The 55,767-nt window shown below is 72.2% G+C and carries 53 protein-coding genes and 2 tRNA genes (2 of these 55 only partly in view); 26 read left to right on the forward strand and 29 right to left on the reverse strand.

Going from position 1 to position 55,767, the window contains the following annotated elements; translation table 11 throughout:
* Together CFK41_RS02895 and CFK41_RS02900 are read right to left on the reverse strand one after the other, a co-directional pair.
* Positions 1–338, reverse strand: the beginning of a protein-coding gene (locus tag CFK41_RS02895; protein WP_096798325.1) for a hypothetical protein. The gene continues 346 nt to the left of window position 1, outside the view; only the first 338 of its 684 coding nucleotides appear in the window; it begins with the start codon at positions 336–338; its stop codon lies beyond the left edge, outside the window.
* A 114-nt stretch (positions 339–452) separates the two neighbouring features.
* A complete protein-coding gene (locus CFK41_RS02900; RefSeq protein WP_096798326.1) occupies positions 453–2,756 on the reverse strand; it encodes an HAD-IB family hydrolase in 2,304 nt (767 codons plus the stop codon).
* A 152-nt stretch (positions 2,757–2,908) separates the two neighbouring features.
* Between CFK41_RS02900 and CFK41_RS02905 the strand changes: the two genes are divergently transcribed.
* From CFK41_RS02905 to CFK41_RS02940, 8 genes are all read left to right on the forward strand, one after another.
* Positions 2,909–3,685, forward strand: coding sequence for an SDR family NAD(P)-dependent oxidoreductase (locus CFK41_RS02905; protein ID WP_096798327.1), 777 nt, complete (start codon positions 2,909–2,911; stop codon positions 3,683–3,685).
* 4 nt (positions 3,686–3,689) lie between these two features.
* The gene (locus CFK41_RS02910; protein WP_227873182.1) at positions 3,690–4,769 is read left to right on the forward strand and encodes a 1-acyl-sn-glycerol-3-phosphate acyltransferase; all 1,080 of its coding nucleotides are present in this window, start codon (positions 3,690–3,692) and stop codon (positions 4,767–4,769) included.
* The gene (locus CFK41_RS02915; RefSeq protein ID WP_096798328.1) at positions 4,766–6,472 is read left to right on the forward strand and encodes an FAD-binding oxidoreductase; all 1,707 of its coding nucleotides are present in this window, start codon (positions 4,766–4,768) and stop codon (positions 6,470–6,472) included. Before CFK41_RS02910 ends, CFK41_RS02915 begins: the two co-directional genes overlap by 4 nt.
* Before the next feature lie 5 nt (positions 6,473–6,477).
* Complete coding sequence (locus CFK41_RS02920) at positions 6,478–7,071, forward strand: histidine phosphatase family protein (protein ID WP_227873183.1); 594 nt, start codon at positions 6,478–6,480, stop codon at positions 7,069–7,071.
* Positions 7,068–7,457, forward strand: a complete 390-nt coding sequence (locus CFK41_RS02925) for a hypothetical protein (RefSeq protein WP_096798329.1) — start codon at positions 7,068–7,070, stop codon at positions 7,455–7,457. The genes CFK41_RS02920 and CFK41_RS02925 overlap by 4 nt, the downstream gene beginning before the upstream one ends.
* 187 nt (positions 7,458–7,644) lie before the next feature.
* On the forward strand, positions 7,645–8,418 hold the full coding sequence (locus tag CFK41_RS02930; protein ID WP_096800906.1) for a ThuA domain-containing protein: 774 nt from the start codon (positions 7,645–7,647) through the stop codon (positions 8,416–8,418).
* Positions 8,408–9,634, forward strand: a complete 1,227-nt coding sequence (locus CFK41_RS02935) for a Gfo/Idh/MocA family protein (RefSeq protein ID WP_227873184.1) — start codon at positions 8,408–8,410, stop codon at positions 9,632–9,634. The genes CFK41_RS02930 and CFK41_RS02935 overlap by 11 nt, the downstream gene beginning before the upstream one ends.
* Positions 9,631–10,179 carry a GNAT family N-acetyltransferase gene (locus CFK41_RS02940; protein ID WP_096798330.1) on the forward strand — a complete coding sequence of 183 codons (549 nt, stop codon included), beginning with the start codon at positions 9,631–9,633 and terminating at the stop codon, positions 10,177–10,179. Before CFK41_RS02935 ends, CFK41_RS02940 begins: the two co-directional genes overlap by 4 nt.
* Before the next feature lie 5 nt (positions 10,180–10,184).
* Here the strand turns inward: CFK41_RS02940 and CFK41_RS02945 are convergent, their stop codons facing one another.
* Positions 10,185–11,405 (reverse strand): cation diffusion facilitator family transporter, encoded by a 1,221-nt coding sequence (locus CFK41_RS02945; RefSeq protein WP_096798331.1) that lies wholly within the window; start codon positions 11,403–11,405, stop codon positions 10,185–10,187.
* A 56-nt stretch (positions 11,406–11,461) separates the two neighbouring features.
* Here CFK41_RS02945 and CFK41_RS02950 point away from each other — a divergent pair, with 56 nt between their 5' ends.
* Entirely contained in the window at positions 11,462–11,809 is a 348-nt protein-coding gene (locus tag CFK41_RS02950; RefSeq protein WP_096798332.1) for an ArsR/SmtB family transcription factor, read from the forward strand.
* A gap of 95 nt (positions 11,810–11,904) precedes the next feature.
* Here the strand turns inward: CFK41_RS02950 and CFK41_RS02955 are convergent.
* From CFK41_RS02955 to CFK41_RS17700, 3 genes are all read right to left on the reverse strand, one after another.
* Positions 11,905–11,977, reverse strand: a tRNA-Arg gene (locus CFK41_RS02955).
* A gap of 108 nt (positions 11,978–12,085) precedes the next feature.
* The gene (locus CFK41_RS02960) at positions 12,086–13,204 is read right to left on the reverse strand and encodes an LppM family (lipo)protein (RefSeq protein ID WP_151904654.1); all 1,119 of its coding nucleotides are present in this window, start codon (positions 13,202–13,204) and stop codon (positions 12,086–12,088) included.
* Positions 13,205–13,336: 132 nt separating this feature from the next.
* Positions 13,337–13,975, reverse strand: a complete 639-nt coding sequence (locus CFK41_RS17700) for a cell division protein CrgA (RefSeq protein WP_151904655.1) — start codon at positions 13,973–13,975, stop codon at positions 13,337–13,339.
* Between the two features lie 114 nt (positions 13,976–14,089).
* Between CFK41_RS17700 and CFK41_RS02970 the strand changes: the two genes are divergently transcribed.
* From CFK41_RS02970 to CFK41_RS02980, 3 genes are read left to right on the forward strand one after another with little or no spacing between them, the layout of a single operon-like run.
* Complete coding sequence (locus tag CFK41_RS02970; RefSeq protein WP_096798333.1) at positions 14,090–14,830, forward strand: DUF881 domain-containing protein; 741 nt, start codon at positions 14,090–14,092, stop codon at positions 14,828–14,830.
* Positions 14,827–15,636 carry a class E sortase gene (locus tag CFK41_RS02975; protein WP_096798334.1) on the forward strand — a complete coding sequence of 270 codons (810 nt, stop codon included), beginning with the start codon at positions 14,827–14,829 and terminating at the stop codon, positions 15,634–15,636. The genes CFK41_RS02970 and CFK41_RS02975 overlap by 4 nt, the downstream gene beginning before the upstream one ends.
* Positions 15,636–15,818, forward strand: a complete 183-nt coding sequence (locus tag CFK41_RS02980) for a hypothetical protein (RefSeq protein ID WP_096798335.1) — start codon at positions 15,636–15,638, stop codon at positions 15,816–15,818. The genes CFK41_RS02975 and CFK41_RS02980 overlap by 1 nt, the downstream gene beginning before the upstream one ends.
* Before the next feature lie 6 nt (positions 15,819–15,824).
* Here the strand turns inward: CFK41_RS02980 and CFK41_RS02985 are convergent, their stop codons facing one another.
* The 9 genes from CFK41_RS02985 to CFK41_RS03025 all read right to left on the reverse strand — a co-directional run bounded on the left by CFK41_RS02985 (position 15,825) and on the right by CFK41_RS03025 (position 26,683).
* Positions 15,825–16,478: an anthranilate synthase component II gene (locus CFK41_RS02985; RefSeq protein ID WP_407641146.1), complete on the reverse strand. Its 654-nt coding sequence runs from the start codon at positions 16,476–16,478 to the stop codon at positions 15,825–15,827.
* A 1-nt stretch (position 16,479) separates the two neighbouring features.
* The gene (gene pknB, locus CFK41_RS02990) at positions 16,480–18,705 is read right to left on the reverse strand and encodes a Stk1 family PASTA domain-containing Ser/Thr kinase (protein ID WP_096798337.1); all 2,226 of its coding nucleotides are present in this window, start codon (positions 18,703–18,705) and stop codon (positions 16,480–16,482) included.
* Positions 18,702–20,282, reverse strand: coding sequence for a serine/threonine-protein kinase (locus tag CFK41_RS02995; RefSeq protein ID WP_096798338.1), 1,581 nt, complete (start codon positions 20,280–20,282; stop codon positions 18,702–18,704). The genes pknB and CFK41_RS02995 overlap by 4 nt, the downstream gene beginning before the upstream one ends.
* Positions 20,279–21,724: a peptidoglycan D,D-transpeptidase FtsI family protein gene (locus tag CFK41_RS03000; RefSeq protein ID WP_096798339.1), complete on the reverse strand. Its 1,446-nt coding sequence runs from the start codon at positions 21,722–21,724 to the stop codon at positions 20,279–20,281. Before CFK41_RS03000 ends, CFK41_RS02995 begins: the two co-directional genes overlap by 4 nt.
* Positions 21,721–23,109 carry an FtsW/RodA/SpoVE family cell cycle protein gene (locus CFK41_RS03005; RefSeq protein ID WP_096798340.1) on the reverse strand — a complete coding sequence of 463 codons (1,389 nt, stop codon included), beginning with the start codon at positions 23,107–23,109 and terminating at the stop codon, positions 21,721–21,723. Before CFK41_RS03005 ends, CFK41_RS03000 begins: the two co-directional genes overlap by 4 nt.
* The gene (locus CFK41_RS03010; protein ID WP_096798341.1) at positions 23,109–24,452 is read right to left on the reverse strand and encodes a Stp1/IreP family PP2C-type Ser/Thr phosphatase; all 1,344 of its coding nucleotides are present in this window, start codon (positions 24,450–24,452) and stop codon (positions 23,109–23,111) included. The genes CFK41_RS03005 and CFK41_RS03010 overlap by 1 nt, the downstream gene beginning before the upstream one ends.
* Positions 24,449–24,970 (reverse strand): FHA domain-containing protein FhaB/FipA, encoded by a 522-nt coding sequence (locus CFK41_RS03015; RefSeq protein ID WP_096798342.1) that lies wholly within the window; start codon positions 24,968–24,970, stop codon positions 24,449–24,451. Before CFK41_RS03015 ends, CFK41_RS03010 begins: the two co-directional genes overlap by 4 nt.
* Positions 24,971–24,977: 7 nt before the next feature.
* Positions 24,978–25,691 (reverse strand): FhaA domain-containing protein, encoded by a 714-nt coding sequence (locus CFK41_RS03020; protein WP_096798343.1) that lies wholly within the window; start codon positions 25,689–25,691, stop codon positions 24,978–24,980.
* A 260-nt stretch (positions 25,692–25,951) separates the two neighbouring features.
* Positions 25,952–26,683 (reverse strand): L,D-transpeptidase family protein, encoded by a 732-nt coding sequence (locus CFK41_RS03025; protein WP_096798344.1) that lies wholly within the window; start codon positions 26,681–26,683, stop codon positions 25,952–25,954.
* Between the two features lie 228 nt (positions 26,684–26,911).
* Between CFK41_RS03025 and CFK41_RS03030 the strand changes: the two genes are divergently transcribed.
* Entirely contained in the window at positions 26,912–27,742 is an 831-nt protein-coding gene (locus CFK41_RS03030; RefSeq protein WP_096798345.1) for a serine hydrolase domain-containing protein, read from the forward strand.
* The gene (locus CFK41_RS03035; protein ID WP_096798346.1) at positions 27,739–28,569 is read left to right on the forward strand and encodes a serine hydrolase domain-containing protein; all 831 of its coding nucleotides are present in this window, start codon (positions 27,739–27,741) and stop codon (positions 28,567–28,569) included. The genes CFK41_RS03030 and CFK41_RS03035 overlap by 4 nt, the downstream gene beginning before the upstream one ends.
* 24 nt (positions 28,570–28,593) lie before the next feature.
* Here CFK41_RS03035 and folP read toward each other — a convergent pair whose 3' ends face one another.
* Complete coding sequence (folP, locus tag CFK41_RS03040; protein WP_096798347.1) at positions 28,594–29,535, reverse strand: dihydropteroate synthase; 942 nt, start codon at positions 29,533–29,535, stop codon at positions 28,594–28,596.
* A gap of 147 nt (positions 29,536–29,682) precedes the next feature.
* Here folP and CFK41_RS03045 point away from each other — a divergent pair, with 147 nt between their 5' ends.
* From CFK41_RS03045 to CFK41_RS03055, 3 genes are read left to right on the forward strand one after another with little or no spacing between them, the layout of a single operon-like run.
* Positions 29,683–30,831 carry an NAD-dependent epimerase/dehydratase family protein gene (locus tag CFK41_RS03045; protein ID WP_096798348.1) on the forward strand — a complete coding sequence of 383 codons (1,149 nt, stop codon included), beginning with the start codon at positions 29,683–29,685 and terminating at the stop codon, positions 30,829–30,831.
* 10 nt (positions 30,832–30,841) lie between these two features.
* Entirely contained in the window at positions 30,842–31,960 is a 1,119-nt protein-coding gene (locus CFK41_RS03050) for a glycosyltransferase family 4 protein (RefSeq protein ID WP_096798349.1), read from the forward strand.
* Positions 31,957–32,595, forward strand: a complete 639-nt coding sequence (locus CFK41_RS03055; RefSeq protein ID WP_096798350.1) for a GNAT family N-acetyltransferase — start codon at positions 31,957–31,959, stop codon at positions 32,593–32,595. The genes CFK41_RS03050 and CFK41_RS03055 overlap by 4 nt, the downstream gene beginning before the upstream one ends.
* Positions 32,596–32,756: 161 nt before the next feature.
* Here CFK41_RS03055 and CFK41_RS03060 read toward each other — a convergent pair whose 3' ends face one another.
* Positions 32,757–33,599 (reverse strand): C40 family peptidase, encoded by an 843-nt coding sequence (locus tag CFK41_RS03060; protein WP_096798351.1) that lies wholly within the window; start codon positions 33,597–33,599, stop codon positions 32,757–32,759.
* 414 nt (positions 33,600–34,013) lie between these two features.
* Here CFK41_RS03060 and CFK41_RS03065 point away from each other — a divergent pair, with 414 nt between their 5' ends.
* From CFK41_RS03065 to CFK41_RS03095, 7 genes are read left to right on the forward strand one after another with little or no spacing between them, the layout of a single operon-like run.
* Positions 34,014–34,925, forward strand: a complete 912-nt coding sequence (locus tag CFK41_RS03065; RefSeq protein WP_096798352.1) for an ABC transporter ATP-binding protein — start codon at positions 34,014–34,016, stop codon at positions 34,923–34,925.
* Positions 34,922–35,953: an aliphatic sulfonate ABC transporter substrate-binding protein gene (locus CFK41_RS03070; protein WP_096798353.1), complete on the forward strand. Its 1,032-nt coding sequence runs from the start codon at positions 34,922–34,924 to the stop codon at positions 35,951–35,953. The genes CFK41_RS03065 and CFK41_RS03070 overlap by 4 nt, the downstream gene beginning before the upstream one ends.
* Entirely contained in the window at positions 35,950–36,828 is an 879-nt protein-coding gene (locus CFK41_RS03075; protein WP_096798354.1) for an ABC transporter permease, read from the forward strand. The genes CFK41_RS03070 and CFK41_RS03075 overlap by 4 nt, the downstream gene beginning before the upstream one ends.
* Positions 36,825–38,912 carry an acetate--CoA ligase gene (gene acs, locus CFK41_RS03080; RefSeq protein ID WP_096798355.1) on the forward strand — a complete coding sequence of 696 codons (2,088 nt, stop codon included), beginning with the start codon at positions 36,825–36,827 and terminating at the stop codon, positions 38,910–38,912. The genes CFK41_RS03075 and acs overlap by 4 nt, the downstream gene beginning before the upstream one ends.
* Positions 38,913–38,951: 39 nt before the next feature.
* A complete protein-coding gene (sfnG, locus tag CFK41_RS03085) occupies positions 38,952–40,190 on the forward strand; it encodes a dimethylsulfone monooxygenase SfnG (RefSeq protein ID WP_096798356.1) in 1,239 nt (412 codons plus the stop codon).
* Positions 40,187–41,569, forward strand: coding sequence for an O-acetylhomoserine aminocarboxypropyltransferase/cysteine synthase family protein (locus CFK41_RS03090; RefSeq protein ID WP_227873185.1), 1,383 nt, complete (start codon positions 40,187–40,189; stop codon positions 41,567–41,569). The genes sfnG and CFK41_RS03090 overlap by 4 nt, the downstream gene beginning before the upstream one ends.
* A complete protein-coding gene (locus tag CFK41_RS03095; RefSeq protein WP_227873186.1) occupies positions 41,566–42,126 on the forward strand; it encodes a CoA-binding protein in 561 nt (186 codons plus the stop codon). Before CFK41_RS03090 ends, CFK41_RS03095 begins: the two co-directional genes overlap by 4 nt.
* Before the next feature lie 56 nt (positions 42,127–42,182).
* Here the strand turns inward: CFK41_RS03095 and CFK41_RS03100 are convergent, their stop codons facing one another.
* From CFK41_RS03100 to CFK41_RS03115, 4 genes are all read right to left on the reverse strand, one after another.
* A complete protein-coding gene (locus CFK41_RS03100) occupies positions 42,183–42,539 on the reverse strand; it encodes a VOC family protein (RefSeq protein WP_096798357.1) in 357 nt (118 codons plus the stop codon).
* A 73-nt stretch (positions 42,540–42,612) separates the two neighbouring features.
* Positions 42,613–43,275 (reverse strand): pentapeptide repeat-containing protein, encoded by a 663-nt coding sequence (locus CFK41_RS03105; RefSeq protein WP_096798358.1) that lies wholly within the window; start codon positions 43,273–43,275, stop codon positions 42,613–42,615.
* Between the two features lie 105 nt (positions 43,276–43,380).
* Complete coding sequence (locus tag CFK41_RS03110; protein ID WP_096798359.1) at positions 43,381–44,760, reverse strand: GntP family permease; 1,380 nt, start codon at positions 44,758–44,760, stop codon at positions 43,381–43,383.
* Between the two features lie 130 nt (positions 44,761–44,890).
* Positions 44,891–44,964, reverse strand: a tRNA-Met gene (locus tag CFK41_RS03115).
* Between the two features lie 415 nt (positions 44,965–45,379).
* Between CFK41_RS03115 and CFK41_RS03120 the strand changes: the two genes are divergently transcribed.
* Both CFK41_RS03120 and CFK41_RS03125 read left to right on the forward strand, forming a co-directional pair.
* Positions 45,380–46,900, forward strand: coding sequence for an HNH endonuclease signature motif containing protein (locus CFK41_RS03120; RefSeq protein WP_227873187.1), 1,521 nt, complete (start codon positions 45,380–45,382; stop codon positions 46,898–46,900).
* 51 nt (positions 46,901–46,951) lie between these two features.
* Positions 46,952–47,464, forward strand: a complete 513-nt coding sequence (locus tag CFK41_RS03125) for a hypothetical protein (RefSeq protein ID WP_096798360.1) — start codon at positions 46,952–46,954, stop codon at positions 47,462–47,464.
* A 184-nt stretch (positions 47,465–47,648) separates the two neighbouring features.
* Here the strand turns inward: CFK41_RS03125 and CFK41_RS03130 are convergent, their stop codons facing one another.
* From CFK41_RS03130 to hemG, 8 genes are all read right to left on the reverse strand, one after another.
* The gene (locus CFK41_RS03130) at positions 47,649–48,503 is read right to left on the reverse strand and encodes a WD40 repeat domain-containing protein (RefSeq protein ID WP_169928781.1); all 855 of its coding nucleotides are present in this window, start codon (positions 48,501–48,503) and stop codon (positions 47,649–47,651) included.
* Between the two features lie 127 nt (positions 48,504–48,630).
* Positions 48,631–49,947 (reverse strand): glutamate-1-semialdehyde 2,1-aminomutase, encoded by a 1,317-nt coding sequence (gene hemL, locus CFK41_RS03135; RefSeq protein ID WP_096798362.1) that lies wholly within the window; start codon positions 49,945–49,947, stop codon positions 48,631–48,633.
* A 68-nt stretch (positions 49,948–50,015) separates the two neighbouring features.
* Positions 50,016–51,053, reverse strand: a complete 1,038-nt coding sequence (gene hemB, locus CFK41_RS03140; protein ID WP_096798363.1) for a porphobilinogen synthase — start codon at positions 51,051–51,053, stop codon at positions 50,016–50,018.
* Positions 51,050–51,838, reverse strand: a complete 789-nt coding sequence (locus tag CFK41_RS03145; RefSeq protein ID WP_096798364.1) for a uroporphyrinogen-III synthase — start codon at positions 51,836–51,838, stop codon at positions 51,050–51,052. The genes hemB and CFK41_RS03145 overlap by 4 nt, the downstream gene beginning before the upstream one ends.
* A complete protein-coding gene (gene hemC, locus CFK41_RS03150; RefSeq protein WP_407641136.1) occupies positions 51,835–52,896 on the reverse strand; it encodes a hydroxymethylbilane synthase in 1,062 nt (353 codons plus the stop codon). Before hemC ends, CFK41_RS03145 begins: the two co-directional genes overlap by 4 nt.
* Positions 52,893–54,137, reverse strand: a complete 1,245-nt coding sequence (locus CFK41_RS03155) for a ferrochelatase (RefSeq protein WP_096798365.1) — start codon at positions 54,135–54,137, stop codon at positions 52,893–52,895. Before CFK41_RS03155 ends, hemC begins: the two co-directional genes overlap by 4 nt.
* A 28-nt stretch (positions 54,138–54,165) precedes the next feature.
* Positions 54,166–54,891, reverse strand: coding sequence for a hydrogen peroxide-dependent heme synthase (hemQ, locus tag CFK41_RS03160; RefSeq protein WP_096798366.1), 726 nt, complete (start codon positions 54,889–54,891; stop codon positions 54,166–54,168).
* On the reverse strand, positions 54,888–55,767 hold the 3' portion of the coding sequence (gene hemG / locus CFK41_RS03165; RefSeq protein WP_096798367.1) for a protoporphyrinogen oxidase. It continues 566 nt past the right edge of the window; 880 of the gene's 1,446 nt are visible here — the last part of the coding sequence; the start codon falls outside the window, past its right edge — the gene reads right to left on this strand; its stop codon occupies positions 54,888–54,890. Before hemG ends, hemQ begins: the two co-directional genes overlap by 4 nt.

Here is a 55,767-nt window from a genome sequence, read left to right on the forward strand (position 1 = left end):
TAGTACTCGGTGGGGTTGTGGCGCACTGCGGAGACGATCGTGATCACGTCGCCGGTCTCCTCATCGGTGAACTCGGTGCCGATCTCGACCACGGCGGACTCCTCGGAGGACCCGGCCGCGCCGTCGCCGGCCTCCTCCTCGCCCCCGCCGTCGCTCGCCGCGGCGTCGTCGGCCTCCGCGTCCGTGTCTCCCGAGTCGCCCGCAGGGGCCTCCTGCTCAGCTGCGGCGCCCCCGTCCCGCTCCTCTGCAGGGGCGTCGTCCGTGCCCCCGCACGCGGTCAGGGCGAGCACGGTCGCGGCGGCCAGGGTGGTGCATCGGATGATGATCGTGCGGGACATGGCGTCCTCCTCAGTGGGTGTGGGATCACCATATGCGCTGGTCAGGTAGGGGGCGATGGGGAGCCCTCCCCATGCAGCCCTCCCCATGCAGCACTCCCCATCACCCGCTCGCCGTCACCACTCCAGGATCTGCCAGCGCTTCTTCTTCGCCACGGCGTACAGGCCCAGGTCGGGGGCGACGACCGCGGGGGTGCCCACCAGGTCGAGCCAGGCCGCGTCGGCGTGGGAGTCGCCGTAGCCGTAGGAGGTGGAGAGGTCGGCGCCGTGCTGCGCCGCGTACTTGCGCAGCCAGTTCGCGCGGGCCTCGTCGACCAGCGGGGGAGTGGCGAGATAGCCGGTCATCACGCCGTCGGCGTCCTCGTCCATGTGGGTGGCGACGACCTCGTCGAACAGGTCCGCGAGCGGCTCGACCAGCACGTCCAGCGCGCCGGAGACCAGCACCGTGCGGTGGCCCGCGGCGCGGTGGCGCTCGATGGTCTCGAGCGCCTCCGGGCGGATGGAGGCGCGGATGCGGCGCCCGGCCTCGCCCTGCATCAGAGCGCGGAGGTCCTGGCTGCGGAAGCCCTTGTAGCGGCGGTTGACCAGGCGGATCAGCTCCGAGCGGTCACGCTGGTCGGCGCGGAGGTAGCCGGGCACCGCGGCGAGCAGGCCGCCGATCTCGGCGGGCCAGGTGCGGCGCGGCTTCGTGGCACGGACCACCGAGAAGTACTGCTGGACGATGTTCGTGGCCAGCACGGTGCCGTCGAGGTCGAAGACGGCCAGGGAGTCGGGGGACTCCTTGAGCGCGCGGGCAGGGCGCGAGGCGCGCTTGTTCTGCGCGGACTTCGCCCGCGAGTACGCCTTGGTGAGCTCGGTGACCGCCGGGAGGTGCTGGTCCTGGAAGTAGTCCTTCCAGACCAGGCCCTCGATGTCGAAGTCGTGGGTGGCCAGGAACTCCGGCGACAGCTCCTCGCGCAGCGCGCGGGTGTTGGCGTCGTCGAAGACCATCTCGGTCTTCGTGTAGTGGCGGTAGAGCTCGATGTACTTGCGCAGCATCGTCAGCCCCGAGGTGGCCTTGTGCAGGCCGGAGGTCCACTCGCGGGTGCGCTTGGTGGCGGGCAGGTAGGCGACCGCGGCGGAGCCCAGCTTCGCCGAGAGCTCCTTGGCGCGGAACCGCTGCTCGACCATCTCCACGGCGGGGAAGGACCACTCGGGCACCTGGATCGGCCGGCCCTTGTCGTCCTCCAGCGGGTGCGCCACGAAGTACTCGCGCACCGCCGTGACCATCTCGTGGAAGGGCAGCGGGTTGGAGGCGCCGGAGACCACCTGGTAGTAGGCGTCGTCACCGCGGCGGGAGACCTCCTGGGTGGCCAGCGCGACGATCACGTTGACGACGTGGTCCACCGGGATGACGTCGAGGATCGAGTCGGCCAGGCCCGGGAACTCGGGAAGCATGCCGCGGCCGTAGGCCATGATCAGCGGGTCGGCGACCTTGTAGCCGTCGATCCAGCCCGGGTAGGGCTTCGTCACGGCGGACTCGATGATGGAGGGCCGCACGAAGGAGACGCGGTGGCCGTTGCCGGCCCACAGCTCCTCGGCGACCTGCTCGGCCATCGCCTTGGTGAAGGTGTAGATGTCGGTCCAGCCGACGGACTGCGCGCGGGTGCGGCCGAAGTCGATCAGGCGATCGTCGACCCACTCGCGACGGGAGTCCTCGGAGGCGGTGGCGACGGACTTGGGGCCCATGCGGCCCACGCGCACCTTCGCGGCGCGGATCTGGGAGCGCAGGGTCTCGGGCCGGCGCGACTCGGCCTCGACACGGGCGCGGGCGGCGAGCGCGGCCTCGTACTCGGCGCGCCAGTCGACGTCGGCCTGGAGGGAGCCCTCCTGGCGCAGACCCTTGGAGATGCCGCCGACATAGGCGGTGGAGACGTGGATGACGTGCGGGTCCTGGCCGGAGGCGAGCAGGGCCTCGTAGAGGTTCCGCGCTCCGCCGACGTTGGTGCGGAAGGCCTCGTCGATCGGCGGGTCGAAGGACACCGAGGACGCGGAGTGGATCACGACGTCGACGGGGTCGGTGATCGCGGGCATGTCGGTGAGGTCGCCCTCGAGCACCCCCACGCGAGTGTCGAAGATCTGCTTCAGGCGGGCCTTGCCGTCGACCGGCTCCCCGCCCTCCTCGGACTCCGCGGCGCTGATCAGATCGGCCCAGGAGGAGAAGACGGGCTTGCGCAGCAGCTGCTCGAGGCGCTTGCGCCCGGTGACCGAGCCCTTGGGGCGCACCACGGCGGTGACGTGGACGTCCTCGGTGCTCTCCAGGAGCGATCGCAGCACGGCCTGGCCCAGGAACCCGGTCACGCCGGTCAGAAGGATCCGACGGCCCCCGCTGGTCGAGCCGCCGGCGGCGGGCTGAACGGCGGGCGAGGTGCTGTGCGTCATGGGATCCTCTGTGGACGGGTACGGCGGGGTGCTCTGGGCGGCTCGCAGGCGCGCGATCCGGGGACGGGCCGACGGTGCGCGAGGCCCTGCGCGCTTCCCACCAGGGAGCTTCTCCGCGCTGGTCAGGGCGTCGCTAGTGTATCGTAGCCGCCATGCATAGGGCCCTGATCACCGGCGGCACTGCAGGAATCGGGGCCGCCTTCGCCAGAGCGTTCGCGGGCCGTGGGACGGCCCTCGTGCTGGTCGCGCGGGATGCCGATCGCCTCGCCGAGTCCGCCGCGCAGCTGCGTCGCGAGTTCGGAGTCGAGGTCGAGACCCTCGCCGCCGACCTCTCCGATCGCGATGCGCAGCAGCGCGTCGCCGACCGTCTCGCGACCTCCGACGCGCCCGTCGACGTCCTCGTCAACAACGCCGGGTTCTCCGTGCGATCGAGCCTGCTCGACGAGGACATCTCCCAGCATGACCTCGGCTTCGAGGTGATGATCCGCGCCGTGCTCAAGCTCGGCGGCGCGGCTGGCCGGGCGATGAGCGAGCGCGGGCACGGCTGGATCATCAACGTGGGATCCGTCTCGGCGCTGGTGACCCAGAACAACTACTCCGCGATCAAGGCCTGGGTGGGCAACTACTCCGAGTCCCTGGGCGTGCAGCTCTCCAGCACGGGCGTGCAGGTGACGGCGCTGATGCCGGGCTGGGTGCGCACCGAGTTCCACTCGCGTGCCGGCATCAAGGGCTCCTCCATCCCCGGTCCCCTCTGGTTGGATGCAGAGCGCCTCGTCGAGGACTGCCTGCGCGACGTGGCCCGCGGCAAGCCGGTCTCCATCCCCTCGACCCGGTGGAAGCTGATCGCGGCGGTGCTGCGCACCACGCCGCGCGGTCTTGTCGCCCGGCTGAGCGCGCTGCTCAGCCATCGTCGCAACCGGGAGAAGTGATCGCTTGACCTCGAAGGACATCCCGCAGACCCCCGAGCCCGAGGGGTCCGACGGCGTGGCCGGCGACCCGGGCGATCTCGGCGGCGTCGGCCCCGGCGAGGCCATCGAGGCGCCGGAGCTCGAGGACGAGCAGGCGGAGCCCGGCTCGATCGCCCCCGCCGCGTCCGCTGCGTCCGCCGCGACGCCGCAGTCCCCGGATCAGGAGTCTCCCGATCGGGAGGCCGCCGCGACGGAGGATGCTGCGCCCGAGGGCGACGCCGCGGACTCCCCGGCCCCGGAGCGATCCGCCCGGACCGCGGGGGAGGACCTCCGTGAGAGGTCCAAGGCTCTGCTGGGGTCGCTGTCGGCCCGCTCCCGTGGCGAAGGCTGGGAGCGCCCCGAGGGGGAGCTGGCCAAGTACCGCTCCCGCTGGCGGGCGGCGGTGCGGTTCGTCCTGCAGCGCGGCTTCTTCGGCGCGGTGGTCGCCTCGAACCTCACCACCTCCCGCGAGGTGCACCGCCGGGTGCGCACCGTGCGGGGACCGTTCGTGCTGGTCGCGAACCACTCCAGCCATATCGACGCCCCCATGCTGGCGCGCTGCCTGCCCTGGGCCCAGGCGCGGTTCCTCTCCACCGGCGTCGCGGCGGACTACTTCTTCACCGTCTGGTACCGCCGGCTGTTCGTGCGCCTGCTGTTCAACGCCTTCCCGATCGACCGCGGCGGCTCCCGCAGGCACTCCGGCACCTCGCGCAAGCTGCTGCGCTCCGGTGTGCCGATCCTCGTCTTCCCCGAGGGGACCCGCCAGCTGGACGGCGTGCTCGCCGACTTCAAGCCCGGCGGCGCGGCGCTCGCGATCAGTGTGGGTGTGCCCGTCATCCCCGCCGCGATCATCGGCGCCCACGAGGCGATGCCCAAGGGGCGCAGCTGGCCGAAGCCAGGCCGCCCGCCCGTGCGCGTCGTCTTCGGCGAGCCGATGATCTCCGAGGTGGGCGAGACCGCGGTCGAGTTCTCGACCCGGATCCACGCCCGCGTCAAAGACCTGTACGACGAGCATCGAGATGTGATCCTGGGCGATGCCGCCCGGGGCGAGGAGGGTTCCGCATGAGCGATCGGCTGAGCGCACGCGAGGTCAAGCGGCACAAGTGGTGGGGCTGGGGCCTGGACGACGTCACCTTCCGCTACGACAACAAGCCGGCCTTCCCGGCCCTGGCGAAGAACAAGGTGGGCGTCGACCTCGACTCGAAGCAGCCGGTCGAGCCGGACCTGTCGGACCTCGAGGTGCCCGCCTCGCAGCTCCCCGCCGCGGTGCGCGCCCTGCTGGTGGACGTGGTGGGCGAGGAGAACGTGCTCGACGACGACGAGTACCGCGTCGTCCACTCCTTCGGCCGCTCCCTGCCGGACCTGTTCCGGGTGCGGGGCGGGCACTTCGACCGCCTGGTCGACGCGATCGTGTACCCCGTCTCCGAGGCCGAGGTCGCCGCGATCCTGCGCGTGGTCCTCGAGCAGGACCTGGTGCTGATCCCCTACGGCGGCGGCTCCTGCATCTCCGGCTCCGTCACCCCCGACGCGGCCGAACAGCGTCCGATCCTCACCATGAACCTCGGCCGCATGCGCGAGGTGATCGAGATCGACGACACCGCGGGCCTGGCCCGGGTGGAGGCCGGCGTGTACGGTCCGGACCTCGAGGAGCAGCTCAACGCCCTGGGATGGACCGTCGGCCACTTCCCCGACTCCTTCACCTACTCCACCCTCGGCGGCTGGGCGGCGACCCGCTCCTCCGGGATGCAGTCGGACAAGTACGGCGACATCGAGGACATCGTGCGCGGGATGCGTCTGGTCCATCCCGAGGGCGTCGCGGTCACCAAGCCGATCCCTGGTCGTGATTCCGGCCCGAGCGTGCACGAGATGATCCTGGGCAGCGAGGGCCGCCTGGGCGTGATCACCGAGGCGACCGTGCAGGTGCACCGCCTCGCCCCGGTCCGCCAGGTCATCGCCTACATGTACCCCGACTGGGAGCACGGCATCCGCGGCATGCACGCGATCGCCCGCTCCACGGACGTGACCCCCACCTTCACCCGTCTCTCGGACGGGCCGGAGACCGAGTTCAGCCTGTCGATGGTCAAGGAGCCCAGCTCGACCAAGGGCAAGGTGGCCGCGAAGGTGCAGGACGGCCTGTTCGCGTACCTGCGCTCCAAGGGCTGGGACACCACCAACGAGATGTCGATCTCCTACGTCTGCTTCGAGGGCTCGAAGGAGTCCGTCGAGCAGCAGAAGGCGATCGTGAAGAAGATCGTGAAGAACGCCGGCGGCATCACCCTCGGCGCCGGCCCCGGGGCGATCTACGACCAGAAGAAGTTCGACACCCCGTACCTGCGGGACTTCCTGATGAACTACCAGGTCTTCGGCGACGTGTGCGACACGGGCGCGACCTGGTCGGACATCAACGAGGTCCACTCCACGGTCTACGACGCGTTCTACGCAGTCCAGGAGCAGCAGGGCCTGCCCGGCTTCATGTTCTGCCACATGTCGCACAGCTACCACGCCGGGGCCTGCCTCTACTTCACCTTCGCCTTCCCGTACTCCTCCGAGGAGCAGGCGCTCGACCAGTACTACGCGGCCAAGCGCGCGGTGCAGCAGGCCTTCGTGGACCTCGGCTCCACGGTCTCCCACCACCACGCCGTGGGCACGGAGCACCAGCCCTGGATCACCCAGGACATCGGTGAGGTCGGGACGCGCATGGTCCAGGGCCTGTTCGCCGCCAACGACCCGGGGCGGAACCTGAACCCCGGCAAGGTCACCACCCCCTGAGCGCCGTGACCAGCCGAGTCCTGGTGCTCCGCCACGGCGAGTCCACCGCGAACGTCGAGGGCCTGATCGTCTCCGTCCCCGGTCCTCGCGCCCTGACGGAGGTGGGCCTGACCCCGCTCGGCCGCGAGCAGGCGCGCCGGGCCGCGGCCCAGGGCCTCGCCCAGGGTCTGGGGCCGGGGACCGTGGTGATCTCGAGCGACTTCGCGCGGGCGCTGCAGACCGCCGAGGAGTTCGCCGCGGGGATCGGCGCCGCCGCGCCCCGCGTGGACGAGCGGCTGCGCGAGCGCAGCTTCGGCGGGTACGACGAGGGGCCCGCGAGCGCGTACGACGAGGTCTGGCGGGTCGACCGCGGGCGCGGCACCCACGAGGGCGGGGTCGAGCAGGTCGCGGCCGTCGCCGCGCGTGTGCTCGCCGTGCTCCGGGAGGCCGACGACCTCGCCAGCACGGCGCCGGTGGTGCTGGTCGCCCACGGCGACGTCCTGCAGATCGCGCTCGCGCTCGGCGCCGGGGCCGACCCGCACGAGCACCGCGACGTGCCGCACCTCGGCAACGCCGAGCTGCGGGAGATCGGCGCGGGTCGGGACGCCGCCGGCTCATGAGCCCTGCACCGCCCGGAGGCACAGAGATCACTGTCGCCGGGGACCTGTGCACAGTGCGCGCGCTCGTCGAGGCGTTCTTCACCGAACGCGGCTGGAGCGTTCACGAGCGCGACCGTGAGCGCTTCACGATCGAGACCGGCAGCGTGCGGCGGTCGGTGCTGATGGGGGCCTTCGCCGGGTCGCGCTTCCGGCTGAGCGCCACGATCTCGCTGCGTGAGGTGCCGGGGGAGGTCGGGGTGCGCTACGTCTGGGGTGCCGACGCTGGAGCGCATCTCGGAGGGATCGTCGGCCGCTCCCGGTCGGCCCGTGCACATCTCGCGACCGCAGCGGCGCTCATCGAGCATCTGGGAGCCGACGGGCGCGCCGTGCGCTCGCGCCCGCTCTGACCCGAGCCGTCGCAGACAGCGCGGAGAGGCTCCCTCGCCGTTGAAGGAGCCCTGCGTGAACCATAGCGCCGACGCCATGAGAATCACATCACATCCGGGTCACGGTTGTGACGCCGGTCGCGTCCTAGGATGGTCCGACCGCCTTCCGAGACGGACCGAGAACCTCAGCGACAGGATGAAGGACATCATGACTTTGCGCATCGCCGTCTTCGGCGAGAACCGGCACGAGAAGGTCGACCCCACCGTGCAGGCGATCTATCCCGAGGGGATGCACACCGTGATCGCGGAGGCGCTGCGCTCCCTGCTCGCGGCTGACGGGGTGGACGCCGAGGTGCGCGTCGCCCTGCTCGACGACATCGAGGAGTCGCTCTCCGAGGAGGCGCTCGCCGAGACCGACGTGCTCACCTGGTGGGGCCACATGGCGCACGAGGACGTGCCCGACGAGGTCGTCGAGCGCGTGGTGCGTCGCGTCCACGAGGGCATGGGCCTGATCCCGCTGCACTCGGCCCACTACTCCAAGGTCTTCAAGGCCCTGATGGGCACCACCTGCAACCTGCTGTGGCGCAACGAGGGCGAGGAGGAGCGGGTCTGGACCGTCAACGGCTCCCATCCCATCGCCCGCGGCATCCCGCACCCGATCGTCATCCCGGCCCAGGAGATGTACGGCGAGATGTTCGACATCCCCGCCCCCGACGAGCTGGTGTTCGTCTCCTCCTTCGCCGGCGGAGAGGTGTTCCGCTCCGGCGCCGTGTTCCGGCGCGGCAAGGGCAAGGTCTTCTATTTCAGCCCCGGCGACCAGGAGTACCCCGTCTACCACCAGGCGGAGATCCAGCGGGTCCTCGCCAACGCGGTCCAGTGGGCTCGTCCCGAGGAGCGCGAGAGCGCGCCGGTGAAGATCGCCAACGCCCCGCGCGACTGGTTCCGCGGCGAGGGGCCGGACGGAGTCTCGCGTGTCATCTGATCTCGCAGCCCAGGACCTGGCCGCCGCGCAGGGCACCGACACCGCGGCCGCCCCGGTGCCCGCCCCGCAGCTGACCGGCTTCCCGAAGCTCCCCTCGGACCGTCCCGCCCGCGTGGTCGTGGTCGGCGCCGGAGGCATGGGCAGCTGGTGGGCCCGGGAGGTCGCGGCGAGCTCCGTCGCAGAGCTCGTGGGCGTCGCGGACCTCGTCGAGGGCGCACCGCAGCGCGTCATCGAGCAGGCCGGGGTCCCTGACCCGTCGGCCGTCGCGAGCGGCACCGACGGCGTGGATCTCGCCGTCGAGCTCGGGGCGGACCTGCTCATCAACCCGACCGTGCCGCTGGCGCATCACCCGGTGACCGTGAAGGCGCTGCACGCCGGGATCCCGGTGCTGGGCGAGAAGCCCGTCACCGAGACCCTGCCGGAGGCGCTCAGCCTGGTGGCGCACACGGAGCTCACCGGGGTGCCGTTCATGGTCTCCCAGTCGCGGCGCTTCTTCCGCCAGGTGCGGCAGCTGCGCAGTTTCGTCGCCGCCCACGGGCCCACGGTGCTCACCAGCGCCTTCTTCTCGCTGTTCACCGAGATGGAGGGCTACCGCCGCACCCAGCGGCATCCGCTGCTGAGGGACATGGGCATCCACGCCTTCGACACCGCCCGCTACATCATGGACGCGGATCCGGTGGCGGTCACCGCCCGGGGCGCGCAGCCGGAGTGGAGCGTCTATGAGCACGACGCGACAGTGACGGCGACCTTCGAGATGTCCGACGGGTCGCTGTTCGTCTACAACGGCACCTGGAACGCCCGCGGCCTGCCCACCTACTGGAACAGCGAGTGGCGGATCGGGGCCCAGCAGGGCTCGGCCACCTGGGACGGCAAGGGCGCCCCGGTGCTCGGCACCGAGGACGAGCAGGCCACCGCCCGTCTGCAGGACGCGGTCGCCGCCGAGACGGGGGAGGAGCCGGACCAGATCGCCGCCTCGCTCGTCGAGTGCGTCAGTGCCCTGCGCGAGGGTCGCACCCCGATGTGCGAGGTGCACGAGAACCTGCTCAGCTTCGCGATGGTCGAGGCCGCGGTGGCCTCCGTGGAGCGTGGCGAGCGGGTCGAGATCGACGAGCTGCTCGAGCAGGCCCGCGTCGAGGCGATCGCCGCGGAGACCGATCCCGCCGCCCGGGAGCTCATGCAGTCCTGGAGCTCGGTGCGCGACGTGCTCTCCTCGTGAGCGTCACCCTGACGCGTCTGGACCCGACCGGTGCGGATCGCTCCGCGCTGGTCGGGTTCATGTCCCGCAACGAGTTCCCGTTCCACGTGCGCTCGCGCCCGCGCGCCGCGGACATCGAGGGCCTCATCGACAAGGGCGCCTACCGCGACGAGGACAACGACTCGTTCTGGATCGAGCACGGGGAGCTGGGTCGAGTGGGCTTCCTGCGCCTGGAGGACCTCAGCGACGGCGATCCGATGTTCGACCTCCGCCTGGACGCTCCGTTCCGCGGCCGCGGCCTGGGCGCCGAGGTGCTCCGCGCCCTGGCCGACCACGTCTTCGGGACCATGCCGGGCGTGAACCGCATCGAGGGCCAGACCCGCGAGGACAACGTCCCCATGCGCCGGACCTTCCTGCGCAGCGGCTGGGTCAAGGAGGCGCACTACCGGGAGGGCTGGCCGGTGGACGGCGGCGCCCCGCTCGCCTCGGTCGCCTACAGCATCCTGCGGCGCGACTGGGAGACGGGGACGACGACCGAGCTGGTCTGGGACGACCTGGAGCTCTGACGGGCTCAGCGTGCTGTGGGCCGCTCCGCGTCCGACGGCTCCGCGTCCGACGGGCTCGCGTCCGACGGGCTCGCCGTCACCAGCACCCCGGCACGATCCAGGTGGGGCAGCTCCTGCTGCAGCCTCTCCTCGATCCGGTCGACGAGCAGCTGTGAGCTCCCGACGCTGAGAGCCGGGTCGACCTGCACGCTCACCTCGGCCTCGAGGCGGTGCCCGATCCAGCGGGCGCGGGCGCCGCTCACGGCGAGGACGCCGGGAACGGCGGCGGCCGTCTCGATCCGGTCCAGGGTGCCGGGCTCGACGCCGTCCATCAGACGGTGGATGACCGTGCGCATCGAGCTGATCAGCACCAGGACCACCATCACGGCGATGCCGAGGCCGATCACGGGGTCGATCCAGGGCAGACCCATCCAGGCGCCGAGCACGCCGATGATCACGGCGAGCGAGGTCAGCGCGTCGGTGCGGGCGTGCTGGCCTTCGGCGATCAGCGCCGCGGAGCTGATGCGACGCCCGGCGCGGATCCGGTAGCGCGCGACCATCTCGTTCCCGGCGGCGCCGATGACGGCGGCGGCGAGCACCCAGCCCAGATGGGACATGTCCCGTGCTGTCGTCAGCGCGGTCACCGACTCCCACACGATCAGCGCCGCGGACAGCGCGATCACGGCACCGATCAGGAGCCCCGCCAGGTCCTCGGCGCGCCGGAAACCGTAGCTGTAGCGACGGGTGGGGATGCGGCGGCCCAGGCGGAAGGCGATGATCAGCGGGATCGTGGTGGCGAGATGGCCGAGGTTGTGGAGGGTGTCGGCCAGCAGCGCGACGGAACCGCTGAGGGCGACGATGACGATCTGGAGCAGCGCGGTGGCGCCCATGCCCGCCAGGCTGATCCAGGCGGCGCGGATCCCGATCGCGCTGGACTCCTCGGCGGTGCGGATCGCCTCGCCGTGGTCGTGGCTGTGCGGGGTCAGCGCGTGCCGGATCCGCGCCCAGGCGGAGGTGCAGTGGACGTGCTCGTGCGGATGGTCGTGTCCGTGTCCGTGTCCGTGTCCGTGTCCGTGTCCGTGTCCGTGTCCGTGGTCGTGGCTGTGATCGTGCCCGTGCCCGTGACTGTGCGGCCCGCCGTGATCGTGCCCGTGCCCGTGACTGTGCGGCCCGCCGTGATCGTGCTCGTCGTGGGGTCCGCCGGCAGGGGAGGGGGCGGGATGCTGGTGCTGGGAGGAGTCGGTCACCGCGTCAATGTATCTGCGTAGTCATGCAGATAGCAAGATCTGCGTAGAGTGGCCCCATGCATCCCACGCCTGTGCACCGGGTCCCGGACGACGAGCATGCGCAGATCGCCGCGAGCACCTTCCGCATGCTCGCGGACGCCACCCGCGTGAAGATCCTCTGGGCGCTCTTCGCCGAGGAATCCAGCGTGAACGCGCTCGCCGAGGCCGTCGGGGCGACTCCGGCGGCGGTGAGTCAGCACCTGGCCAAGCTGCGCCTCGCGGGGCTCGTGGAGAGCCGCAGGGAGGGCACCTTCGTCTTCTATCGGGCGTCGGACGCTCACGTGAGGCGGCTGCTCGCGGAGACCCTGTCCCATGCCGAGCACGTCACCGGCGCCGCGCAGGACGACGACCCGCACCGGTACTGAGCCCCGGATCGCGCGGCGGTCGCGAAGAGGACTGCGCTCTGCGGTGCGCGGGCATGAGAAAGGCCCCTCACCGAGGTGAGGGGCCTTTCCTGATGTGCGCCCGGAGGGATTCGAACCCCCAACCTTCTGATCCGTAGTCAGATGCTCTATCCGTTAAGCTACGGGCGCTTGCCAGCTGAACTGACCTGATCAACTCTAGCGGTCGAGTCCGACCGGCGCCAATCCGGGAGCCATGACCCTGCTCACACGGCTCCCGGATGGCTCATCCGAGGGGAGTCACCACCCCGGGTTCCGGGGCGGCTGCTGGCCCTGATCCGGCTGACCCCACTGCTGGCCGTCCTGCTGCCCACCGGGCTGCGACCAGGGCTGCTCGCCCTGCGGTGCGGTCGGCGGAGAGGCCTGACCCCACTGCTGGCCGTTCTGCTGCTCATCGGGGTGCGACCAGGGCTGCTGACCCTGCGGTGCGGCCGGCGGGGAGGCCTGACCCCACTGCTGGCCGTTCTGCTGCTCATCGGGGTGCGACCAGGGCTGCTGACCCTGCGGTGCGGCAGGCGGGGAGGCCTGACCGTTCTGCTGTCCGCCGGGCTGCGACCAGGGCTGCTGGCCCTGCGGTGCGGCCGGGGGAGAGGCCTGGCCCCACTGCTGGCCCTGCGGTGCGGCGGGAGCGGCGCCCGCTGCACCAGCGGCACCAGCGGCGCCCGCGGCGCCGTAGGCGGCGGGAGCGCCCGTCGACGAGGAGCCGCCGTTCTTGTTCCTGCGGGAGCGGATCACGAAGAAGACCACGGCCGCGAGGACGAGCAGGAGCAGGAACCCGAGCACCAGCACGATCACGATCACGATGACCCAGGGGAAGCCGCCCGCGTCCGCACGGATGTCGATGCCGTTGGCGTAGTCGTTGATGTCCGTGAAGGTCACGGAGTTGCCGTCGATCTCGCCGCCGGAGGCCTCGGTGACCTTGCCGGGGAAGGTGAAGGTCATGCGGAAGTCGAAGTCCAGATCCTCGCCGGAGGCGAGCTCGCTCGCGGACTCGTCGCCGCCCATCACCAGGTGGTACTCGCCATCCTCTTCGGTGAGGGTGAGGGCGTCGTCATAGTCGTCGCTGGTGATGACCCCGGTGACCACGCAGCCCCACTGGCCGTCCTTCTCGTAGGGGTCGACGGTGGGGGCGTCCTCGCCCAGCGAAGTCTCCCCCTCCATTCCCTCACAGAGCGCCTCGGGGGAGTCCCAGGTGCCTTCGGCGTACTCGGTGTCGAGCGCGAAGTCGAACGACGCGTTGATCGTGTCGACGTCCTGGATCTCGAAGTCGCCGTGGAGCTTCCCGCACCCGGCGAGCACCATGAGGAAGGGCAGGAGGAGGACGGCGACCAGACGCCGCCTGGTCGAGATGCTGTTCATGTGGGCCCCCATCGGACAGTTCGCTGCGGTCGGTGGACCGCGCCTGGAGGAGCAGCCTTCCGCCAGCCTACCGGGGCAGGGCCCCGCGCGCCGTGGGGAGGACTCCCCATGGCGACGCGGATACGGGCTCGTCTACTTCCAGAACATCAGCATGCCGCCGCCGACCATCAGCACGCCGAAGCCGGCGGCCAGGTTCCAGTCGCCGATCGGCAGCGGGAGCTGCCCCGAGGAGAGGTAGTAGGTGACCAGGTAGAGCAGGCCCAGGATGAGCAGCACCACGGCGGTGGGGGCCAGCCAGGACGGGGTCTGGCCGGCGGCGGCGACCCGTCGGCCGGTGCTGCGGGTGGACTCCGCCGCGGCCGCCTTCTTCACCGAGGTGGAGCGTGTGGAGTCCTTGGCCTTCTCGGCGACCTCGCCGCCCGTGGGTGCGGCCGCGTTCTTCCGGGCGGTGTTCTTCCGGGCCGCATCCTTCCCGGAAGCGGAGCGCTTGACAGGATCCTTGCCGGAGCGCGTGCGCGGCGCGGCGTCCTTCGCGTCGGCCTGTGCGTCGGCCGGGCGCTTCGCGCGCTTGCCCCGCCCGGTGGCGCGGGAGTCCTCGGTGGCCTTCGCCGTCGCGTCCTCGGAGCTCGCCTCGTCCGTCGTGTCGACGTCGGCTGCGGCGGCGCTCTCGTCGGCGGGCTCCTCGACCGGATCCGCTGCGGACTTCGCCGGGGCCGTGGCCTTCGCGTTCGACGTCGACCGTGCGGACGACTTCTTCCTGCTCCTGGCCATGAAACGGTGCTCCCTCGACGAGCCGGTGCGCGCGGCGCGCCGCGCGGGCCCGCGGGCGCGGACCTTGGCCTAGGGTAATGGTCGTCGAGCACGGGTGCGAAGTCAGGAGTCGCGATGGACGCAGAGGGCGAGGATCGCCGGCCCGCCCGGGCCGCGCGACGGCGCGGGCGCGTCGGGGTCGCGGCCGTGATGGTGCTGTGCGGGGTCCTGTTCGCGACCACCGCGAGGCTCTCCGGCGGAGGCTCCATCCGCGACGAGAGCAGCGACGTCGCCGGAGTGCTCGCCGAGCGCGGGCGCACGATCGAGCAGCTCACACAGGAGAACGAGGCCGCCCGCTCCGAGATCGACGCGCTGCGGGGACAGAGCGCAGGAGCCTCCACCGCCGAGCGCACCCAGGAGGTGGGGGATGTCGTCGGCCTCAGCGAGGTCAGCGGTCCCGCGCTGCGGATCACCCTCACCGACGCCCCCGGCAGCGCCCTGGGACGGGTCCCCGGCACCGAACCCGACGACCTCGTGGTCCACCAGCAGGATCTCGAGGCGTACATCAACGCGCTGTGGGCGGGCGGCGCCGAGGCGATGATGCTGCAGGACCAGCGGGTCATCAACGGCAGCGCCTTCCGGTGCGCCGGGAACACCCTGCTGCTCGAGGGCCGGGTCTACTCGCCGCCGTTCGTCATCACCGTGATCGGCCCGGTCGACGAGATGGACGCCGCCCTCGAGGCCGCGCCCGGGGTGGGCGTGTACCGCGAGTGGGTGGACCACGTGGGCCTCGGCGAGAAGGTCGAGACCCTCGAGACCACCACCCTGCCCGGCTTCGTCGGCTCCCTCACGCTCGATGCCGAGGTGGCCGGATGAGCCCGTCGCACCGCGCCGGGCGCCGCCGTGCCACCGGGCGGAACGGCGGGAGGTTCGGCGGGGCGATCGGGATCCTCGGGGAGCTGCTGCTCACCCTCGGGGCGCTGCTGGTGCTGTTCCTGGTCTGGCAGCTGTGGTGGACCGACGTGGTCGCAGATCGCGAGCAGGCCGGCATCATCGCGGGTCTCGAGGACGACTGGGGCCAGGTCGACGCCGACACCATCGCTCCACGACAGGACGGCCCGCCGCCCGTGCCCGAGACCCCGGAGGAGAACAAGGTCTGGGCCACGATGCACGTGCCCGCCTTCGACCGGGCCACGTTCCCGCTCGCGGAGGGCGTGGACCTCGAGCAGGTGCTCAACGTCAAGGGCGCCGGGCACTACCCGGGCACCGCCCTCCCCGGCGAGGACGGCAACGTCGCGATCGCGGGGCACCGCAACACCTACGGCCGGGTCTTCGAGGACATCGGCCGGCTGAAGAGCGGCGACCCGATCGTCGTGGAGACGGCCGACGCCTTCTACGTCTACAAGGTCACCGAGACGCACATCGTCACCCCGACGGACGTCGAGGTGATCGCCCCGGTCCCCGGGAAGCCCGGTGAGGAGCCCACGGAGCAGATGCTCACCCTGACCGCCTGCCATCCGATGTACTCCGCCCGCGAGCGGATCATCGTCCATGCGAAGTTCGCCTACTGGACGAAGCGGTCCGACGGGATCCCCGAGGCGCTCGCGGACGGCGCGACGGCGTCCGACGGCGGCCCCGCAGCATCCGACGGCGGCTCCGCGGACGTCGAGGAGGAGGACTGATGTACGCCTGGCTGTTCCGCCGTCTGCCCGGCCCGCTGTGGGTGCGGATACTGCTCGCCGTGCTGGTGGTGGCCGCACTCGTGGTGGCGCTGTTCGGCTGGGGCTTCCCGGCGCTCGCGCCCTACCTGCCCTTCGACGACGGCATGGTGGGCGCCACCGAGCCGCCCGATCCGGCGCGCTGACCGGCCTCAGCCGGCGGTCATCAGGGGCTTCAGCCCCGCGGAGCGCTCCTCGGCGTCGCGGCCGTCGCACAGCTCCAGGAAGCGCGCCAGCATCAGGTGCCCGTTCTCGGTGAGCACCGACTCCGGGTGGAACTGGACCCCGTGCAGGGGCAGCTCGCGGTGGGCGAGGCCCATCACCATGCCGTCGGCGGTGCGCGCGGTGACCTCGAGCTCCTCGGGGATCGTCTCCGGCACCACGGTCAGCGAGTGATAGCGGGTGGCGATCATGGGGGAGGGGGCGCCCGCGAAGACGCTCGCCCCCTCATGCGTGAGCTCGCTGGTGCGGCCATGCATGAGCTGCGGGGCGTGGTCCACGGTGGCGCCGTAGAACTGGCCCAGCGCCTGATGGCCGAGGCACACCCCGAGCATGGGCAGCTCGACCTCGGCGCAGCGGCCGATCACCTCGAGCGAGCGGCCGGCGGTGCTGGGGTTGCCTGGTCCGGGGGAGATCAGCACGCCGTCGAACCCGGTGAGGTCCACGGCGCCCGCGGCGTCCTGGGGCACCTCGTCGTTGCGCACCACGACCGTCTCAGCGCCCATCTGCTGCAGGTAGCCGACGATCGTGAAGACGAAGCTGTCGTAGTTGTCGACCACGAGGATCCGTGCGGCCGGGGTGGTCATCTCAGTCATTCCCATTGCCGCTCCCGTTGTCGTTCCCGCGTCCGAGCTTGCCCTGCGCGTTGCCCTCGCCGTTGCCGGGCTCGTCGCTCGGCTGGTCCGTGGAGGGATCCTCCGTGGTCTCGGTCGGCGACGGGGAGTCCGAGGGCTCCTCGGTCGGGGACGGCGTCTCGGTCGGCGTCGGCGTCGGCGTCTTGGTCGGCGTCGGTGTCGGCGTCGGAGTGGGCTTCGGGCCGGAGGACACGATGATGGTGATGGTGGAGCCGCGAGGAACCTGCTCGTTCGCGGGCGGATCCGTCTGGATCACCTGTCCCTCGGACACGGACTCGGAGCTCTCCGTCTTCGAGGTGGTGCCGAAGCCGGCGTCCTCGAGCACCTTCTGGGCGTCGGCGAGCGAGCGGCCCGTGACGTTGGGGACGGCGACCGGGCCCGGGGCCGCGGCGACCACGAGATCCACCGTGGAGCCGAAGCGGACCGTGCCGCTGTCCGACGTCGGGGTCTGGGAGAGCACGGTGCCGGGCTCGGTCTCGTCGTCCTCCCGCTCGGAGGGCTCGGGGACCTCGAAGCCGCGGGCCTCGAGGGTCTCCTTCGCCTTGTCGATGTCCGTGCCGACGACATCGGGGATCTCGACGTTGCCGGAGGCAAAGCGCACCTCGACCGGGGAGCCCTTCTCGACGTTCGCGCCGCCCTGCGGCGAGGTGCTCGCCACGGTGCCCGCCTCCTGCGGGACATCCTCCGTGTCGCCCTCGGTCATCGTCAGCCCGGCGTCCTCGAGCGCCTTCTGGGCCTCCTCGCGGGACTTGCCCTGGAGGTCGTCGGGAACGGTCGTGGCCCCGGCTCCGCCGGAGACGGTCACCTCGACCTTCGACCCGACCGGGACCTCGGTGCCCTCGGGCGGATCGGTGTCGATGACGCTGCCCGCCTCGACATCAGGGTTCTCCGCCGTGACGAAGGTCGGCTCGAGGCCGGCGTCGCGCAGGGCCGCCCGGGCGTCGTCCTGGGAGTCGCCGGAGACGGCCGGGATCGCCACCATCTCAGGGCCCTGGTCCCAGGGCTTGGTGATCGCGAGCGCGGCGGCGACGAGGCCCAGCACGGCGAGGATCACCAGGATGATCAGCCACCAGGGTCGACGACGCTTCTCGTCGTCCTCCACCACGACCTCCTCGGCCGGGTGCAGGGCGAGCGGTCCCGTGCTGGGCGTGGTGGCGGAGAGCCCGCCCCAGCTCCGTGCGGCCAGCCCCGCGGCACCCGCGGCACCACCCGCCGCGCCCATCGCGGGCAGGGCCTCGGTGGCGTCGCCGACCGGCCCGAGCACCGTGGTGGCCTCGGGATCGTCGCCTGCGGGGACGGCGCCTCCGGCGAGGTTCGGGGCCCGGCCGGAGACCACGGCGGCGATGTCGCGGGAGAAGGCCACCGCGCTCGGGTAGCGCTGCTCGCGGTCCTTGGTCAGGCCGGTGAGGATCACCGCGTCCAGAGGAGGGGTGATCGCCGGGTTGTAGGCCGAGGGCGGATGCGGCTCCTCGCGCACGTGCTGGTACGCGATGGAGACCGGGGTGTCGCCGGTGAACGGCGGGCGACCGGTGAGCATCTCGAACATCACGCAGGCCGCGGAGTAGATGTCGGAGCGGGCGTCGACCAGCTGGCCGCGGGCCTGCTCCGGGGAGAGGTACTGGGCGGTGCCCATCACGGCCTGGGTCGCGGTCATCGCGCTGGTGGCGTCGGCGATCGCGCGGGCGATGCCGAAGTCCATCACCTTCACGGCGCCGGCCTCGTCGATCATGATGTTGCCGGGCTTGATGTCCCGGTGCACGATCCCGGCGCGGTGCGAGTACTCCAGGGCGCTCAGCAGCGCGGCCATGATCTCGCCGGCCTGCGCGGCGGGCATCGGGTTCTCCGGATCGATGTACTCGCGCAGAGTCCTGCCCTGGACGTACTCCATCACGATGTAGGGGATCGTGATCTCGGCCCCGGTGATCGTGCTCTGCTGCTCCTCGCCGGTGTCGTACACGGCGACGATGGAGGGATGGTTCAGGGAGGCGGCGCTGTGCGCCTCGCGCCGGAAGCGCTCCTGGAAGCTGGCGTCCCGGGCGAGGTCCGAGCGCAGCACCTTGACGGCGACGGTGCGATGCAGACGGGTGTCCTCCGCGAGGAACACCTCCGCCATGCCACCGGTGCCGAGGATCTTCCCCAGGCGGTATCTCCCGCCCAGGACCACGCTGTTCTCGCTCACTCCACACCCGTCCTCATGCCATGGTCGACCCCGACCGATCCGACCATCGTAGTTCCTGACGGCGTGTCAGCCGCTGCGACGTGAGCCATCTCCGGCACGCCCGGGAGGCCCTCGGCGCCGAGCGGCAGCAGGCCCAGCCCGCCCGCGACCGCGGCGATGATCGCCACGACCACCAGCAGGAGCAGCACCAGCCCGGGCAGCGACATCCCGCCCACCTTGCGACCGGTCGTGGAGGTGCCGCGCACCGTCCGCGACGAGGTCGCGGTGTCGACGCCGTCGAAGGCGGCGATCCCTGCCGGGCGCCTGCCCGAGCCGCTCCCGCTGTCCCCGGCATCGCGCGGCGGCGACGAGGGGGAGGACGCCGAGCGGGCGGAGTCCGCCGAGCTCGCGGACAGGCTCGAGCTCGCGGAGAGGGCCGAGCTCGCCGACAGGCCGGGGCTCGCCGCGCGCGCCGTCCGCGCCGAGCGGTGCGGGGCGGACCCGGCGGAGGCGGCGGAGAGCGCTGAGGGGCCGGAGGCCCCGGAGCGGTGACGGATCCCGCGGCCCCGGCCGGACAGCGGCAGAGGCATGGCGGCGGTGCGGGTGCCGGTGGGCGAGGCTCCGGGCCGACGCTCGGCGGGCGAGGATCCCGCGGCGCCCCGACCCTCGTCGCTGCGGCGATCCGCTCCGGGCTGGACCCGGTTCTCCCCGGTCCAGTCGTGGTCGGCGACCTTCGTCAGCGGGATCGCGCCGGTGCTGAAGCGCGGCTCGACGCCCCGCTGGACCGCCTCGAGGATCCGCGACACGGCCGCGGCGGAGCGCGGGCGGTTCGCCGGCGCCTTGGCCAGCATCATCATCACCAGGCGGCGCAGATCGGCGTTGATCGCCTCGGGCAGCGCCGGCGGCTGCTGCTTGACCTGGGCCATCGCGATCTCCACCTGGCTCGAGCCGGTGAAGGGACGCTTGCCCACCAGCATCTCGTAGCCCACGATGCCCAGCGCGTAGATATCCGAGAGAGAGGTGGCCTGCTTGCCCATCGCCTGCTCGGGGGAGAGGTACTGGGCGGTGCCCATCACCAGGCCGGTCTTGGTCAGCCGTGCCTGGTCCTTGCTGCGCGCGATCCCGAAGTCGGTGATCTTCATGGCCCAGTCGTTCTTCTGGTCGACCAGGATGTTCTCGGGCTTCACATCGCGGTGGACGACGCCCTTGGAGTGAGCGGCGTCCAGCGCGCGGGCGAGCTCGACCAGCAGCGCGACGACCCGCTTCTCGGGCAGGCCGCCGGGGTTCTCCTCGATGATGTCCGAGAGCGGACGGCCCGGGCAGAGCTCCATCACGATGTACGCGCGGCCGTCGAGCTCGCCGTAGTCGTAGAGCGCGGCGATCCCGTCATGGGAGAGGGCCGCGGTGTGGCGCGCCTCGGCGCGGAAGCGCTTGAGGAAGCCCTCGTCGCCCGCGTACTCCTCGCGCAGCACCTTGATCGCGACCTCGCGCTCGAGCTCCTGGTCGAGACCCTTCCAGACCTGACCCATCCCGCCGGTGGCGATCAGCGAGGTCAGCTCGTAGCGTCCTTCGAGCACGAGTCCTGGTTCTGTCTTCACGGCTTGATCACCGCCTCCATCACGTCCTTGGCGATCGGCGCCGCGGTCTGCGAGCCGTATCCGCCTTCCTCCACCACGACCGCCACGGCGATCTTGCGGTCTCCCTGCTGTGCATAGCCCACGTACCAGGAGTGCGGGGCCCGGCCCTCGCCCCATTCGGCGGTGCCGGTCTTGCCGCCCACCTCGACGCCCGGGATCGCCGCGGCGGTGCCGGTGCCGTCCTCGACCACGCCCACCATCATCGTGCGCATCTCGGCGGCGTTGGCCGCGCTGAGCGGCTGCCCGACCTCCTTCGGGGTGAGCTCGGCGACCGTGGACAGGTCGCTCGTGCGCACGGCGTCGACGAGCTGCGGCTGCATGACCACGCCGTCGTTCGCGAAGGCGCCGGCCACCATCGCCATCTGCAGCGGCGTCACCCGGGTCTCGTACTGCCCGATCGAGGAGGACGCGATCTGGGCGTCGTCCATCCCCTCGCCCATCGTCGACGGGGTCACCGACATCGGGATCTCCTGGCGCTGTCCGAAGCCGAAGCCCTCGGCGGTCTCGCGCAGCTGGTCCTCGCCCAGGTCCACCCCGAGCATCGCGAAGGAGGTGTTGCAGGACTGGCGCAGGGCGTCGGCCAGGGTGGAGGCGTCGTCGGGCCCGCAGGCCTCGGTGTTCCCCCCGGCGTGGTTGTTCATCACCGCGGAGGAGTTCGGCAGGGTCCAGGTGCCCGGGCCCGGGATCTCGGAGTCGGCGGTGTACTTGCCGGACTCCAGGGCGGAGGCCGCCACGACGAGCTTGAAGGAGGAGCCCGGCGGGTAGAGGTCACCGCCGATCGCACGGTTGGTCAGCGGCCGGTCGGGGTCCTCGTTGAGCTCGGTCCAGGCGTCCTGCACGGACGCCCGGTCATGGGAGGCGAGCCGGTTCGGGTCATAGCTGGGGGCGGAGACCATGGCCAGCACGGCGCCGGTCTCCGGATCGAGCGCGACCACGGCGCCGCGGCGTCCGTCCAGCGCGTTCCAGGCGGCCTCCTGGGCTCCGGCGTCGAGCGTGAGGTCGACGGTCGCGCCCTGTCCCTGACGGCCCGAGAGGATGTCGGAGATGCGGTGGTAGAACAGCGCGTCGGCCTCGCCCGAGAGGGTGTCGTTCAGCGAGCGCTCGACGCCGGTGAAGCCGTACAGCACCGAGTAGTACCCGCTGACGGGGGCGTACATCTGGCCGGGGTCGTAGGTGCGCAGGTAGCCGTAGGTGTCGTCCGAGGTCTCCGAGAGCGCGATCGGATGGCCGTCCACCACGATCGCGCCGCGATGGCGGCCGTACTCGTTGTAGAGGGTCCGATCGTTCTGGCTGTGGGCGTTCAGACGATCCTTGGCGACCACCTGGAAGTAGGTGGTCGAGGTGAACAGCAGCACGAAGAGCACGCTGATCACGAGCCAGACATGGCGCAGCGGCCGGTTCATGCACCCACCTCCTGGGGGCGAGGTCCGGCAGGAGTCCCGGCGCCGGGGACCTGCTGGGCGGCGGGACGCCGGGCGGCGTCGGAGAGCCGCACCAGGATCCCGGCGATGATCCAGTTGCACACCAGAGAGCTGCCGCCCGCGGCGAGGAAGGGGAGGGTCAGGCCGGTCAGCGGGATCACCCGGGTGACGCCTCCGACGACCACGAAGACCTGCAGCGCCATCACGAACCCGAGGCCGCCGGCCAGCAGCGTGCCGAAGCCGTCGGAGATGCCCACGGCGGCGCGCAGCGCCCGCTGCACGAGCAGCAGGTAGAGCAGCAGCAGCGCGAAGGCGCCGACCATGCCGAGCTCCTCGGCGAAGGAGGAGAAGATGAAGTCGGACTCGGCATGGGGGACCACGTCGGGTCGGCCCTCGCCGAGACCGGCGCCGGTGAGGCCGCCGTTGGCGAGGCCGAAGAGGCCCTTCGCCACCTGCTCGCAGCTGCCGTAGTTCTCGGACGAGAGCGGGTCGAGCCAGCACTTGATGCGGACTTTGACGTGCCCCATCTGGGTGGCGGCGAAGATCGCCGGAGGCAGGAACATCACGGCCCCGATCACCAGCCAGCTGAGCCGGTCGGTGGCGACGTACAGCATCGCCACGAAGAGGCCGAAGAACATCAGCGAGGTGCCGAGGTCCGTCTGGAAGACGAGCACGGCCATCGCGAAGCCCCAGGCCACCAGGATGGGACCGAAGTCCGACCAGCGCGGCAGGTGGATGCCCAGCACCTTCGGGCCGGCGAGCGCGAGGGTGTCGCGCCGGGAGACCAGGTAGCCGGCGAAGAAGATGGCGAAGGCGATCTTCGCCAGCTCCGCGGGCTGGAAGCTGAATCCGGCGATGCTGATCCAGATCTTCGAGCCGTTGCGGTCCGCGCCGATCACGGGGGTGAGCGGGAGCAGCAGCAGCACGGCGCCGGCCACGGCGCTGATCCAGGTGTAGCGGCGCAGTCGACGGTGATCGCGCAGCAGGACCAGCACGGCGACGCACAGGAGCACCCCCAGCACCGCCCACAGCATCTGTCGGTCGGCGCTCGCCGAGGTACGGATCCCGTAGACCTGGTTCGCGGAGTGGACCGACTCGATCATCGTGATGCCCAGCAGGTTCAGCAACACCACCACCGGAAGGATCACGGGATCCGCGTAGGGGGTCCGCCACATCACGGCGATCTGCAGGACGAGGGCGAGGACGGCGGCGCCGATCCCGAACCCCATCAGGCCGTCGGGCAGCTCGTCGAAGCGGCCCAGGCCCACGAGTGCATAGGCGCCCACCCCGATGACCACCGCGGAGACCAGCAGCAGCGCCTGGGTGAGACGGCGCGGGCGCGCGGTGTAGGAGACGATCGTGGCCACTACGTGCCCTCGCCCTCATCAGGGGTGGGGGTGCCGCCGCCGTCGGAGGCGCCGCCCGCGTCCGAGGCTCCGCCGGAGTCGGAGGCGCCGCCGGCGTCCGACGGGGCGGGGGCGGGAAGCGGCTGGTTCGAGATCGAGACCTGTTCGAGGCGGTCGATGATCTGGTCGGCGGAGCTCCGGTCGGAGGCCGTGATGGTGCTCTGGACCTGCTGACGGGTCACCTCGGGGAGGTCCGCGAGGGCGATGTCGGTGACCTCGACCGGCTCGGACATCGAGATCGGTCCCAGGTCCTGGGAGAGGCCCTGGTAGAGCACCACGTTGGTGCCATCGGTGCCGACGTAGAACTGACGCTGCGACCAGGCGTATCCGGCCCAGAGCACACCGCCGAGCAGCGCGATCAGGAGCATCATGACCACCAGCACCGGCCAGGGGCTGCGTCGAGGGGGCTCCTCCGAGGAGAAGTCGTCGTCCTCGTAGGGGACGGCGGGCTCCTCCCGGGTGAGCGCGGCCGCCTTGGCGGCGGGGCCGGAGGCGGCCGTGGGGGCGTGGCGGTTCCGGGCCGCGGAGCCGACGATCTGCGGGGTGGTGGACGGGGCCTCGACGCCGCGCGGCAGCTCCTCGAGGTCGATCACGTCCGCGACGATGCAGGTGATGTTGTCCGGTCCGCCGCCCTTGAGGGCCAGCTGGATCAGCTCCTCGGCGCACTCGCCGGGGTCCTCGAAGTCCGTCAGGGCAGCACCGATGGTGTCCAGGGAGACCAGGCCGGAGAGCCCGTCGGAGCACAGCATCCAGCGGTCCCCGGGATGCGCGGGGCGCAGCGAGAGGTCCAGCTCCGGATCCGCGTCGACGTCGCCGAGCACGCGCATCAACACCGACCGCTGGGGGTGGCGCTCGGCCTCCTCCTCGGTGAGCCGCCCCTCGTCCAGCAGGCGCTGCACGAAGGTGTGGTCCTTGGTGATCTGGGTGGCCTCGCCGTCCCGCAGCAGGTAGGCGCGGGAGTCGCCGATGTGGGCGAGGGCGAACTTGCCCTCGGCCCGCAGCATCGCGGTGATGGTGGTGCCGAGTCCCCGCAGCTGCGGCTCGTCGCGGGCGCGGCGCAGGATCTCCTGGTTCGCCTCGAGCACGCTCTCCTCGAGGGTGGCGACGATGTCGGAGGCGGGGGTCTCGGAGTCCAGCTGGGCCAGGTGGCCGATCGCCACGGAGGAGGCGACGTCGCCCCCGGCGTGGCCGCCCATGCCGTCGGCGACCACCAGCAGGTGGCTGCCGGCGTAGCCGGAGTCCTGGTTGTTGGACCGCACGAGGCCGACGTCGGAGCGGGCGGCGTACCGCAGAGCGATGCTCATCGCGGACCTCGTCTCAGTTCGATCTCGGTGCGGCCGATCCGCACCTGGGCGCCCGGGCGGAACGGGACGGCGCCCTCGATCCGGTTGCCCGACACCAGGGTGCCGTTGGTCGAGCCCAGATCCTCCACCATCCACTCGCCGTCGCGCTGGAACACGCGGGCGTGGCGGTTGGAGGCGTAGTCGTCGTCGAGCACGAGGGTGCACTCGGGGGCCCGTCCGATGAGGATCGGGGTGGATCCCAGGGACAGCGAGGTCCCGCGCAGGGGACCGGCGGTGACCACCATCGCGGCCTGGGTGACCTCGGGATCCGTGCGCAGGCGCGAGGGGTCCGCGTCGGCGCCTCCGCCGGCGAGCGGGCCCGAGGCGGGTCGCTGCTCGCGCCGCGGGTCGCGGCTGGAGCGGGTGACCACGGTGGTGCCGAAGAGGTCGCTGCGCAGCACCAGCACCACGACGATCACGAAGATCCACAGCGCCAGCACGAAGCCGAGGCGCAGTGCGACCAGTGTCAGTTCGCTCATGGGGCGTTCACCAGCCGGCCGTGCCGGCGGCGGGCAGCAGGACGGTCATCCGGGTGCGGCCGATCTTGACCAGCGAGCGGTCCTGGAGCGCCACGGGGGTGCGGATCCGCTCCCCGTCGACGAAGGTGCCGTTGGTGGAGCCGAGGTCGGTGGCGACGAGCGTCGAATCGGGGTCGGTGCGCAGCTCGAGGTGGTGCCGGGAGACGCCGGTGTCCTCGAGGATGATGTCGGCATCGCCGCCGCGGCCGATCACGGTCACGGGACCGGTCAGCAGGTACTGCTGGCCGTCGATCTCGATGATCGGGCTCCCGCCGGACCCCGACTGGGCGGCATCGGTGGCGGGCGCGACGCTGCCGCGCTCGGTGCGCGACTCGGTCTCGAACCGGCCCTGTCGCACCTCGTCGTCCTGGTCCAGGGTCACCGTGACGCCGCCGACGAACATGTAGCGCTGCTTGTCGGCATGCTCCATGAGCACCCGCTGCAGCTCGTCGAGCAGGGTGTCCTGCCAGGAGCTGAAACGCTCGAAGTCCTGAGGGTGCAGGTAGATGCAGTAGATGTTGGGCGCCAGGGTCCGCGTGCGGTCCAGCACCTGGATCTGGTCATCGCACTCGCGCTTGAGCCCCTGCGCCAGGTCGAGCGGCTTCAGCTGCCCACGACCGGGCGAGAAGACGCTCGTCACGCCGCGATCGAGGCCGCGCTCGATCCGATCCAAGATCCCCACGGTGGTCCTTCGCTCTCGCTGTGGCTGACAGGTGGGAGCGGCCGTACGAGGACGATGTCGATGCTGGATCGACGGCTCGCCCGGTGAGGCTGCTCGCCCACTGATCGTATCGCGGGAGCAGGTCGTTCCCGGGCTGGACGGGCGGGGAGGCGGCAAGGGAATCGTGCAGGGCTGGTGAAGAGGCCGGCGCCGATCGCCGACGCGCGAGGGGCCCGGCGCGACCGGATGGACGCGCCGGGCCCCGGAGGGTCCTGCGGGTCTCAGTAGATGAGCACCCGACGACCCTTGACGAACCAGCTGCCGCCGGACCAGAGGAGGTCGGAGGCGCCGACGGAGATCCGGGCGCAGCCGTGCGAGGCCGGATAGGGCGGGATCGAGTTCGATCCATGGATCGCCCAGCCGCGGTCGTAGTAGGCGGGGCGGTAGAGGTTGCCCAGCGGGCCGTTCTGCCATCCCGAGGAGTACAGGCTGTAGATCCTGAAGTCGCCGCGGGGCGTGGTGGCGGTCTTCCATCGGCCGCCGGAGTAGTAGCGCTCGCCGCTTCCGGTCGAGGTGTTGAGGACGTAGGCCAGCTTCCCGCGGTTGGTCGCGATGAGCAGCTGGCGGCTGAGGTCGATCTCGAAGCCGACCGAGCTGGTCATCTTCCGCCGGGGCTGGACTCCCCGGGCGATCGCGTCCCTCGTCTTCGCGCCGACGACGCCGTCGCGCGTCAGGCCTGCGGCCTTCTGCAGGGCGAAGACGGCCTGCTCGGTGGTGTGCCCGAAGCTGCCGTCGGCCCTGCCGCACCAGTACTTCAGGGAGGCCAGGTCGCGCTGCAGCGTCGTGACGGCGGTGCCCCTGTCCCCGCGCCGCAGCACACCGGCCGCCTGCGCTCCGGTCATGCCCAGGAGCATCCCTGCGCTCAGCGTGCCGGCTCCGATCAGGAGGGTGCGGCGGGGCGTCCCGGCGGCGGGTGGTCTCAGATCCAGGTGGTCATCGGACGTGCGGGTCATCGGTGGTCTCCCCCGTGAAGTGTGTCCTGCCGAAGGCGGCAGGTGACCATCCTTGCCGCACCAAGAGATGGTAAACAAGAGTAAAAGTGTGCAGGTCGCGAGGTTTCTAGTCGGTAGTCAGAAACATCCCAGGCGAGGGCGACAATCCGGACATGTCACGATTTCGTCACGACAGGTCGGGGTGATGGGCGCCGGTCCGTGCGCGCCTCCGTGTGCGATATTTGAGGCGTGGAGACCGAGAACGCCCCCGAGATCCCCATCGACGTCGACTTCGGCTGTGCGCTGGGGGTCTCCGATGCAGAAGGCCCCCTGCACGTCCAGGGCGGGGAGGCGCGGGTCTGGGACCTCGCCAGCGTCTCCAAGCCGCTCACCGCCCTCGGCGTGCTGGTCGCCGTGGAACGCGGACTGGTCGACCTCGACGAGCCCGCCGGGCCCGAGGGATCCACCGTGCGTCATCTGCTCGCCCACACCGCCGGCTACGCCTTCGACGGCGACGAGGTGGTCGGGGCCGTCGGCGCGCGACGCATCTACTCCAACACCGGCTTCGAGGTCCTCGCCGTCCATGTCGAGCACTCCACCGGCTACGACATGGCCGACTGGCTCGAGCAGACCGTCATCCAGGGACTGGACCTCGTGGACGTCGAGGTGACGGGGTCGCCCGCCGCCGGCTACCGCGGCTCGATCCGCGACCTGCTGGCCGTGGGAAGGGAGCTGCTCGCGCCCACCCTCCTCTCCGAGGATCTCTGGCGCGAGGCGCGCACGGTCCAGTTCCCGGGGCTGGCGGGGATCCTGCCCGGCTACGGGCGCCAGAAGCCCAACGACTGGGGTCTGGGCTTCGAGATCCGCGACGGGAAGAGCCCCCACTGGACCGGAGCCGGCTCGTCCCCCGAGACCTTCGGCCACTTCGGGCAGTCCGGCTCGTTCCTCTGGGTGGATCCGGTCGCGGGCCTCACCGGCGCCTTCCTGGGCGAGGCCCCCTTCGGGTCCGAGCACGTGCGCGTGTGGCCGGGGCTGACCGATGCGATGCTGGACCGCTTCGGGCCCGGAGCGGCGCGATGACCTCGGGGCGTGACGCGGGGGAGAGCTCGCTGGACGTGCTGGACGAGTTCGGCTTCGAGGCCGCCGCGATCGTGCTCGGCCCCGAGGGGGAGCGGGCCCGCCGCGGGGACGTCGGGAGGATCCGTCCCTGGCGCTCGGTGACCAAGGTGCTCACCGGTCTCGGGGCGACCATCGCCCTGCAGGAGGGGAGGGTGGACCTCGAGGACCCCGCCGGCCCGCCCGGCTCCACCCTGCGGCATCTGCTCGCGCACGCCTCGGGCTACTTCTACGAGTCGGAGAGCACCCTGCAGGCCCCGGGCCTGCGCCGGCACTACTCCAACTACGGCATCGACGAGGCCGCGCGCCATGTCGAACGGGCGCTGGGCCGGGACTTCGGCGGCTGGATCCAGGAGCGGGTGGCCGACCCTCTGGGGATGCGCGGCCTGGACTGGACCGGCTCGCCCTCCGTCGGCGCGCACGGCGCGCTCACCGATCTCGCGCTCCTCGCCGCCGAGCTGCTGCGGCCCACCCTCCTCGAGGAGCGGTGGTGGGCGGAGATGACCGGCGTGCAGCTGCCCGAGCTGGTGGGCATCATGCCCGGCTTCGGCAAGCAGACCCCGAACCCCTTCGGCCTCGGCATCGAGGTGCGCGGCGAGAAGACCCCGCACTGGACCGGGGCGGGCAACAGCCCCGCGACCGTGGGGCACTTCGGGATGCTGGGCACCGCCTTCTGGGTGGACCCGACGGCCGATCTCGCGCTGGTGATCGGCACCTCGCACGACTTCTGCGACGCCCACCGCACGGTCATGCCGCGCCTCGCCGACGCCGTCCTGGCCGAGCACGCCTGATCGGACGCCCCGCCGGGCCCCGGCTCAGGCGTTGTGCACCAGCGGACCGGCAGGCTCCCGCCAGCCCGCGAGCACCTCGAGCATCTGCACCAGGCGCACCGTGGCCGTCACGTCGTGCACCCGCAGCATGCGGGCCCCGTGCTGCACCGCCCAGGCCGCGGCCGCGAGCGAGCCCTCCAGACGCTCCTCCTTGGGCAGCCCCAGGGACTCGCCGACGACGTCCTTCCTGCTCAGCGCCGCCAGCAGCGGCAGCCCGAAGGCGGCGAACTCGTCCAGGGAGCGCAGCAGCTCGAGGGTCTGCACGGTGCTCTTGTTCAGATCCGGGCCCGGATCCAGCACGATCTGCTCCCGGGGAACCCCGGCGGCCAGGGCTTGCTCGAGACGGTCGGCGAGGAACGCCCGCACCTCGCCCACCACGTCGTCGTACTGCGGGCGGGGGAGCGGCCGACGGGGCGCCGCCGCCGAATGCGTGAGGACCAGCGAGGCGCCGGTGCCGGCGACGGCGTCGGCCATCTCCGGGTCGGAGAGCCCGGTGGTGTCGTTGATCAGGTCCGCGCCAGCGGCGACGGCGGATCGCGCGACCTCCGCATGGAAGGTGTCGACCGAGAGCAGCACGTGCGGCGGCAGCTGCTCGCGCAGCGCGGCGAGCACCGGCACCACCCGATCGATCTCCTCGGCCACCGGCAGCGGGTCACCGGGAGCGAACTTCACCCCGCCGACGTCCACGAGGTCGGCGCCCTCCTGGCCGGCCCGGAGCCCGGCGGTGACCGCGGAGTCCAGTCCCCAGGTGCGGCCCTCGTCGAAGAAGGAGTCGCGGGTGCGGTTCACGATGGCCATCACGAGCACCCGGCGCGAGGTGTCGGGAAGGGGGCGCGGAGCGTCCAGCAGGGTCCCGGGGGCGAGGGATAGGGTGGAATCCGACCAGGGGGTCCGACCTGCAGAGCGCTCGTCGTCCGCTGTGTTCATGGTCCGTTCCTCCGCAGTTCAGGCCGGGTCCCTCTGTCTTTGAGGGGCGCCCGACCTGGACTACGTTAGGAGCGCACAGCAAGTAGCACAATCCGGCTGCGGCGCACCTCGCACGCCGGCACCAGGACCTGATGGAGGACTCACGAGATGAAGATCGTCGTCGCCGGCGGAGATGGATTCTGCGGCTGGCCCACTGCCCTGTATCTCTCGCAGAAGGGCCACGACGTCACCATCGTGGACAACCTGGTGCGCCGTGAGATCGATGTGGAGCTGGGCTCCAACTCGGTGACCCCGATCCTCGAGCTCGAGGAGCGCGTGGCGGTCTGGAAGGAGGTCTCCGGCAAGGACATCGCCGTGCGGATCGCGGACCTCACGGACTATGACGCGGTCGCAGCGATCTTCCAGGAGATCCAGCCCGAGTCCTTCGTGCACTTCGCCGAGCACCGCTCCGCGCCCTACTCGATGATCGACCGCGAGCACGCGATCGAGAACCACCGCAACAACGTCGAGGGCACGCTGAACGTGCTGTGGGCGATCAAGGACTTCGCTCCCGACTGCCACCTCGTCAAGCTCGGCACCATGGGCGAGTACGGCCAGCCGAACATCGACATCGAGGAGGGCTGGATCGAGATCGAGCACAAGGGCCGCAAGGACCGTCTGCCGTTCCCGAAGGCCCCCGGCTCCTTCTACCACCTCACCAAGGTGCACGACAGCGACAACATCATGTTCGCCTGCCGCATCTGGGGCATCCGCGCCACCGACCTCAACCAGGGCGTCGTCTACGGCCTCGAGACCGACGAGACCCGCCTGGACCCGCGCCTGGTCAACCGCTTCGACTACGACGCGGTGTTCGGCACGGCGCTGAACCGCTTCCTCATCCAGGCGGCCATCGGCCACGACCTCACCGTCTACGGCAACGGCTCCCAGACCCGCGGCTACCTGGACATCCAGGACACCGTGCGCTGCATCGAGATCGCCTGCGAGAACCCGGCCGACCGCGGCGAGTTCCGCGTCTACAACCAGTTCACCGAGCAGTTCTCCGTGAAGGAGCTCGCCGAGAAGGTGCAGAAGGTCGGCAAGGACCTCGGCCTCGACGTCCAGCTCGCGACCACGGAGAACCCGCGCGTGGAGAAGTACGACCACTACTACAACGCGGTCAACACCAACCTCCTCTCGCTGGGCCTCGAGCCGCATCTGCTGACCGACGAGCACCTCACCGAGGTCCTCCAGGTCGCCCTGGCCAACACCGACCGCGTCCAGCGCGAGCTGGTCATGCCCACCGTCACCTGGAAGTGAGCATCCTTCCGTGAAGATCGCGATCGTCACGGAGACCTTCCTGCCCTCCGTCGACGGCGTGGTGACCAGGCTGCGCCACGCCGTCGAACGGTTCACCGATCTCGGGCACGAGGTCATGGTGATCGCCCCCGAGCTCGGGGTCACCGAGCACCACGGGGCACGGGTGGTGGGCATCCGCCCGGTGACCCTGCCGTTCTACAAGCACCGGCGCTTCACCCTCCCGAGCCCGAACGTGGACGGCATCATCCGCGGCTTCCACCCGGACGTGGTCCACGCCGCCCAGCCGATCCTGCTGGCCTCCTCGGGCGCCTACGCCGCTCATCGCCAGCGGATCCCGCTGGTGGCCAGCTATCACACCCACATCCCGCGCTACCTGGACCTCTACCGCGCCTACCGCTGGGGCAAGCCCGCGGTGTGGTGGCAGATCAAGCGCAACCACGCCCTCGCCGACGTCAACATCGCGACCTCCGAGACGATGAAGGCGGAGCTGGAGGAGAAGGGGATCCGGAACCTGCACGTGGTCAGCCGCGGCGTGGACACGCAGACCTTCCATCCGCGCTTCGCCTCGAGCGCGATGCGCGAGCGCCTCACCGAGGGGCATCCGGAGAAGAAGCTGCTGGTGTTCGTGGGCCGGCTCGCGGCGGAGAAGGAGATCCATCGCCTGCGGCCGATGATGGAGCGCCGCGACGACGTGGCGCTCGCGATCGTGGGCGACGGCCCCTACCGGCGCGAGCTCGAGCAGCTCTTCGCCGGCACCTCGACCCTGTTCCCCGGCTTCATGGAGGGGGAGGAGCTCGCGAGCGCCTTCGCGAGCGCCGATGCCTTCGTCTTCCCCTCGGTCACCGAGACCCTGGGCCTGGTGATCCTCGAGGGCATGGCCTCCGGCCTCCCCGTGGTGGCCGCCCGCTCGGGGCCGACGATGGAGCAGGTCACCGACGGGGTGAACGGCCTCCTGTTCGACTCCGGGGACGAGGCGAGCCTGGACGCGGCGCTGACCCGGCTCGGCGACGGCGCGCTGCGCGGGAGCATCCGCGAGGCCGCCCGGGCCGAGGCCGAGAAGTTCTCCTGGGAGAACGCCTCGGACGATCTGCTGCGCTACTACGAGATGGCGATCGAGCAGCACGGATGAGCACCGGTCCCGATCCGGCGCTCGCCGCGGTCCCGACCGCGTCCCTCGCCACGCCTCGTCCCGTGGTCCTCGAGAACGACCGCGTGCGGCTCGAGCCGCTGGGACCCCAGCACGTCGAGGGCCTGCAAGCGGCGGTGGCCGACGGCGAGATCTGGCGGATCCCCTTTGCGCCCCACGTTCCCGCGCCCGATCAGGTCGCCGAGCGGGTCGCGGCCCAGTGCGCCTCGGACGAGGCAGGGACCACGGTGTCCTGGGCGGTGATCGACCGGACCGACGGCCGGATCGTCGGCCACACGACCTACCTGAACATCTCGCGCCGCGACCGCAGGCTCGAGATCGGCACGACCTACCTCGCGGCCTCCGCCCAGCGCACCGGGATCAACGCGGCGATGAAGCTCGCCCTGCTCGCCCACGCCTTCGAGGAGCTGGGCTGCCTGGGCGTGGAGTTCAGGGTGCACCATCTGAACACCGCCTCCCGCCGCGCCGTCGAGCGCCTCGGCGCCCAGCAGGACGGCATCCTGCGCGCGCACCGGATCATGCCCGACGGCACCCTGCGCCACACCGTCGTCTACTCGATCCTGGCGTGGGAGTGGAGCGGGGCGAAGGCGTCGCTCGAGCATCGTCTGCGGCGCTGAGCACTGCGCCGATGCTCGCCCTGGACCGTGCGCTCGGCGACCGCGAGGCGGACGCGCTCAGCATCCTGGCGGCGCAGCTGTCCTGACGGGACCGTCAGGACGGACCGAGGCCCGGCCCCGCGCAGTGCGGGACCGGGCCTCGGTGGTGCGGATCGTCCGGATCAGCGGAAGGTGACGAACCCGGTCGGGTTGCCCCAGATCTCGCGCTCGACGACCTGCTGCTGGGAGCCGGAGGCGTCGATGATCTGGCCGTCGCCGGCGTAGATCGCGACGTGGCCGGGCCAGGTCACGAGGTCGCCCGGCTGGGCCTCGGACTGCGAGATGCTGCGTCCCTGCGCGGCCAGCTCGCTGCTGGTGCGCGGCACGTCGATGCCCGCGGCGCCGTAGGCGTAGGCCACGAGGCCCGAGCAGTCCATGCCGCTCAGCGAGGAGCTGCCCCAGGAGTAGGGGGTGCCGATGGCGGACTGGGCGGCGGCCACGATGGCGGAGCCGCTCGAGGAGGTGGAGCTCGCCGGCACGGCGGTGGCGCCCGCGGCGGTCCCGGCCGCGCCGGAGTCGGCCGAGCCGCCGAGCGCGCCCTGGGTCGCGGAGCCCACGACGCCGTCGACCGCGAGGCCGCTCTCGCCCTGGAAGTCGATGACCGCGTCATGGGTCATGGAGCCGAAGTACCCGGTGACGGGGAGGTCGGCGCCCTGCTCGTTGAGCGCGGACTGCAGGGCCTCGACGGCCTCGCCCGAGTCGCCCTGGCGGAGCGTCTGCGAGGACGACGAGGAGGAGTCCTGCGCGACGTTCTCGACCGGCGCGGAGGTCGCGGTGACCGCGGCCTCGTCGGAGCCGGCGAGCTCCGTGTCGTTGGCCATCGCCGAGGTGCCGCCCGCGAAGGCGGTGCCGGCGAGGATGGTGCCGAGCACGGCGCTGCCGCCCACGGCACGGGCCGCGCGTCGGCTGCTGGTGAGCGGGGTGACGGCGCGGCCGGCGGCGCGGTGCGTGTTCATGGTGGTCATGGGGGGTCCTGTCCTTCGGTCGTGCTGGTGGTCTGTCGTGCTCTGGTGGCGTGTCCCGTGGCGCTGCTCCGGGGGAGCGAAGGGGCCCTGCTGGGCCGGTTCCCACAGCCGGGGCGTCCGGGGTGCGGGGACAACGCTAGGAGCGACCCGCCCTGATCTGATCCCGCTTGAACGAGTCGCATCGAGGGATTTACGGGCCATTGACCCGCCGCGGGCTGAGTTGGCGTGGAGGTGGCGCGACTTGACCATCGCGGATGGTCCACGCCACACGGCCGTGGACGATCGCGACCGTACGGGACGAGCTGTGGCCCAGGTCGCACCCCGTCGCCCCGTCGCAGGCCTTTCCGCTCCGACTATGACGGCTTATGACGCAGTTCTGGCGTGCTGCCGTTCTGCGCCGTCATAGTCGGGGCCATGACCAGCACCGCCACCGAGCCCGGACCGCGCCCGCAGCGCGCCCGCACCGCGCCCGAGAGCGTGCGCCTGGACGGCGTGGCCCGCTCCTTCGACACTCCGCAGGGACGCCAGGACGTGCTGCGAGGGGTCGACCTCGAGCTCCGCTCGGGCGAGATCCTCGCCGTCGTCGGCCCCTCGGGCTGCGGGAAGTCGACCCTGCTGCGCCTCATCGCGGGCCTGGACCGACCCAGCGCCGGCGCGCTCCGCATCGGCGGGACCGCACTGGCCGGCACCGACGAGCGCACCGCGGTCGCCTTCCAGGAGCCGCGCCTGCTGCCCTGGCGCACTCTCGAGAAGAACGTGGCGCTCGGCCTGCCGCGCGGCACCCCCGCCGCAGAGGGCCGCGCCCGCGTGCGCGAGCTGCTGCGGCTGGTGGGCCTCGAGCACGCCGCCGGACAGCGCCCCCGCGAGGTCTCCGGCGGCATGGCCCAGCGCGCCTCCCTCGCCCGGGCCCTGGCCCGCAGCCCGCAGGTGCTGCTTCTGGATGAGCCCTTCGGGGCGCTCGACGCCCTGACCCGTCTGCGCATGCAGGACCTGCTGCTCGAGATCCACGCCGCGGAGCCCACCACCGTCCTGGTGGTGACCCACGACGTCGAGGAGGCGCTCTACCTCGCCGACCGGGTGCTGCTGCTGCGCTCCCTGCGCGAGGACCCCGCCTCCCCCTCGCTCGACCGGATCGTCGAGGTGCCCGGGGCCCGCCCCCGTGACCGCGCCGACCACGCCCTGGCGGACCTCCGCGTCGACCTCCTCGCCGGTCTCGGCGTCGACGCCCACCGGCCCGCCGCCCCCTCGTCCCCCGCCAGCATCACCCCCGCCAGCACAACCACCGCCAGCACCCCCACCGCCAGCACCACGGAGCACCTCTCATGACCCAGCCCATCAGCCGCCGCACCGTCACCGCCCTCGGGCTCTCCGCCGTCGCGGCCGCGGGCCTGTCCGCCTGCGTGGCCGGGGAGGGCTCGGCCGACACCGCCGGCGGCGAGGGCAGCTGGAGCACCGGCGCCCTCACCATCGACTGGGCGACCTACAACCCGCTCAGCCTCGTGGTGCGCGACCAGCAGCTGATCGAGAAGGCCCTCGGCGACGCGGTGACGGTCACCTGGGTGCAGTCGGCCGGTTCGAACAAGGCCAACGAGCTGCTGCGCTCCGGTTCGGCCGACGTCGCCTCCACCGCCGGCTCGGCCGCGCTGCTCGCCCGCTCCAACGGCTCGCCGATCAAGGTCATCGGCATCTACTCCCAGCCGGAGTGGTCCGCGCTGGTCGTGGGCGAGGACAGCGACATCACGGGCCCGGCGGACCTCTACGGCCGCGCGGTCGCCGCCACCCCCGGCACCGACCCGTACTTCTTCCTGGTCCAGGCGCTCGCCGAGGCCGGGCTCTCGATCGACGACGTGGAGCTGCAGCCCCTGCAGCACGCCGACGGCCGCTCCGCCCTGGACGGCGGCAGCGTCGAGGCCTGGTCGGGGCTGGATCCGATCATGGCCGCCGCCGAGGTCGAGTCCGGCGCGCAGCTCGTGTACCGCAACGTCGACTTCAACACCTACGGCTTCCTCAACGCCACCGAGCAGTTCATCGATGAGCACGCCGACGTCGCCCAGGTGGTCGTCGACTCGTACGAGCAGGCCCGCACCTGGGCGCTCGAGAACCTCGAGGCCACCGCCCAGCTGCTCGCCGACGCGGCCGGCATCGACCTCGCGGTCGCGACCACGGTGATCACCGAGCGCTCCACTCTCGACGTCTCCGGTGTGCCCGGCGAGGACCAGCTCGCCGTGCTCGAGACGATCGCCCCGATCCTCGGGGAGTCCCAGGACGTCTCCGGTGGGGCCGATGCTGTCGAGAAGGCCCTCGGCGAGATCCTCCACGCCGACTTCGCGACCGCCGCGGTGGAGAAGCAGTGAGCGCCCCGGCCGCCGCCCGCACCACGACGGGGGAGGAGACGGGACCGGTCGGGAATCCGCCGGCGCCCTCGCCGTCGACCGCTCCCGCGACCGCGGGGCCCGCCACCGCCCGGCGGCTCGGGGACCGCCCCGGGGTGCGCCTGGCCGTCGGCGCCGTGCTGCCGCTGCTGATCCTCGCCGCCTGGCAGATCTCCACCGCGACCGGCCTGGTGCCCGCCTACCGGCTGCCCGGCCCGCTCGCCGTGGTGCAGGCGGGCGCGCAGCTGATCGAGGGCGGCGACCTGTGGCGGCACATCGCGATCTCCGTGCAGCGAGTGCTGATCGGCTTCGCCGCCGGGTCCGTGGCGGGCCTCGCCGTCGCCGCCGTGGTGGGCCTGTCCCGTGCGGGCGACGCCCTGCTCAGCCCCACCCTCGCCGCGCTGCGCGCCGTGCCCTCGCTCGCCTGGGTGCCGCTGCTGATCCTGTGGCTGCAGATCGGGGAGGAATCCAAGATCACGCTGGTCGCGATCGGTGCCTTCTTCCCCGTGTTCACCACGGTCGCCGCGGCGCTGCGCCACATCGACCCCCACCTGGTGGAGGCCGGGCGCTGCTTCGGCCTGCGCGGCTGGTCCCTGTTCCGCACCGTGCAGCTGCCCGCCGTGGTGCCCTCGGTGGTCTCCGGGCTGCGCCTCGCGCTCGCCCAGGCCTGGCTGTTCCTGGTCGCCGCCGAGCTCATCGCGAGCTCCATGGGCCTCGGGTTCCTGCTCAACGACTCCCAGCAGACCGGTCGCGTGGACCGGATCCTGCTCGCCATCGTGCTGCTCGCCCTGCTGGGCAGCCTGACCAACGCCCTGCTGGGCCTCGCCGAGAAGAAGCTGCTGAGGAGGTGGGCATGAGCCTGACCGACACCACCCCTGATTCCACCGCGTCCGGGACCGAGTCGCGGCTGCTGGAGCATCGCACCTTCGCGCCGGATCCCGCCCTGGCGGGCACCTGGAACGCGGGGGAGGAGCTCCACGACCGCGCCGAGGCGGATCCGATCGCCTTCTGGGAGGAGGCCGCGCACCGGCTCGAGTGGGCCGAGCCGTGGCACACGGCGCTGCAGTGGGAGCCGCCCGTCGTGGACCCCGCCACCGGGCAGCTCTCCGTCCCCACGGCCGGCTGGTTCCTCGGCGGCCGTCTGAACGTCGCCGAGAACTGCGTGGACCGCCATGTGCGCGCCGGCCGCGGCGAGCAGGTCGCCCTCCACTTCGAGGGTGAGCCGGGCGACCGCGAGTCGGTCACCTATGCGGACCTCCAGCGCCGGGTCAGCCAGGCCGCGAACGCCCTGAGCGACCTCGGCATCACGCCCGGGGACCGGGTGGTCGTCTACCTCCCCGTGCTCGTGGAGACCGTGGTCATCGCCCTGGCCTGCGCGAGGATCGGCGCCGTGCACTCGCTCGTCTTCGGCGGGTTCAGCGCGGAGGCGGTGCGCTTCCGTCTCGAGGACACCGGAGCGAAGCTCCTGGTCACCTCCGACGGCCAGTTCCGTCGCGGGAAGGCGGTCGAGGTGAAGTCCGCCGCCGACGCCGCGGCCGACGGGCTCGAGCACCTCGAGCACGTGCTGGTGGTGCGCCGCACCGGGACGGACATCGCCTGGACCGAGGGCCGCGACGTGTGGTGGCACGAGAGCGTGGGGACGGCCTCCGAGCAGCATGAGGCGCAGCCGTTCGACGCCGAGCACCCGCTGTTCATCATCTACACGTCCGGCACCACCGGGAAGCCCAAGGGCCTGGTCCACACCTCCGGCGGCTACCTCACCCACGCGACCTTCTCCCACTGGGCCCACTTCGACGCGAAGCCCACCGACGTCCACTGGTGCACCGCGGACCTCGCCTGGGTCACCGCCCACACCTACGAGATCTACGGCCCGCTCAGCAACGGCCTCACCCAGGTGATCTACGAGGGCACCCCCGGGGAGCCGCACCGCGAGCGGCACCTGGAGATCATCGAACGCTATGGCGTCACCGTCTACTACACCGCTCCCACCCTGATCCGCACCTTCATGAGCTGGTTCGGCGAGGAGCTGCCCGGCGGGCACGACCTCAGCTCCCTGCGCCTGCTGGGCACCGTGGGCGAGGCGATCAACCCCGAGGCCTGGGTGTGGTTCCGCCGCACCTTCGGCCGGGACGCGCTGCCGATCATCGACACCTGGTGGCAGTCCGAGACCGGGGCGTCGATGCTGGTGCCGCTGCCGGGCGTGACCACGCTGAAGCCCGGCTCGGCCACCGGGCCGCTGCCCGGCATCGACATGGCCGTGGTCGACGAGGTCGGTGAGGAGCAGCCGTCCGGCGTCGCCGGCACGCTCGTGGCCCGCCGGCCCTGGCCCGGCATGGCCCGCACCGTCTGGGGCGACCCGGAGCGCTACCGCGACTCCTACTGGCGCGACCACGCCGGTCGCGGGGAGCACGGCGGCTTCTACGTCGCCGGGGACTCCGCGACGGTCGACGCCGACGGCTGCTTCTGGATCCTGGGCCGCCTGGACGACGTCGTGAACGTCTCCGGGCACCGGCTGTCCACGATCGAGATCGAGTCCGCCCTGGTCGCGGACGCCTCGGTGCAGGAGGCGGGCGCCGCGGGCGTGGACGACGCGCTGACCGGCCAGGCCGTGGCCGTGTTCGTGATCCCCGCGGAGACCCCGTCGGCCGCTCCTGCCGTCGACGCTCCCGCGCTCCGCGCCCGGGTCGCGACCGAGATCGGACCGATCGCCAAGCCGCGGTTCGTCATCACGGTCCCCGACCTGCCCCGCACCCGCTCGGGCAAGATCATGCGCCGTCTGCTCGCGCAGCTGGTCCATGCCGAGCGCGCCCGTCGCGCCGGTCAGGAGCCGGCGCCGCTGGGCGACATCACCTCTCTGCAGAACCCGGAGGCCGTCTCCGCGGTCGCCGAGGTGCTCGCCGCTCTGTCCGTGGACGACCCGACCGTCGCCCCGCAGGACTGACAGACTCCCCCCGCTCCACCACACACCCCTGGAGGATCCATGACCACCACCGTTCCCGCCTCGACCTTCGAGACGCCGCTGAAGTTCGCGTACTGGGTGCCGAACGTCTCCGGCGGCCTCGTGGTCTCCACCATCGAGCAGCGCACCGACTGGCAGCTGCCCTACAACAAGCGCCTCGCCCGCATCGCCGAGGACTCCGGCTTCGAGTACGCGCTGACGCAGACCCGCTACGCCGCCAGCTACGGTGCGGACAAGCAGCACGAGGCCTCCGCGTTCTCCCTCGCCCTGCTGGGCGCCACCGAGCGGCTCAAGGTCATCGCCGCCTTCCACCCCGGCATGTGGCACCCGGGCGTGCTCGCCAAGTGGCTGATCACGGCCGATCACCTCTCCGAGGGCCGCGCCGCGGTGAACATCGTCTCCGGCTGGCTGAAGGACGAGTTCGTGAAGTTCGGCCTGCCCTGGCTCGAGCACGACGAGCGCTACGTGCGCACCGAGGAGTTCATCGCGGCGCTGCGCGGCCTGCTGACCGAGAACGGGTACTCCCAGGACGGGAAGTACTACGCGATCGACGACTTCACCCTCTCCCCGAAGCCGGTCGACGTGCCCGGTCGCCCCCACCCGGAGATCTTCTTCGGCGGCAACTCCACCGCCGCCCAGGCCACCGCCGGCCGGGTCGCCGACTGGTACTTCTCCAACGGCCGCTCCCTCGAGGGCTACGAGGAGAACGTCGCCGGGGTGCTCGCCTCCGCCGCGGAGGCCGGCCGGCAGCCGAAGTGCGGCCTGAACGGCTTCGTCATCGCCCGGGAGTCCCGGAAGGAGGCGGAGGAGACCCTGCGCGAGATCGTCGCGAAGGCGCACCGCCCCGCCGTCGAGGGCTTCCGCCAGTCCGTGCAGGAGGCCGGCGCCTCCACGAAGGACGGCAAGGGCATGTGGGCAGACTCCTCCTTCGAGGACCTCGTGCAGTACAACGACGGCTTCAAGACGCAGCTGATCGGCACTCCCGAGGAGATCGCCGATCGCGTCATCGAGTACAAGAAGGTGGGCGTGAACCTGCTGCTCACCTGCTACCTCCACTTCTCCGAGGAGGTCGCCGCCTTCGGCCGCGACGTGCTGCCGATCGTGCGCGAGAAGGAGGCGGACCTCGCCCGCAGCAAGGGCACCGAGCTGAACACCGACCTGCTGCCGATCGCCCCCGGCGTCAGCGCGGAGGACGCCCGCGCCGCCGCCATCGAGACCCTCCCGGCCGACCATCCGGCCACGGCAGGGGCCGCCGCATGACCGCCCCCTCGGAGCAGCCCGCCGCCCCCGCCGCCCCCGCCCCCGCCGCGGAGCGCACCTTCGGGTTCCGCACCCGCGCCCTGCACGCCGGCGGCACGCCGGATGCCCAGCACGGCGCCCGTGCGGTGCCGATCTACCAGACGACCTCGTTCGTCTTCGACGACGCCCAGGACGCGGCGAACCTGTTCGCGCTCCAGAAGTACGGCAACATCTACTCCCGCATCGGCAACCCCACCGTCGCCGCGTTCGAGGAGCGGATCGCCTCCCTCGAGGGCGGGATCGGGGCGGTCGCGACCGCCTCGGGCATGAGCGCGGAGTTCATCACCTTCGCGGCGCTCGTGGGCGCGGGGGACCACGTGGTCTCCTCCGCCCAGCTCTACGGCGGCACCGTCACGCAGCTGGACGTCACCCTGCGCCGCTTCGGCGTGGAGACCACCTTCGTGGCCTCCTCCGACCCGGAGGACTATCGCGACGCGTTCCGTCCGGAGACGAAGGTGCTCTACGTCGAGATGATCGGCAACCCCTCCGGCGAGATCGCCGACCTCGAGGGGCTCGCCGAGCTGGCGCACGAGCACGGCGTCCCGCTCGTGGTCGACGCGACGCTGGCCACGCCGTACCTGGTGCGGCCGCTCGAGCACGGTGCGGACATCGTGATCCACTCCGCCACCAAGTTCCTCGGCGGGCACGGCACCACCCTCGGCGGCGTGGTCGTCGAGTCCGGTCGCTTCGACTGGGGCAACGGGAAGTTCCCCACGATGACCGAGCCGGTCGACTCCTACGGCGGGATCCGCTGGTGGGACAACTTCGGCGAGTACGGCTTCCTCACCAAGCTGCGCTCCGAGCAGCTGCGCGACATCGGACCCAGCCTCTCGGCGCAGTCCGCCTTCCAGCTGCTGCAGGGCGTGGAGACCCTGCCGCAGCGGATCGACGCCCATCTCGCCGGGGCCCGCGCCGTCGCGCAGTGGCTCGAGGAGGACCCCCGGGTCTCCTTCGTGACCTGGGCGGGCCTGGAGTCCCACGCCCACCACGAGCGGGCCGCGAAGTACCTCCCGCTCGGTCCCGGATCCGTCTTCGCCTTCGGCGTGCGGCCGACGGGCGAGTTCGCCACCCCCGAGGAGGAGGCCCTCGCGGCGCGCGCCACCGGCGAGGCGGTGATCGCGAACCTCCAGCTCGCCTCCCACCTGGCCAACATCGGCGATGCCCGCACCCTGGTCATCCACCCGGCCTCCACCACCCACCAGCAGCTCTCCGCCGAGCAGCTCGCGGCCGGCGGCGTGCGGGCGGACCTGATCCGGATCTCGGTGGGCCTCGAGGACATCGAGGACATCCTGTGGGACCTCGACCAGGCGATCACCACGGCGACGGGAGAGACCCGATGAACGGCATCAGCGTGCAGGGCGCCGGCGACGCGTGCGCCGTCCCCGCGACCCCGGGGGAGACCCCCGGCCGCACCTGGCAGGGCCCGTCGGCCCCCGAACGGCTCGCCATCCTGCGCCGCGCGCGCTCGATCGCGATCGTCGGAGCCTCGACGAACCCCGCCCGGGCCAGCTACTTCGTGAGCACCTACCTGCTCTCGAGCTCGCCCTACGAGGTGTACTTCGTCAACCCCCGCGCCACCGAGATCCTCGGCCGGCCGGCCTACGCCTCCCTCGCGGACCTGCCCGAGGTCCCCGACATCGTCGACGTCTTCCGCAAGGACGCCGACCTCCCGGGCGTGGCCCAGGAGGCGGTCGACGCGGGCGCCAGGACGCTGTGGCTGCAGCTCGGCTCCTGGAACGAGGAGGCGGCGGCGATCGCGGAGGCCGGCGGCCTCGACGTGGTCATGGACCGCTGCGTGAAGATCGAGCACGCCCGCTTCCACGGCGGACTCCACCTGGCCGGGTTCAACACCGGCGAGATCACTTCTCGGAAGCAGCGGGTCAGCGGGCGCGGCTGAGCGTAGTCTCCGCATCAGGCGCGGGTCGGGGATCACCTCGGCCCGCGTTCTGCTGGTCAGGGGAGGGGACGGGAGAAGTCCACCGTGACTCCCGGCAGCGCGGCGACCCGCACGCAGGCGGAGCGCTCGCCGAAGTCCATGTCCTGCGGCTCCCGCACCGCCTCGGCGCCGTGGGCGACGGCGTGCTCGAAAGCCGTGTCGACGTCCTCGCAGATCATGTGGAGCACGATCCCCTGCGAGGTCGCCTCGCCGTCGGCCGGAGCGTTGAGCCACAGCGGGACGCTGCCGGGGGCGACGAGCGAGGCGAAGCTGCCGAAGTCCGCCTCGATCTCCCAGCCGGCGGCGTCGCGGAGCGCCGCGGCCGCGGCCGAGGGGTCCTCCACGAGGAGGGTGAGGGCGCGGATTCCTGACATCGGGCGACTCCTTCGTCGGCGGCGGGATGCCCCGACCCTACCGGGTGCGATCCGTCCCGACCGGGCCCGGCGCTCAGCCCTCGAGGCGGATGCCGAGGTGGCTCGCGAAGGCGGGGGCGAGGGCGGCGGCCTGCTGCGCGTCGAGGGTCGCCCCGGCGAGGCCCTCGAGGTTGCCGATCGCCGCGACGTCGAGCCCGCGCAGGTCCACGTCGGCCAGCCGTGCATGGGCCAGCGCCAGGCTGCCCACGCGGCAGTTCACGAAGGCGACCCGGGTCGCCGTGACGCCCGAGAGGTCGAGCTCCTCGATCGTGCAGTCCTCGAACAGGACGTCCTCGAGGGTGCTCGAGCGCAGGTTGATCCAGTCGAACTTGGAGGAGGAGATCCGGGTCGAGCGGATCTCGGCGTCGTAGATGTCCAGCGCCCCCACCCGTGAGCCGCGCAGCTCCACGTCCCGCCAGGTGCAGCGCGTCGCGTCCAGCACCGGGGCACCGAGGCGCTCGACGCGGGTCTCGAGGAGCCGTGCGTGGCGGAGCACCGGGGTGTGCGCGGTGACGCCCAGCAGCTCGCACTCGGAGAAGGTCGCCCCGGTGAGGTCCGCGCCGCTGAGGTCCGCGCCGTCCAGGCGCAGGCCCTCGTGATGGCGCTGCGCGCCGAGCTCCTCGGCCCCGGCCTCCTCGAGATCCGGGAGCACCAGCGGGGAGAGCACGGGCGGCCGGGTGGTGGAACGGGAGCGCATGGAGTCCTCGGGTGTCGGCGGGGCGGGTGGAGCGGGGCGGGTGGCAGGACTCGAGCCTACGGGGACGGGCGGACACCCGACCCCGCAGGCCCGGAGCGCGACGGCTCAGAACGCGATGAACACGATCAGGGCGAAGGCGAAGCCGACGAGCGACTGCAGGGCCTGCTGCGTGGTCCACACCTTCAGCGTGGTCCGCACGTCCATGCCCATCAGGCGGCCCACCAGCCAGAAGCCGGAGTCGTTGACGTGGCTGGCGAACACGGAGCCCGACGCCGTCGCGAGCGTGATCGCCACGACCTGCATCTGGCTGTAGTCGCCCGCCGCCACCGCGGGGACCATGAGCCCGGCCGCGGTCACCAGAGCCACCGTGGCCGAGCCCTGCGCCACGCGGAGGATCGCGGCGATCAGCCACACCGCGAGGATGATCGGCACGCCGATCCCGGAGAGCAGGTCCGCGAGCGCGTCCCCGATGCCGGACAGGCGCAGGATGCCGCCGAACATGCCGCCGGCGCCGGTGATGAGGATGACCGAGGCCACCGGGCCCAGCGAGGAGTCCACGATCTTCTCGAGCGTGCTGCCGTCGGCCCCGCGGCGGCGACCCAGCACCACCAGCGCGACCAGCACCGAGATCAGCAGGGCCACCGGGACGCTGCCCAGCAGCGTGAGGATGTGGACCCAGGTCTGCTCGCCGTCGACGAAGCCGCCGGTGGTGAGGAAGTCCAGGCCCGTGTTGAGGAAGATCAGCATCAGCGGCAGCAGCAGGATCGCGACCACGGTGCCCACGCTCGGCGGGGTGACCGGCAGGTCGTCGTCCTCCGCGCTGTCGAACAGGGTGGGGACGGGCAGCTGGATCCGTCGGCCGATGAACATGCCCCACAGGTGCCCGGCGAGGAACCAGACGGGGAAGGCGATGACGATCGCGACCAGCAGCACCAGGCCGAGGTTCGCTCCGTAGAGCTCGGACGCGGCCACGGGGCCGGGGTGCGGGGGTGCGAAGACGTGCATGACGGAGAACGCGGTCGCGGCCGGGATGCCGTACAGGAGCACGTTGCCGCCGAGCCGTCGGGCGACCGCGAAGATCACCGGCAGCATGACCACCAGGCCCGCGTCGAAGAAGATCGGGAAGCCGAAGGCGAGCGAGGCGAGGCCGAGGCCGAAGGGCGCCCGCTTCTCGCCGAAGATCTCGACCATCTTCTCGGCGAGCACCTTGGCGCCGCCGCTGTACTCCACGAGCTTGCCGAGCATCGCGCCGAGCGCGATGAGCAGGGCGACCGAGCCGAGGGTGCCGCCGAATCCGTCGATCAGGGAGTCGACGATGACGTCCACGGGGATCCGGGTGGCGATCGCGGTGAGCAGCGAGACGAGGATCAGGGTGAGGAAGGCATGCACCTTGAACCGCATGATGAGGATCAGGATGAGGGCGACCGCGGCGGCCGCTATGCCCAGGAGCGGCCCTGCTCCCAGGGTCTGTGTCCAGTCGTCCATTCCTGTGCCCTCCCGGGGATCAGCGGGTCGGTCCGAGACCGTCCGCGGCGGGGTGCCGCGCGGCCCTGAGGGTAGCGATCCACCTGGGCGAACAGGCGTTCAGGGTGGCCTGTGCCACGGCGGGGGTGAGACGCTCCGGCAGGATTCGAACCTGCGACCCACTCCTCATGAGGGAGCTGCTCTTCCGGGCTGAGCTACGAAGCGGCGGCCGGCGGTGCCGACGGGATCCAGCGTGGGGCAGCCGACGGGGCGGTGTCGAGCCCGCCGTCATCGGCCGACGCAGTGCGTCGCGGAGCGTCGTCGGGGGTCATGCGGAGTCGTGGCGCGGAGGGGGTGTCGTGGGGCGCGGTTCCTCCACAGAGAGCAGTTATCCGCATTCTCCAAGATTCTGTGAGCGGTTGCGGTCTGCGTTATTCACGCCCGACGGGACGGCATGTGCGACGGCGCGCTGAGATCCCCTCTGTCCTGGCGATACTCCGCGCGTCGACACTGCTCGCGATGTGACCGTTCCTCCCCGATCAAAGTTATCCACATGGGGCGATCTGCCTTTCTTTTGTCGGAGGTGTACGGAATCGTGGAGTCATGTCCCATCCCGCGCAGCACCCTGACTCAGCACCCGGTGATCCCCACCGGGCGCTGGTCGAGGCCGTGCGCGCGGGCGGCCCCTCAGCGCTCGCCGCTGTGCCTGGGGGACCAGGGCTTCGTGCTGCGGGAGCTCGCCCTGCGGCCTCGGGAGCTGTTCACCCCCGGCACCGAGCGGGGAACGGCCCTCACGGGCGTCGTGGGCATGATCCACGAGCTCCGCAGCGCGCTGGACGCCGTCGAGGCGCGGGCCGTCGTCGCCCTCACGGACTCGCTCACCCTCCGGAAGCAGGCCGAGGCGAACGCCCGCGTCGCACAGGAGGCTGCAGAGGCTCCGCCGATGGCCGCGCTCCGTCGCGAGGCCGCGCACGAGGCCGCGCGCGAGGTGTCGATGCTCGTGGGGAGGTCGCCGGCCTCGGCCGCGCACTCGCTCGCCTCCCAGCGGCGCCTGGTCGCGGACATGCCGGAGATGCTCACCGCGCTCGCGACCGCGCAGGTCACGAGCACCGCCGCCCATCGCACCGCCCGCTCCTTCGCACCGCTCCCGCCCGAGCATCGGTCCCTCGCCGATCGTCTGCTCGGCGAGCGGCTGCCGGATCTCGAGGGCGCCGGGTCGGAGACCTGGGACGCCGCGACCGCGGCAGCCATCGCCGGGGCCGATCCGCACGGTCAGAAGCGCCGACACCAGCGGGCGCGGCAGGAACGGCATGTGACGGTGCGCCGGGCCGAGCACGGCATGGCGACGGTCTCCGCGCGCATCTCCGCGCTCGACGGCGCGAGGATCCGCAAGCGGCTCTCGCTCGAGGCCGAGCGGCTGCGCGCCGCCGGCGACCGTCGGGGCCACCAGGCCATCCAGGCCGATTCCTTCGTGGACACGCTGCTTGGCCAGGAGGACGGCATGGTCGCGACCACGCTCGACATCGGCGTCATGATCACCGAGCGGGCGCTGATCCACCCCGGCGGTGGGGACCTCGCCCGGATCGAGGGCTATGGAACGGCGTCGGCCGAGGTGCTGCGCGAGGAGCTGCGCGGACCGCTCGGGGCGGCGCTCACCGCCGACGCGGAGGACGCCATGGGGCCGGACGGCCCCGCCCTGCACGCCGTCATGAGGCGGCTCTACACGCATCCGCGCACCGGAGAGCTCGTCGCCGTCGAATCCCGTGCCCGGGCCTTCCCGGCGGCGCTCGCTCGCTTCATCCGCTGGCGCGACCAGACCTGCCGCGCACCGTACTGCGACGCCTCCATCCGCCAGATCGACCACATCCTCGCCCACGCGGCGGGCGGTGCCACCTGCCTCGACAACGGTCAGGGGCTCTGCGCCCACTGCAACGGCAAGGAGCAGCAGACCCGGACAGTGCAGAGAGTGGTCGAGCCCGGCACCGATGGCCATGTCGTCGAGTGGATCAGCCGCGCGGGAACCCGGCGGAGGACCCGGCCGTCATCCCTCACCTCGCCCGTGAGGCGATCTCGGCGCCGCCCGACCTCACGGCCCCACTCGAGCCGGCCTGCGCATCCACCACCGGCCCCACCGCCGCCAGCCCCCGAGACCCCCGCCTGATCTCCACACTTCCCCCATGGTCCGAGATCCAGGCGATGGAAGACTTCCGACATGACCGACTCCCCGCGCTCCGCGACCCTGCTGACCGGCGCATTCGCCGCGCTCGGCGCCCTGGCGGTGCTGGCCTGTGCCGTGCTCGCCGCGCTCCAGATCCAGGTGCTGAATCCGCTCGCGACCGTCCCGGGATCGAGCCTGCGGGAGATCCACGCCGCGGTCGGCCAGACCGCCGACACCATGGGGTGGGGGCTGATGATCGCCGCGCTGCTGCCCGGCCCCCTGAGCGCCGGAGCCGCTGCGATCGCCGCGGCGAGGGGGAGGCTCCGGGGGAGTGTCGTCGTGCTGATCATGCTCGGGCTGCTCGTCGGAGCATCGCCCGTCTACCTCGTGGCATCGTTCCCGGCCGGGATGACCCTGGCGGACACCTTCGGCGTCGGCGGTGCGGACCACGCCCCGTGGGGGAACGTGCTCCACGCGCTCAGCCTGCTGGCCGTCGTGGCCCTCGCCGTCGTGGCGGTCGTGCAGGTGGTGCGCGCCGGTCGAGCGCCGACGCCCAGCCCGGTGTGACGCGCCGGCCGAGGCGGAACGGACGGCCGGCATGGGGAGGGCTCCCCGGCCGGGGGCTCGGACGTCGCAGGCAGCCGGGGCCGAGCTCGGCCCCGCGCCGCCGCCCTCAGGCCCTCCAGGGTCGCCAGGCCTCGCACCGCGGTCCCGACGAGGTCCGACGAGCCGGAGAGTCCCCGCCCACGGGTCAGGAGCGCGGCAGGTCGAATGCCCTCCAGTCCTGTCCGTCCCAGGCCGAGACGCCCGTGGCCTCGTCCAGTGTGTACAGCACGCTCTCGTCCGGGGACCAGCAGATCCGCTGCAGCAGACGGTCCTCGAAGCGGGTCTCCTCCCCGGTGGCGCGGTCCCAGATCAGCAGCTCCCCGGGACTCTGCAGTGCGATGCGGCTCTGCGCTCCGACGGCCAGGCGGGCCGAATGGGTGTACGGGGAGACCTCGGGGCCGGTGCTGGCCGTGCCGTCCGGTGCGTGCACTTCGAGGGTCGCCGGTGCATAGGTGACCAGCACCAGGGTCCCGTCCGCGCTGTGCCCGAAGTCGACCAGGATCCGCTCCTGGTCGTCCAGCACCTCGCGCCGCTCCCCGGTGGCGGGATCCCAGCGCGAGAGGTGGTTGGGCGGGTCGCTCCGACCGTGGACCTCGGTACCGCCGATGACGAGGATCCTGCCCTCCTCGATGAAGGACAGCGCCGTGGGAGCAGGGGTGTCGGGCTGCAGGACGTGGCCCGCCCCGCACTGGTCCCCGCTCACGTCCCAGAGGCGAACCGTGCCATCCGTGCTGGTGGAGGCCAGCTGTGTGCCGTCCGGGTGGAACGCGAGAGCCGTGATCCGCGCCGCCGTGTCACGAGGGTCCTCATGGCCGATCAGATTCCACAGCAGCTCCCCGTCGACGCTGACGATCGCGATGTGCCGCCGGTCGGCGATCGCCAGCCGGGTGCCGTCGCAGATGCCGTGACCTGCTGCTCGACCTCCTCGGTCAGCGTCGCGGAGTGCTGTGCGAGATCCCCGCAGACCTGCTCCAGGAGCCGACCGGCGCCACTGGACCACGACATGCGGAAGCCTTCGGCGTCCTCTCCGGTCCAGAACCCCTCACTGGCCCGCACCTGCCCGTCGAGGATCGTGGCGTGAGATGTCAGCCGCCGATGCGCAGCGTCGATGCGCCCCGCCGGGCGGCTCAGCCGCGGGCCGCCGCCTTCGCCGCCGCGGGCAGCACCGCCGCGATCCGGTCGAGGACCTCGTCGGAGTGCGCGGTCGAGACGAACCAGGCCTCGAAGGCCGACGGCGGCAGGTAGACGCCGCCCTCCAGCATGGCGTGGAAGAAGCGGGTGAACGCCGCGGTGTCCTGCGCCTTCGCGTCCTCGTAGGTGGTCACCGGCTGCTCGCGGAAGAACACCGAGAACAGGGTGCCCGCGGTCTGGATGACGTGGGGGACGCCCGCGGTGGTGAGCGCATCCGCCACGAGCTGCTGCAGGGTCGAGGAGGCGCGGCCCAGGGTGTCGTACGCCGCCGCGTCCAGACCCTCCAGGGTCGCCAGGCCCGCTGCGGTGGCCAGCGGGTTCCCCGACAGGGTGCCCGCCTGGTAGACCGGGCCGGCCGGGGCGAGCAGCCCCATCAGATCCGCGCGCCCGCCGAAGGCGCCCACGGGCAGCCCGCCGCCGATGACCTTGCCGAAGGTCATGAGGTCCGGCGCCCAGCTGCGATCCGCCCCGTCGATGCCGTAGTGGCCCTCGGCGCTCGCGCGGAACCCGGTGAGCACCTCGTCGCTGATCAGGAGCGCGCCCGCGGCGTGCGCCGTCTCGGACAGGAAACGGTTGAAGCCCACGCCGTCCTGCGCGAGCGGCGGCACCACGCCCATGTTCGCGGGGGCGGCCTCGGTGATGATCGCGGCGATCTCCCCGCCGCGCTCGGCGAACAGCGCCGCGACCGCCTCACTATCCCCGTAGGGCAGCACCACGGTGTCCCGCGCGGTCGCCGCGGTGACCCCGGCGGAGCCCGGCATCGCGAAGGTCGCCACCCCGCTGCCGGCCTCGGCCAGCAGCGCGTCCACGTGCCCGTGGTAGCAGCCGGCGAACTTCACGACGACGTCGCGGCCGGTCGCGGCGCGGGCCACGCGCAGTGCGCTCATCGTCGCCTCGGTGCCGGAGTTGACCAGGCGCAGCTGCTCGACGGGACCGATGCGCCGCACCACCTCCTCGGCGAGCGTCACCTCGCCCGGCTGCGGGGCGCCGAAGGACAGGCCGCGGCCTGCCGCCGCGCGCACCGCCTCGACGACCTGCTCGTTCGCGTGGCCCAGGATCATCGGGCCCCAGGACCCGACCAGATCCACGTACTCGTTGCCGTCGGCGTCGTGCAGCAGCGCGCCCTTCGCCTCGGTGAGGAACGGAGGGGTGCCGCCCACCGAGCCGAAGGCCCGCACCGGCGAGTTCACGCCGGAGGGGATGACCTGCTGGGCGCGGGCGAAGAGGTCGGCAGAGGTGGTCGTGCTGGTCATCAGGGTCGTCTCCTGGTCAGTGGGTGCTGTGAGTGAGCGCGGAGCGCGGGCGGCGGGGTGCGCAGGGCTCAGAGGAACTCGTGCAGAGCGGTGGGCAGACCGTCCCGGTACCAGCCGGCGACCTCGCTCGCGTAGTAGGTCAGGACGGTCGAGGCACCGGCGCGGCGGAAGGCCAGCAGCGTCTCGAGGATCATGCGGTCGCGGTCGATCCAGCCGTTCGCGGCGGCCGCCTCGATCATCGCGTACTCGCCGGAGACCTGGTAGGCCCCGACGGGCACGGGCGAGGCCGCCGCGACGTCCTTCAGCACATCGAGATAGGGGAGTCCGGGCTTGACCATCACGAGGTCCGCGCCCTCGGCGAGGTCGAGCTCGAGCTCCCGCAGAGCCTCGCGGCCGTTGGCCGGGTCCTGCTGGTACGTGCGGCGGTCGCCCTGCAGCGAGGAGTCGACCGCCTCGCGGAACGGGCCGTAGAACGCCGAGGCGTACTTCGCGGTGTAGGCGTAGATCGCCGTGTCCTCGTGGCCGGCGCCGTCCAGGGCGTCGCGGATCGCCTCGATCTGGCCGTCCATCATGCCCGAGGGCCCCAGCAGGTGGGCGCCCGCCTCGGCCTGGGCGAGCGCCATCTCGCGGTAGCGCACCAGGGTCGCGTCGTTGTCGACCCGCCCGTCGGCGTCGAGCACGCCGCAGTGGCCGTGGTCGGTGAACTCGTCCAGGCACAGGTCCGCCATGATCACGGTGTCATCGCCCAGCTCGGAGCGCAGGCGGGCCAGCGCGAGGTTGAGGATGCCGTCCGGGTCCGTGGCCCCGGAGCCGACGGCGTCCTTGTGCTCGGGCACGCCGAACAGCATCACGCCGCCGACGCCCCGCTCGGTCGCCTCGGTCGCGGCGCGGACCAGGGAGTCCATGGTGTGCTGCTCGACGCCGGGCATGGAGGAGACGGGCCGGTTCTCCGTGGCGCCCTCACGCACGAACAGGGGCAGCACCAGGTCGCCGGGCCGCAGCGAGTTCTCGCGCACCAGGGAGCGCATCGCGGCGGTGGAGCGCAGGCGGCGCGGGCGGTCGATCGGGCCCGCGGGACGGGAGCCGGGAGCGGTCGGGAAGGTCATCGGATCTCCTTCGGGAGGTCGGGAGCGGGAGTGTGGGGGAGGGCCGTACCGGGCGCGGCGGCGAGCACCTTCTGGATCGCGCGGACCAGCGCCGCATCCGTCGGCTCCTCCGCCTGTGCGGCGAGGGGCAGCCCCGCCGCGTGCACTGCCGCGGAGGTGGGGGCGCCGATGCTGACGATCGGCGTCGAGGCATGCACCCCGTGACCGGCTGCGCGGCGCGCGATCAGCGGGCTGGTGAGGACCAGCGCGCCGTAGCCGCCGGTGGCGAGGCCCACGGCGACCTCGACGGGCGGCTCGACGGGCTCGGGCCGGTACACCGAGATCTCGTGCACCCGGTAGCCCTTGGCCCGCAGACCGTCGGGGACGGTGCGGGCCGCGGCGGCGGAGGCAGGGAAGAGAACGGTCGCCCCCTCGGGAGCGGGCGGCATCTGCTCGACGAGCGCCGCGCCGGTTCCTCCGGCGACGAGGGACGGGAGGATGCCGACCTCGCGCAGCGCCTGCGCGGTCCCGGCGCCGACGGCGACGACCGCCGTCCGCTCGGGCACCTCGAAGTGGCCCAGCACCTCGGCGACGGTCCGGGAGGTGACCACGAGGTGGGTGCACCCGCCGCCGGTCACCAGGGAGCGGACCGCGGTGAGGGCCTCGTCGGACTCGGGCACGAGGTGGATCAGCGGATGGTGCTCCGCCGGGATCCCCGCGCCGTGCAGGAGGTCGAGCAGCGCCGCTCCGCGCCCGGCCGGTCGGGCGACCAGGACGGGGCGCGGGGCGGCGGGGGCGGTGCTCACGCCCGGGCCTGTTCGAGGATCTCGCCGGCGCCGCGCTCGAGGAGGTCGGCGGCGAGCTCGGCGCCCAGCTCGGAGGGCACCGAGCCGGTTCCCGAGAGGGCATCGGCGGCGAGGTCGAGGGTGACGCGCGCCTCGCCCTCGACGACGTGCGAGCCGTCGGGCCGGATCGCGAGGCCGCGCAGGCGCAGCACGCCCGCAGGGCCCCGTTCACCCTCATCGGACCCGTCGGTCTCGAACTCCGCGTAGGCCGCGACCGGGGCCGAGCAGCCCGCCTCGAGGGTGCGCAGCAGCGCCCGCTCGGCGGCGACCGCGGCGCGGGTGGCCGGGTCGTCGACCGCCGCGAGGCGCTCCGCGTACCAGGGCCGGTCCGCGAGCGCGGCGGAGGTCGCCTCGACCGCGAGGGCGCCCTGGGCCGGGGCAGGGAGCATCACCTCGGCGGGCAGCAGCTCGCTGATCGTCGCGTCCCGGCCCACCCGGCGCAGGCCGGAGGCCGCGAGCACGACCGCGTCGAGATCCGCGTCGGGGCCGAGCGCGCGCGCCAGACGGGTCTCGACGTTGCCGCGGATCCCCAGCACCTCGAGGTCGGGGCGGGCCCGTAGCAGCTGGGCGGCGCGGCGCGGCGAGCCGGTGCCCACCTTCGACCCGGCCGGCAGCTCGGCCAGGGTGAGGCCGTCGCGGGCGCACAGCGCATCGCGCGGGTCCTCCCGCGGCGGGTAGCAGGCCAGGCTGATCTCCTCGAGCGGCGCGGTGGGGAGGTCCTTGCAGGAGTGGACGACCACGTCGACCGTCCCGTCCAGCAGCGCCTGGCGCACGGCGGTGACGAACACGCCGGTGCCGCCCATCTGCGCGAGCGGGCTGGTGCGGTCGCGGTCGCCGTGGGTGCTCACGTGCACGAGCTCCACGGTGTGGTCCGTCCCGGCCACGAGGGCCGCGCCCACCTGCCCCGACTGGGTCAGGGCGAGGTCCGAGGCACGGGTCCCGATCCGCAGGGCGGAGCCGACGAAGGCCGCGGTGCCGGTGGGCAGCGGGGTCCCCGCCGCGTCGCCGCCTGGCGTCACGAGGCCGCTCCCGCCGTCGCCGCCTCCGCCCGCGCCCGCTCCACGTCCTGCGCGGAGTCCACGGCGCTGGTGGTGGGGCGGCACATCCGGCCCACGCAGCAGTTCGCCCCGCACACGTCCGGGGTGCCGCCGAAGTCGGTCACGATGCGGCGCGGGAACTGTGCGTCCAGGCGCTCCTGGACCAGATCTGCCAGCGCCGCGATGAAGCGCGGATCCTCGCCGGAGGTGGCGACGCGGCGGAAGGCGAGCCCCTTCTCCTCGGCGGACTCCTTCGCCTCGGTGTCCAGATCCCAGACCACTTCGACGTGATCGGTGACGAAGCCGATCGGCACCACCACGACGGCATCGGCGGCATCGGACTCGGCGAGCTGCTCGATGACGTCGTTGACGTCCGGCTCGAGCCACGGGATGTGCGGGGCGCCGGAGCGGGACTGGTACACCAGCTGCCAGTCGGGCAGCTCGGGGGAGTCGTCGTGCAGCTGCTCCATCACCCAGCGGCAGGCCGCGAGGTGCTGCTCCACGTACCAGCCGCCGGAGCCCTCGGCGCGGGTCTCCTCCGGGCCGGACGCGTCGGCCATCGAGGTCGGCACCGAGTGGGTGGAGAAGAGCACCGCCACCCGCTCCGCGTCGTGGCCCTCGGCGGCGAGGCTCGCGAGCGCCTCGCCCACCCCGTCGACGACCGGCTCGAGGAAGCCGGGGTGGTTGAAGTAGACGCGCACCTTGTCGATGCTCACCTCGCCGGCCAGGCCGGTCTCCTCGAGCACCATCCCGAAGTCCTCTCGGTACTGACGGCACGAGGAGTAGGAGGAGTACGCGCTGGTCACGAGGCCGAGGGCGTGGCGGTGGCCGTCCGCGTGCAGTGCCTTGACCGCCTCGGAGTGGTACGGCGCCCAGTTGCGGTTGCCGAAGTAGACGGGCAGGTCGATGCCGCGCCCGGCGAGCTCCTGCTCGAGCGAGGCGATCATCGCCTCGTTCTGCGCCGTGATGGGGCTGCGCCCGCCGAGGGCGCGGTAGTGACCGGCGACCTCCTCGAGGCGCTCGTCGGGGATCCCGCGCCCGCGGGTGACGTTGCGCAGGAACGGGATCACGTCCTCCTGGCCGTCGGGGCCGCCGAAGGAGGCGAACAGGATCGCGTCGAAGGGCTTCTGCTCACCGCGGCGGGTGTGCGTGTCGGAGGAGGGGTCGACGGCGCGCGGGCGCGGCATCTCCGGGCTGGGCGTCGACGGGATGGAGTCGGTCATGGCAGGTCCTCAGTGGTGGGGTCCGGGCTCAGGCGAGCAGTGCGGCGACGTCCTCGAGGGTCTCGAGACGTCGGCCGGTGTGGAAGGGGAGCTCGTCGCGCACGTGCAGACGAGCGTCGGAGTAGCGCAGGTGGCGCATCATGTCGACCAGGTCGTGGAGGTCGTCGGCCTCGAAGGAGAGCAGCCACTCGTAGTCGCCGAGCGCGAAGGCGGCCACGGTGTTGGCGTTGACCTGGGGGAAGTCGCGGCCCAGCAGGCCGTGCTCGCGCAGCATGCGGTTGCGCTCCTCGTCGGGCAGCAGGTACCAGTCGTAGCTGCGCACGAAGGGGTAGACGGTGATCCACTGCTTGCGCTCGAAGCCGGGCACCATGAACGAGGGCACGTGGCCCTTGGCGAACTCGGCCATGCGGTGCACGCCCACGCCCGCCCACTCGCGGTGCAGCCAGGTCCCGGCGACGGAGCGTTCGAACTCGCGCAGCCCGCGCTGCAGGGCGGCGGGCTCCTCCGCCGCGAGCCACAGCATCAGATCGGCCTCGGCGCGGAAGCCGGAGACGTCGTAGAAGCCCAGGATCTCCGCGCCTTCGGCCTCGATCAGCGGGGTGACCTCGGCCAGCGCCGCGGAGATCTGCTCGGCGGTCAGGTCGCCGTCCTCGGTGAGCCCGGAGAGCCGACGGAACACCGTGTAGCTGGTGTAACGGGTGGTCTTCGCGATCTCCTCGGGGGACGAGGAGGCCGCAGCGGTGGAGTCGGTCATGACGAGGTTCCTTCCGAGAGGGAGTGGTCGGCGCGGACGATCGCGTCGATGCCGGTGCCGGCTCGCCAGGAGCCGACGAGTTCGAGGGAGGGCAGCTCGGCGAGCAGCCCGGTGAGGGTGTCGAGGGCGGCGCGGTGGCCGGGCATCGCCTGGCGCATCGCACGATCCCAGTCGATCACCGCGGAGTCCAGCAGCTGTGCCCGGGTCAGCGGGGTGCCGAGGATGCGGGAGGCGTCGGCGAGGGCGAGGTCCATGATGCCCTCCGGGGCCGGGAGCCTCTCGCCGGGACGGCCGTAGGACAGCCGCACCAGGTGCGGGCTCGCGGCGTCCGGCAGCGCCTCGCGCAGCGCCTGCCCCACGTGCTCCCACTTCGCGCTGGCATGGGTGAGGGCCTTGACGCGGATCCCGTCGGTGCCGGGGGCGACCAGCGCGCCGGTGCCGGCGGGGAAGGCGTCCAGCGCGGGGGCGTCGAGGGCGAGGATCACCAGCCGCACGGCGGCCGACGGAGCCTGCGGCACCGCGGCGGCGATCTCCGGGGCCGACGGGGCCAGCAGGTCGCGGGCGGTGTCGGGCGGGCAGGCGAGGACCAGGACGTCGGCCTCGATCCGCTCCTCGCGGGAGGTGAGCGCGATCCAGCCGGCGCCGCTGCGCTCGAGGCCGGTGACCTCGACGCCGGTGCGGAGAATGCCGCCGCCGTCGAGGATCCGGGCCTCGAGCGCCTCGGGAAGGGCGGCCAGCGACGGGGTCAGCGAGTGCACCCGGGTGCCGGCGGTGCGGCCACCGGTCGTGCCGCGGCCCCGGCTCGCGCCGCGCCCGCCGCGCAGCAGGCGACCTGCCGCGGCGATGAGGGAGCCGTGCTCGGCGAGCCCGCGGTGC

It is taken from the genome of Brachybacterium ginsengisoli (genome assembly GCF_002407065.1).
GTDB lineage: Bacteria > Actinomycetota > Actinomycetes > Actinomycetales > Dermabacteraceae > Brachybacterium > Brachybacterium ginsengisoli.

Excerpts from the sequence above, each read along its gene's own strand:
- CFK41_RS02980 (WP_096798335.1), top strand. The coding sequence starts at position 15,636 with ATGTACGCCTGGCTGTTCCGCCGTCTGCCCGGCCCGCTGTGGGTGCGG.
- CFK41_RS02930 (WP_096800906.1), top strand. The coding sequence starts at position 7,645 with ATGACTTTGCGCATCGCCGTCTTCGGCGAGAACCGGCACGAGAAGGTC.
- CFK41_RS03070 (WP_096798353.1), top strand. The coding sequence starts at position 34,922 with ATGACCCAGCCCATCAGCCGCCGCACCGTCACCGCCCTCGGGCTCTCC.
- CFK41_RS02985 (WP_407641146.1), bottom strand. The coding sequence starts at position 16,478 with ATGACCACCCCGGCCGCACGGATCCTCGTGGTCGACAACTACGACAGC.
- CFK41_RS03000 (WP_096798339.1), bottom strand. The coding sequence starts at position 21,724 with ATGAACCGGCCGCTGCGCCATGTCTGGCTCGTGATCAGCGTGCTCTTC.
- CFK41_RS03095 (WP_227873186.1), top strand. The coding sequence starts at position 41,566 with ATGAACGGCATCAGCGTGCAGGGCGCCGGCGACGCGTGCGCCGTCCCC.
- hemB (WP_096798363.1), bottom strand. The coding sequence starts at position 51,053 with ATGACCTTCCCGACCGCTCCCGGCTCCCGTCCCGCGGGCCCGATCGAC.
- CFK41_RS02970 (WP_096798333.1), top strand. The coding sequence starts at position 14,090 with ATGGACGCAGAGGGCGAGGATCGCCGGCCCGCCCGGGCCGCGCGACGG.
- CFK41_RS03105 (WP_096798358.1), bottom strand. The coding sequence starts at position 43,275 with ATGCGCTCCCGTTCCACCACCCGGCCGCCCGTGCTCTCCCCGCTGGTG.
- CFK41_RS03025 (WP_096798344.1), bottom strand. The coding sequence starts at position 26,683 with ATGACCCGCACGTCCGATGACCACCTGGATCTGAGACCACCCGCCGCC.
- CFK41_RS02925 (WP_096798329.1), top strand. The coding sequence starts at position 7,068 with ATGAGCCCTGCACCGCCCGGAGGCACAGAGATCACTGTCGCCGGGGAC.
- acs (WP_096798355.1), top strand. The coding sequence starts at position 36,825 with ATGAGCCTGACCGACACCACCCCTGATTCCACCGCGTCCGGGACCGAG.
- CFK41_RS03010 (WP_096798341.1), bottom strand. The coding sequence starts at position 24,452 with ATGAGCATCGCTCTGCGGTACGCCGCCCGCTCCGACGTCGGCCTCGTG.
- CFK41_RS03110 (WP_096798359.1), bottom strand. The coding sequence starts at position 44,760 with ATGGACGACTGGACACAGACCCTGGGAGCAGGGCCGCTCCTGGGCATA.
- CFK41_RS02915 (WP_096798328.1), top strand. The coding sequence starts at position 4,766 with ATGAGCGATCGGCTGAGCGCACGCGAGGTCAAGCGGCACAAGTGGTGG.
- CFK41_RS03065 (WP_096798352.1), top strand. The coding sequence starts at position 34,014 with ATGACCAGCACCGCCACCGAGCCCGGACCGCGCCCGCAGCGCGCCCGC.
- CFK41_RS02975 (WP_096798334.1), top strand. The coding sequence starts at position 14,827 with ATGAGCCCGTCGCACCGCGCCGGGCGCCGCCGTGCCACCGGGCGGAAC.
- sfnG (WP_096798356.1), top strand. The coding sequence starts at position 38,952 with ATGACCACCACCGTTCCCGCCTCGACCTTCGAGACGCCGCTGAAGTTC.
- hemQ (WP_096798366.1), bottom strand. The coding sequence starts at position 54,891 with ATGACCGACTCCACCGCTGCGGCCTCCTCGTCCCCCGAGGAGATCGCG.
- CFK41_RS03100 (WP_096798357.1), bottom strand. The coding sequence starts at position 42,539 with ATGTCAGGAATCCGCGCCCTCACCCTCCTCGTGGAGGACCCCTCGGCC.
- hemL (WP_096798362.1), bottom strand. The coding sequence starts at position 49,947 with ATGACCAGCACGACCACCTCTGCCGACCTCTTCGCCCGCGCCCAGCAG.
- CFK41_RS03015 (WP_096798342.1), bottom strand. The coding sequence starts at position 24,970 with ATGAGCGAACTGACACTGGTCGCACTGCGCCTCGGCTTCGTGCTGGCG.
- CFK41_RS03055 (WP_096798350.1), top strand. The coding sequence starts at position 31,957 with ATGAGCACCGGTCCCGATCCGGCGCTCGCCGCGGTCCCGACCGCGTCC.
- CFK41_RS03155 (WP_096798365.1), bottom strand. The coding sequence starts at position 54,137 with ATGACCGACTCCATCCCGTCGACGCCCAGCCCGGAGATGCCGCGCCCG.
- CFK41_RS03060 (WP_096798351.1), bottom strand. The coding sequence starts at position 33,599 with ATGACCACCATGAACACGCACCGCGCCGCCGGCCGCGCCGTCACCCCG.
- CFK41_RS03035 (WP_096798346.1), top strand. The coding sequence starts at position 27,739 with ATGACCTCGGGGCGTGACGCGGGGGAGAGCTCGCTGGACGTGCTGGAC.
- CFK41_RS03125 (WP_096798360.1), top strand. The coding sequence starts at position 46,952 with ATGACCGACTCCCCGCGCTCCGCGACCCTGCTGACCGGCGCATTCGCC.
- CFK41_RS03045 (WP_096798348.1), top strand. The coding sequence starts at position 29,683 with ATGAAGATCGTCGTCGCCGGCGGAGATGGATTCTGCGGCTGGCCCACT.
- CFK41_RS02900 (WP_096798326.1), bottom strand. The coding sequence starts at position 2,756 with ATGACGCACAGCACCTCGCCCGCCGTTCAGCCCGCCGCCGGCGGCTCG.
- CFK41_RS03090 (WP_227873185.1), top strand. The coding sequence starts at position 40,187 with ATGACCGCCCCCTCGGAGCAGCCCGCCGCCCCCGCCGCCCCCGCCCCC.
- CFK41_RS17700 (WP_151904655.1), bottom strand. The coding sequence starts at position 13,975 with ATGGCCAGGAGCAGGAAGAAGTCGTCCGCACGGTCGACGTCGAACGCG.
- CFK41_RS02960 (WP_151904654.1), bottom strand. The coding sequence starts at position 13,204 with ATGAACAGCATCTCGACCAGGCGGCGTCTGGTCGCCGTCCTCCTCCTG.
- CFK41_RS02950 (WP_096798332.1), top strand. The coding sequence starts at position 11,462 with ATGCATCCCACGCCTGTGCACCGGGTCCCGGACGACGAGCATGCGCAG.
- CFK41_RS02905 (WP_096798327.1), top strand. The coding sequence starts at position 2,909 with ATGCATAGGGCCCTGATCACCGGCGGCACTGCAGGAATCGGGGCCGCC.
- folP (WP_096798347.1), bottom strand. The coding sequence starts at position 29,535 with ATGAACACAGCGGACGACGAGCGCTCTGCAGGTCGGACCCCCTGGTCG.